The sequence below is a fragment of the Paenibacillus sp. N22P23 genome (assembly GCF_059383735.1).
On the sequence record NZ_JBXENT010000011.1, the window covers coordinates 115,343 to 157,731 of the forward strand.

A 42,389-nucleotide genomic window follows, 5' to 3' on the forward strand; every position below is an offset into this window, starting at 1 on the left:
TTCGACAAAACGGTTTGGCAAGGGATTAACGGCCCGATCTTTGCACTTCTTGCGCTGGATAGCGGCAATTATGAGGTCCCCTTCAATAAAGCTGCCCGTACACACGCAACCAGAGACATGTATATCGATGACATTCTATTGCGGCAGTTGAAGGATGGGGGCTTCGCGCTTTCCGGAACGGCAGCGGACCCCGACATAACGGGCATGGCGCTGCAGGCGCTTGCCAAGTATCAGAATCGAACGGGCGTAAAGACCGCAACAGAGAAGGCGATTGCGACCCTTTCACGGATTCAAGACAGTGGTGGCGGCTATGCGAGCTTAGGTGTGAAAAACGCAGAGAGCACCGTGCAGGTGCTCATGGCACTGTGTGAGCTCGGAATCCCAATCGACGACAGCCGATTCGTCAAGAACGGTAAAACGGTTCTGGATGATTTGCTGTCTTACTATGCCAAGGGAAAAGGTTTCCGGCACACGGCAGACGGTAGCGGTGTATCGGGCATGTCGACGGAGCAGGCGTTATACGGGCTCGTCAATTACCAGAGAGCGGCAGCAGGGCAGTCGAGCATGTATCGAATGGACGATGTCGTCCCGTTGTTATCCACAAGTCATCAAGCGAGTGTGGGATTGCCGAATAAAAATAAAGCGATTAAAGCCATGCCGGTTATTAACGCTGGCAAAACCTTTTCCGATATCCGTGCACATGTGAATAAGTCTGCGATCGAATCACTTGCATCCAGAGGTATCATCAGCGGAATGAGTGCCAATGGTTTTGCGCCGAATCGAACGATGACGCGGGCAGAATTCGCGGCTATTGTGACCAAGGGTCTCGGTCTCGGGCTTACTCCGAATGCGGCGCAAGTCTTCAACGATGTATCAGCCACGAGCTGGTATGCAGGTGCAGTGGGTACGGCTTACACGTACGGCATTGTGAATGGAACCTCTGCTGCTGCATTTTCACCGAGTCGTACCATCACGAGGCAGGAAGCAGCTGTCATGATCGCAAATGCGGCAAAGCTGTGCGGGTTGGATACATCGATGGTTAACAGCGAAGTTCGAGATATGCTTGCACAATTCGGTGATTACACCTTAACCGCGCCGTGGTCAAGAACGGCGCTTGCTTTCTGCTATAGGGAGAACATTTTATCGCAGGAGATGCTGACGATTGCTCCGACTACATTTGTCACGCGCGCCGAGATTGCGGAGATGCTCTACCGCATGCTGCGATCGGCAAAACTAGTGTAAAGAGGCGTAAAGATGAACATGAAACAAACCCGAACGAAACTTGTTGCGGCGGCAATTGTTGCAATCGTCCTTATTATCGCTTTCTATAGCAGCGGGCCTTCTTCGGCCACGAAGAGTGAGCGTAATGCCGTTGAAAAAGCGACGGAAACGGCGGATCAAGCAGTGCTTCCACCAGCGGCAGCACCTTCATCTGAATCTGAATCGGAGCCTGAACCAACAACGGATGAGAAATCTCCCACAATCGTCAAGGAAACCGCCGAAGAATCTGATGATGAACCGGCTACCTCAAGTGAGGGAGTGAAAGCCTCGTCTAAGCCCGAACAATCGGTGAAGCCTAAGCCAAGCACATCCTCATCGTCATCCCAGACGAAGCCATTACCACCGGCAAAGGGGGCAACCAAACCTCCTTCAATGGACGCGAAGGCTCCTGTAATCAAGCCGGATGCAGGGAAGGATCAGTATCTTACCGATCCCGTGCCGGAAGGCAAGCCAGCTCCCATTGATCCACAGAAAGCTGAAGTTTCCGATAGGGTGATGACGGCGTATCTCTCCGTGAGCTGTGCAACGATTCTGGATCATATGGATCAATTGGATGCCGAGAAAGTCGAGCTCGTACCTAAGGATGGCGTGATCTTCAAGTCACAGGAAGTGACGTTCTATGAAGGTGAATCCGTGTTTAACGTGCTGCAGCGTGAAATGAAAAAGAACAAAATTCCGATGGAGTTCGAGAATACGCCTATGTACAACTCCGCCTATATTGAAGGGATCAATAACCTCTATGAATTTGACTGCGGGGAGTTATCCGGGTGGATGTACAACGTAAATGGATGGTTTCCGAACTACGGTGCAAGCCGGTATCAGCTGAAGCAGGGCGATGTGATCGAGTGGGTGTACACATGCGATTTGGGCCGAGATGTTGGCGATTCTTATGCTGCACAAGCCGGCGGCGGTGGGAAGTCATGAAAGACGCCTTCTCCAGCTATCACCCGTTCGTCAATTTTCTATATTTTGCACAAGTCATTCTGTTTGCTATGGTGTTCATGCATCCGGCTTGCTTAGCGATTTCCATGATCTTCGCGATCGCATACTCCATCAAGCTGAATGGGCGTAAAGCCATCACCTTTCAACTCCTTTACATGCTGCCTTTGCTGCTCGTAACGGCATTCATCAATCCGGCTTTTAACCACGAGGGAGTTACGATCCTAACCTACTTGCACAGCGGCAATCCCTTGACGCTGGAGTCGATAACGTACGGCATCGCGGCAGCTGCGATGTTTGTAACGGTCATTTGCTGGTTCTCTTGTTATAACGCGGTCATGACCTCGGATAAATTTATCTACCTCTTTGGCACCGTAATTCCGGTAATGTCGCTCCTTTTCTCCATGGTGCTTCGTTTTGTTCCGAGGTTCAAGGCGCAGCTTGCGGTGGTGTCTCATGCACAGAAATCCATTGGCAGGGATGTATCTAATGGCGGCGTCTTCGTTCGAATCAAACACGGTATTCGAATACTGTCCATCATGGTGACCTGGATGCTGGAGAATGCGATCGAAACGGCCGATTCCATGAAGAGCAGAGGCTACGGCTTAAAGGGGAGGACTGCCTTCTCCCTCTTTTTGTTCGGTCGTCGTGACCGCATCGTGACGATCGTCATGGCAACAATTGGCGGATATTTGATCGCCGGTGCAATGGCCAAAGGGCTGTACTTCAGCTACTTTCCTTCCATGCGGGGCGCCTTTCTGTCGGCTTTCAGCATAAGCTTGTTTCTGGCCTACGCCGTATTATGCGCAGCGCCGCTGATGATTAATAGTTGGGAGGACAGGAAATGGAAGCTTTCGCAATCCGACATTTGACCTTCGCTTACCCTGGTTCGGAGAAGAAAGCCTTAGACGATATATCATTAACGATCCAGCAAGGTGAATTTGTGCTGATCTGCGGACAATCCGGCTGCGGCAAATCAACGCTTCTCCGTCATTTGAAAACCGACCTTACCCCTCACGGCATCAGAAGCGGGGAAATTCGATTTCAAGGGACGCCTCTCCCTCTTTTAGACAGGCGCCGGCAGGTCGCTCAAATCGGCTATGTACTGCAATCGCCCGACAATCAGATCGTGACGGATAAGGTGTGGCATGAGCTGGCTTTTGGACTGGAAAGCTTGGGCTATAGTACCTCTGAGATCCGGCGTCGTGTCGCGGAAATGGCGAGTTTCTTCGGCATTCAGGAATGGTTTCATAAGCGGGTAACCGAGCTCTCCGGCGGGCAGAAACAGCTGCTCAACCTGGCTGCCATTATGACCATGCAGCCTAAGGCCCTCATTTTGGATGAGCCTACAAGCCAGCTGGATCCCATTGCTGCTGCGGAATTTCTGGCCACTCTCGCCAAAATCAACCGCGAGCTTGGTGTCACCATCATCCTGTCGGAGCACCGGCTGGAAGACGTGCTTCCTCTCTCGGATACAGTCGTCATTATGGACCAGGCCTCTATTCTCGTCACGGGAGCACCAACAGAGGTCGGCTTAAGGCTTCTTGAATTGGGCCATTCTATGTTCAATGCCATGCCTGCACCTGTGCGAATATATGCAAAAATCGACAATATTCTACCTTGTCCGACCACCGTTCGGGAGGGGCGGCAGTTTCTGCGAACACTTGCAAAAACAAGGATTTACAAGGGCGAAATCGTAGAGAATACCATCGCACCTATGCAACATAAGCCAATTCTTGAGGTGGATGAGGCTTGGTTTAAATATGATAAAAATGCTTCAGACGTCATCAAAGGATTGCATGTCAAAATGCATCCGGGAGAAATCTATGCCATCGTAGGCGGAAACGGTACAGGGAAAACGACTGCACTATCTCTGATGGCTGGATTGCGCAAACCTTATCGCGGGCGAGTGCTGCTTCAAGGCAAGCCGATCGACGAGATTTCGGGCAGCGAGAAATATCAGGGCCTTCTAGGCGTGCTGCCGCAGAACCCTCAGGCACTGTTCGTTCGCAAAACAGTGGAAGCCGACCTCAAGGAAGTGTTGTCCGATCGAGGATTTCATAAGGAAGCGACCCAAGCGAGTGTCGATTATGTAGCGGATTTATGCGGGTTGCAGGATTTGCTGCAGCGGCACCCTTATGATCTATCGGGAGGTGAACAGCAGAAGGCTGCTCTTGCCAAGGTGCTGCTCCTTGAGCCGGCCATCCTTCTGTTAGATGAACCGACCAAGGGGTTGGATGCGCATTATAAGCTGCAATTAGCGGATATCTTGCTCCATCTGAAGCAGCAGGGAACGGCTATTGTAATGGTCAGCCACGATATTGAGTTCTGTGCAAGCTACGCGGATCGCTGTGCCATGTTCTTCGATGGGGGAATCGTATCGGAAGGCAAGCCGCGGGATTTCTTCGCAGGCAACAGTTTCTATACGACAGCAGCAAACCGGATGGCTAGAGACTTGATTCTGGGGGCCATTACGACGAACGATGTTATAAGAGCTTTTCACGGCGAGGAAGAAACGCACGATCACAACGCAAAACCAAACGTTAAGAAACCGACGCCTTTAACCAAAGGCAGCGCCGAGCCTCAAGGAAACAGAACCACTGCAATCCCGCATGAGCAAATGCCCGTTGAACATAGGCTTCTATCCAAACGCACATTGGCTGCTGCGCTAATGATTCTGCTGATCATTCCTTTGACCATTTGGTTTGGTATCTATTATTTGAATGATCGGAAGTACTACTTTATTTCGATGCTCGTGATCTTGGAGACGATGCTTCCTTTTGTGATGATCTATGAGGGAAGGAAACCGCAGGCAAGAGAGATTGTGACCCTATCCGTACTATGTACGATAGGCGTCATGGGAAGAATGGCTTTCTTTATGGTTCCCCAATTCAAGCCGGTTGTCGCGATTGTGATGATATCGGGGATCGCATTCGGAGCGGAGGCGGGATTTCTGGTAGGCGCCGTTACGGGGTTTGTATCGAACTACTTCTTCGGCCAAGGTCCGTGGACACCGTGGCAGATGTTTGCCTTTGGCATTATCGGTTTTCTTGCAGGTCTGCTCTTCAAGAAAGGCATTCTCCGTAGAAATCGGCTCGCATTCTGCGTGTTCGGCGGCATGTCGACCTTTATCATCTACGGTTGTATTATGAATTTCTCTTCGGTATGGATGACGCAAACGAATCCTACGATCGCGATGCTTCTAGTGGCTTGCATACAGGGGATTCCGTTCGATTTGATTCACGCTGCCGCAACGGTACTGTTCTTATTCCTATTATCAAGGCCATTGCTTGAGAAATTAGATCGCATCAAGGAGAAATATGGGATGACACAATAATGAGAAGCCTGGGATATAAGGATCCCAGGCTTCTTCTTCACAACTGCTAACCGTGCGCTTACTTCTTGCCTTTCGCTTTCAACCATTCGTCCAGCTGTTTCTGTTTCTCTTCGATTACTTTCGCGGAGCCGGCCTTCTTCATGGCGTCAAGCAGCTTAGGCATGTATTCGTTTGGATCAACTGCGCCTGTCGTGACTGCGGCTTCGTACTCTTTGTAAACAGCATCCATGTTGGCCAATTCCGTCTTGACAGGCTCCTGGTTGAATTGGAAGCCCCAAATTTCCGGTACCATAGCCGAGTTGTTAAGCTCGATTGTTTTCGGCCAAGTATCGTCCGATTGGCCTTCCAGCAAGTAACCGATTGTAACGTTACCCATTGCCCATGCTACGTTCGGAGCATAGCCGCCGTCTGTCTTCACCTTGATATGAGTGGCATCGAGTTTGTCATAATGTTTGCCTTCAACGCCGAAGGCCAGGAGATTAAACAACGCCGGATCCGTATTCGCCAGATTGAGGAACATCATCGCTCTCTCCGGGTTTTTTGAAGTATTGCTGATTGCAGTCATAGTCGGCTGAACGCCGGAGAAACGTGGTTCATAAAGTGGGATGAAGACGACATCCTTGCCGCCCAGGTTTTGTTTCATCTCGATTTCTCCGCCCGGCTTGAGTGTCCATTCGTAGAAAGAGACGATTTTTCCTGCTTTCTGATAATCAGCGAACGTAGCTGTGGCTACGTCTTTATTGACATAACCTTTCTTAAACCAATCATGCAGCAATTGATGAAAAGCTAAATATTCCGGTGCTTCCAGTACATATTCGAGCTTGTAGTTAGGATCGCCGGTTCTGTACTCAATGCCGGCAAGTCCGTCAAAGCCATGCATATAAGGAACAAATGAGTTAGATCTGGAACCAAAAGCAATTTTGTCCGGTTCACCGGCTTTGACCTTCTCCAGGAATGGCTCCAAGTCTTTATACGTCTTGATCGTGCTAATATCCAAGCCGTACTTGTCGACCATTTCCTTCTGAATAACGAAGCCGCCGCCTTGTGCAATAATTTGATAGTTAGGAATGGCGTATAATTTGCCTTGCGAGTTTCTTGCCCCTTCAATTGCCGCTTTCGGCAGGCTGTTGATGAAATCAGGCGCGTAAGTGGTAACCAGCGACTCTAGGTCCTTGAACGCACCTTTGAGGGAGTTGTTCTCATAGTTGAATGCCCAGTTTGACGTCCACATCATGTCGAACGTTTCACCTGCAGAGACGATGGTGTTCATTTTCTGATCATAGTCACCGAAAGTAATCGGCAATAGTTTAACGGTTGCATTGATTTTCGGCTTGATGTACTCATTTATGGCAGCTTCAACTGAAGCAAGATCCGGCTGCAATTCAGGTTGAGGAATATAATAGGTCAATTCTACAGGCGGCAGTTCTTCCTTCTCTGGCTCTGCCGGTTCGTTAGTAGCTGTCTCTGAAGTAGTGGACTCCGTGTTCGTGGTCGTTGCCGGCTCATTCGTTGACGTGTTAGATTCGTTGTTCTTATTATTCCCGCCGCAAGCGCTTACAAGTAAAACAACCAGCATACTTGCCAAGATTAATTTCAGAAAGGCTATCTTTTTCATGTTTAGCGTACCCTCCTAAGTAATTGTTTCGCACTTTGAACTTCAAATCAACCCTGCCCCAGTACCTTACCGACCAACTGTGATTTTTGTACCCCCTCTCGTGGAGTCAACCAGCGAAGACCCGATTACTGCCGTCAACCCTTCAAGGAACCCACGGTCAAGCCTTTGACAAAATACTTCTGAAAAAACGGGAAGATGAACATCATCGGACCCGCTGCCAGCACCGTCATTGCCATCCTTGCGGATAAGTTAGGGAACTTGCTTGTATCGATATGCAGACCACTCATAAACTGCGAGCTAGTGGTCAAGAAATTGATGGTACTCATCATTCGCGTAAGCAGCAACTGAATCGGAACGAGCTTCTCGCTGTTAATGTAGAGCATCGCCGGAAACCAGGAATTCCAGTAGTTAAACGAGATGAACAGGCCCAGTGTAGCGAGCGCGGGCTTAGAAAGCGGTAAGATCATCTGGAAATAAATCCGCCATTCGCTGGCTCCATCCACCTTCGATGACTCGATAAGCTCCTTGGGGATCTCACCGATAAAGCCTTTCATGATCAGGATGTAGAAGGGGGACAGCATCCCTGGGAGAATAAGCGCCCACATCGTATCCTTAAGATGGAGGTACTGCGTCATTAGAATATAGGAAGGGACAAGTCCTCCGCTGAACAACATGGTGAAGAAGATGTAGAACGTCATTGGCTTCACATAACGGTAGTCCTTACGGGACACGACATAAGCCGTCATGGATGTGAGAGCTAGACTAGCCAACGTACCGATAACCGTTGTCATAATGGTGACCCAGTACGCTTGGATCAAGATCATAGGCGATCTAAAAATATAATGGTAAGCGTCCGTGCTGAATTGGTGAGGGAGCAAATGATAACCCTGGGTAACAATCGACTCTTCACTCGTTAGCGAGATTGCGATAACGAGCAGAAACGGTACAACCATCGACAGTGTGACGAGAACAAACAAGAGATTGATCCCAATTTCGACGTAGGATACTTTAGGCCCTGTCCTAATCATGATCCACCTACCACAATGAATTTTCCGGATTTATTTTTTTGACCCATAAATTAGCGCTTAGAACGAGGATCAGTCCAACTACGGACTGGAACAATCCGACTGCTGTAGCCATGCCTACATCTCCAATTTTGGTCAGCGCCCGGTAAACGTAAGTATCAATGATGTCGGTCGTCGGGTAGGTCATGCCGGCCAAGCCGCCATTTGGCACAAAATAATGCAAGCCGAAGTCTCCGGAGATAAGCCCGCCGATCGCCAAGATGAGCAAAATCATAATTAATGGCATAATCATCGGAATGGTGACTTTGCGGGCGATTTGAAACCGTGTGGCCCCATCGATTTTGGCTGCTTCGTAATATTCGGGATTGATGGCAATAATGCCGGCGTAATAGACCAGCGCGCTGAAGCCGATACGTTTCCAAAGCGCTACGATGTTCAATATGTACGGCCAAGGACCTGCTTCCATATACCAATCATGTGTCTGCAAGCCCACCATTTCGAGGAGCTTGTTCAGTATCCCGTTGTTGATATCGAGCAAGGTGAACACGATATAGTACACAACGACCCAAGACAGAAAGTGAGGAAGGAACAACGCGGTTTGGTAGATCTTCACCGCTTTACGAGAGATTTCGTTCAACAATACCGCGAAGATAAGCGCGAACACGGTTGTGAAGAAGATGTAGCCGATCTCATACAGCACCGTGTTACGCGTAATGCGAATGGCATATTCAGATACGAAAAAAAACTCGAAGTTCTTAAAGCCGATCCATTCGCTGCCAAACATCCCTTTGTCGTAATGGAAATTTTTAAATGCCATAATAATGCCGATCATAGGTAAATAAGCAAAAATGAGAATGTACAGCACTCCGGGGATGCCAAGCGTAAACAATTCGTGATTTTTTTTGAAAAGGCGCCATTCGTTCCCGATCCGTTTCCACAATCCGTTATCCAAATTGCTTTACCCCTTTCCTGCGTAATTGGTTCTTGGTTGTTGCCTTCATTATTGCTGTTTTGACCCTATCGTATCTAGTGCACAATCAAGGTATTATTGGCGTTTTGAACTGTATTTTTTGTGTTTTACTCCTACATTTCGTGAATAACGCTTAAAGGCCAACCGAGGCGGTTGGCCTTTAAAGATAAAGCTATCGCCCAATCGATTTTTTCAACCGATACTCGCCGGGTGTACAACCGATCTTCTTCTTAAACAGCTTAAAGAAGTAGCTTTGATTTGCGAATCCGGCTTGATCCATAATTTCGTAGACACTGTGATTTTTGTGTTCCAGCAGTTCTCTGGCGACACCCAGCCGGACCTCGCTTATATAGTCGGCAACGGAAATGAGTTCATTCTTGCGGAATAATCGGCCTACGTAGTCCGCGGACAATTTCATCATGCCGGCAATCGATTGGAGGCTGAGGTTAATGTCGCCGTAGTTTTGTTTGACGATCTCCTTGATCGTCTCAACCAGGATATCGTTGCGATCCACCAATCCGCTGCGTTTCTGCTGCGTAATGTCATGCAGCGTCTGCCATAGCTGCCGATGAATATCTTCAAGCGTATCCATCTCCAGCATGCTCAAGCTGACTTTATTGATATCGATGTCTATGGGCTGTACGCGGTTTTGATTGATTTCCTTCAGGGTTTGCCTAATAATCACCGGTATCTGGGTAATACCCGTCATAATTTGATCATAGTTGCATGCGGCAATATGGCGTATGAGCTTGTCCAGCGTATCTTCAAGAAGCACGGCATCGTCCGATTTGATGCCTTCGACGAGTCTTTTTTCCAGCTCCGGAAGCAGAGGTTCACTCATATTGCGCATGTTTTCCTCAACTGAATCGAGGGTAAGCAGTGTGTTTCTTCCGTAAATGAGCTTATACATAATGATCTGCTGGGCTTGATGGTACTGTTTGGAGATATCCGAGAAATGAACGATGCTTTCGCTTATGGCGGCGCTGATCGTTATTTTGTAGTAGCGCTGCACCGTTTCCTGAACCAGCACCACCTTTTCCTTCAGCAGCTCGATTGTATCACCGAGATCATGCTCCGCACTGACCAAGAACGCCAGATGATCAGATCTCAATTCGGCCCCGACGCAGCAATAGCGACTTCCGATGAGTTCCTCTGCAATGTTCAAGATTGCAAAATGAAACAGCTTCATTTGGCCGGGCTGCAGCAGTTGACTAATTTTCCGGAGGTTATCTATCGCGATGACGATCACGATATAAGAACCGTTCTCCTGAATGTTCATTTGGTTCGATCGGATGATGCCGATGAATTGTTCGTCACTGAGCACCATGCTGCTCGTAAGCAATTGACGGATATGATAAGAATCGATAATGTCCCGGTTATCCCTCTGCATCTTCCTCATATCATGCAGATTATCTACGACGTTGGAATATACTTCGGACAAGTAAGCAAGCTCGTCTTTGGCCGCTTGATCTCCGATGCCAAACTGATTGTTTTGGATTTGGCTCATGAGCCTGTCAATTGGCTTGTACAGCCTTCGAGATACGAAGATCGCGGCAATAATCGACAGAATTAAGAATACGACCGTTAAGCCAATGGTTGTTTTGCGGATTTGATTAATGTTATGAATGACGGCATCGTAAGGCTGCGCGCTTACGATATACCAATTGGGTATGACCAGCTTGGAGTAGGAGATAATTTGTTTTTGGTCCCCAACTCGCTGGATCATGTACCCGTTTGATTTGTTTTCACGGACGGAACCGGAGAACAAATCTTGGAATCCGGCCCTGTTCAGATCGGAGCTCTCATTCGTATATAATATTTGGCCTTCGCTGTTCACCAGCATGATGGAGCCTTCCTTCTTCAGCCCCAGTCCATTGATCAGCTTGATGTTGTTAAATAGCCATTCCGGCTTAATATTCAACACTAGTGCGCCTTCATCCGGCTTGTACTTACCGAGCGAGTCGTACATGACATAAGAGAATACATCGATTCCCGTGCTCTTCTCTTTCAACTTCATGGGAATGAACTTCATTTTCTGTACAGCATCGCTGTTATGGAGGAATTCGAGCATATGCTGCGTAGATTCGCTGCTTTGGCTTTTGAGTGCTGAATTCCCTCCTGCGAAGATCTGGTCGCTGTAGCCGTTATAAATGAGAATGGAATCCAGGAAGGAAGTAGAGTTAACGATTGTTTCCATTCTACGGAGTTTATGGGTCAAATCGAAAATAAAAACTTCTTGGTTGGACATCAGAGGCTTGAGCTGAACGTCCCAAAACAGGGCGGACACCATGTTTTTGGCGATTTCTTCCATGGAGTTGATATTATAGTTGATTTGTGCCAATGTTGCTTCATTGTACTCTTTCTGCATCTCGACGACAGAATTTCTGGAGGTATAAAACAGCGTGGCAGAGGAGCCAATAAGGAAAATAACCGTTAAAACAGATATGGATAGTAGAATGCGGAGCAGATACTTCTTCGATTGATAGATTTTCAAAAGCCGCATGGGGGTCATACCTTTCCGTCGTATTAGTTCGAATACGGTCAGGAAACGATGGCTAGTAGTGAGCTTTGTGTGTATTTATAAATTTACCATATCTGTAGAGGTTTAGGATAGATGAGGCTGCAGGGGAATTGCTTAGCGGAATAAGGTGCTAAACCAGCACGATCAGGGTATTCGCCGTGACGTTTCTCGACGATAGGTAGTAATCTATCCCGAGTGATGTTAAGGAGATGATGGTGTGCCTAGAAAAGGCGGAAGCAGCATATCGATCAAGAGCAAGTGGACGAAGACCAAGTGGTTGCTGGCAGACCGTACATTAAGACGGTTCGTTCCCGAAACGAGACGCTTTACTCGCGCATCACTTACTGTGATGACCGGGCGATATAAGACCGTGTACTTCAAGCCGACAACCGGGACGGGTGGAAACGGCATTGCACGTATTGTGCGACTGTCTTCTCGAAATTACCGGGTGAAGAAAGATACAAGAACCACCGAAGTCTCTTCTACAAGCGCGCTATATCGTCAATTGAATAGAATCGCTCGCGGCAGGAGCTACCTGCTTCAGAAGGGCATTTACTTAAAGGCTTCTCGCGGCAGACCATTCGACCTGCGGATGATGGTGCAGAAGGACGGCAGCAAATGGGTACCAACCGTCATGTTCGTCAAGCTTGGCAAGAAGAACAAGGTGGTCACGAACTATCATCAGGGCGGCAAGCTTGCATTGGTTGAGCCAACGCTCCGCCGTTCGGGGTATAGTAAAGCGCAAGCTACTCACTATAAGCAGAAGCTACAGTCGCTCGGCATGCAAACAGCGCGCTGCTTCAACCGTCATAGTGCCAAGTTCAAGGAGCTCGGGCTTGACGTAGCTCTTGATCGCGATGGGCGGCTATGGATTCTGGAGGTAAACACTAGGCCGGGTTTCGTTGCATTAAAGTCGCTCGCCGACAAAAGTTTATACCGCAAGGTTGTCCGTTATGGCAGAAAGTATGGAAGAACCAAATAAGCATGTCAGGCGCAGGCCATCCTTCATGAGGGTGGCCTTTTTTGTTCAATTCCGGGTGCCAACACAAGCCCTCAAATGAGGTTTATTGCAAAAGCTTATAAATGCTATAAAATCATCTGTCTTGTTACTATTGGCCGCACATGATACGTTTAAGGAATAAAGGTAAGGAATCGTACCCGAATGAACGGAATATCCATGCGAGAGCGAGGTGTGTAGGAAACATGTTTCAAGTAACAAACAGTCCATTCCAACAAGATCAGGTGGATTTGCTAAATCGATTAATGCCTACACTGACAGAAGGGCAGAAAATATGGTTGAGCGGTTATCTGACGGCCATTTCCGTTGCTTCAACATCGGCAACGTCGACCGTGCAAGTGCCGACCCAGGCGACGAGTACACCGGCTATTTCCAAAGAAGTAACGGTGCTCTATGGATCACAGACAGGGAACAGTCACAAGCTGGCCAAGAAATTGTCCGGCAAGCTGCAGGATCAAGGTTTTCAGGTGACCCAATCGTCCATGATTGATTTTAAACCGAATGCGCTGAAGAAGGTTCAGAATCTGTTTATCCTCGTTAGTACGCACGGAGAAGGGGATCCGCCAGACAATGCGATTTCGTTCTATGAATTTCTGCATAGCAAGAGAGCGCCTCAACTGGAAGGTTTGCCGTTCTCGGTGCTTGCTCTTGGCGATACGTCCTATGAGTTCTTCTGCAAAACAGGCATAGACTTCGACCAGCGGCTGGAAGAGCTTGGCGGCAAGAGGATTGCGCCGCGCATCGACTGTGACGTTGATTTCGAGGAGTCTGCGAACCAGTGGATCGAAAGCGTTCTTACTTCGCTTGGGCAGAGTTCTGCTGCCGTTCAAGCACCGGCTGCCACGTCCGCCTCTGTGGAAGGTACGGTTTCCGAATATTCCAGATCGAACCCTTTTCAGGCTGCTGTTCTTGAAAATTTAAATTTAAACGGACGCGGATCGGACCGGGAAACACGTCACCTAGAGATCTCTCTTGAAGATTCGGGCATCCACTACGAGCCGGGCGACAGCTTAGGCGTCTACCCGCACAACCATCCTAGACTTGTTGACGAGCTGATTGCTGCAATGGGTTGGTCACCGGATGAACGTATTACACTTCCTAAGATCGCGGAGGAGCGCTCATTAAGAGAGGCTCTTACAAGCTATTATGAAATTACGGTGCTGACTAAACCGCTGCTTGAACAAATCGTTGCACTTACGCCGGGCACCGGACTGGAAGAGCTTCTGGCCGCCGGTCAAGAGCAAGAGCTGAAAGCCTACCTTAAAGGACGCGATCTGCTCGACCTGGTACAGGATTATGATTTGGAAGGCGTACCGGCGGATACATTCGTGGCCCTGCTAAGACGCATTCCGCCTAGACTTTATTCCATCGCCAGCAGCTCGAAGGCTTATCCGGATGAAGTGCATTTGACCATTCGCAAAGTACATTACACCGCTTCAGGAAGAGTTCGGTATGGCGTGTGCTCGACCTATGTGTCGGAGCGGCTTGAACCAGGACAATCGGTATCCGTATTTGTTCAGGACAATCCGAACTTCAAGCTTCCAGCCAATTCAGATACACCAATTATTATGATCGGACCCGGCACAGGAGTTGCTCCATTCCGTGCATTCCTCGGTGAACGTGAGGAGAATGGTGCAGAGGGCAAAACGTGGCTGTTCTATGGCGATCAACATTTCGCATCGGACTTCCTCTACCAAGTGGAATGGCAGCGCTGGCTGAAGGAAGGCGTGCTAACACGCATGGACGTTGCATTCTCACGGGATACGGCAGAGAAAGTATACGTGCAGCACCGGATGCTGGAGAAAAGCAAAGAGCTGTATCAGTGGTTGGAGGAAGGGGCTGCCGTCTACATCTGCGGAGACGAGAAGAAGATGGCGCATGACGTGCAAGCCGCATTAGTCACGATCCTGAAGCAGGAAGGCTCCCTCAGCCAAGAAGAAGCGGAAGCGTACCTGATGAAGATGCAGCAGGATAAGCGTTATCAACGGGACGTCTATTGATTAGGGAGATCCAAGAGAGCGAGGGAGGCAGAAGACATGTCGGACAATAATCTACTATCACCAAACAGTGCACCGCATAGTGACGTTGAAGATATAAAACGCAGAAGTGATTATCTGCGAGGAACGTTGGAAGAAACACTGCAGGACCGGATTACGGGTTCCATATCTGAGGACGACAACCGATTAATGAAGTTTCACGGCAGCTATATGCAGGATGACCGCGATGTGCGTAATGAGCGGAGCAAGCAGAAGCTGGAGCCGGCTTATCAGTTTATGGTGCGTGTACGGGCAGCCGGCGGTGTCGTAACACCTGAGCAATGGCTGATGATGGACCGAATCGCACAGCGTCTTGCCAATGGTACGATTCGATTGACGACTCGTCAGTCTTTCCAGCTGCATGGTGTCATTAAGTGGAATATGAAAGCCGTTATTCAGGAAGTAAATGAAGAATTGCTAAGCACGCTTGCGGCATGCGGCGACGTAAACCGTAATGTCATGTGCAACCCGAATCCGTATCAATCCGAGGTTCATGAGCAGGTACAGGAGTGGGCGCAGAAGGTGAGCAATCATCTGGATCCACATACCCGGGCTTATCATGAGCTCTGGCTGGATGAGGAGAAAGTAGTCGACAGCCGAGACGGTGTAGAGCAGGAGCCGATTTACGGACCGGTTTACTTACCGCGGAAGTTCAAGATCGGTATTGCCGTTCCACCGGCTAATGAAGTCGATGTCTTCTCACAGGATTTGGGGTTTATCGCGATTCACGAAAATGGTCGCTTGTTAGGCTTTAACGTCGCGGTTGGCGGCGGCATGGGGATGTCGCATGGAGATCCGAAGACCTATCCGCAGGTGGCGCGTACCATTGGCTTCATTACACCGGAGCAGATGGTGGATGTAGCGGAGAAAACGGTCATGATTCAACGGGATTACGGGGATCGTGCAGTGCGTAAGCATGCTCGGTTCAAATATACAATCGACGACCGTGGTTTGGAATGGTTTATTGAAGAGCTGCAGCTTCGACTGGGCTGGAAGTTGGAAGAAGCCCGTTCGTTCCACTTTGACCATAACGGTGATCGTTACGGCTGGGTGAAGGGAAGCAACAACAAGTGGCATTATACCTTGTTTATTCAGAATGGCCGGGTGAAAGACGAGGATGGCTATCAGCTCATGACCTGTCTGCGTGAAATCGCCAAGATTCATACGGGGGATTTCCGCCTTACGCCTAACCAAAACCTTATTATCGGGAACGTATCGAGCCAGAAGAAGAAGAAACTCGAGCAGCTTATTGAAGCCTACGGACTTACGGATGGGGCGGAGTACTCCGCACTTCGCAGAAATGCCATGGCCTGCGTTGCTTTGCCGACTTGCGGTTTAGCTATGGCGGAGTCCGAGCGCTACATGCCTACACTGCTCGATAAGCTTGAATTGATCCTCGATGAAGCGGGGCTGCGCGATGAGGAAATCGTCATTCGTATGACGGGGTGCCCGAATGGATGTGCACGCCCGGCATTGGCGGAAATCTCGTTTATCGGCAAAGCTCCCGGCAAGTACAACATGTACTTGGGCGGCGGACATTCCGGCAACCGACTCAACAAGCTGTATCGTGAGAATATTGGGGAAGCCGAAATTCTAAGCGAGCTGAAGCCGATCCTGCTCCGTTATGCGAAGGAACGGAATGAGGGCGAACATTTCGGCGATTTCTGTATTCGCGCTGAGTACGTGAAAGAAGTGGTTTCGGGTCTGGATTTTCACGCCTAACCAACTGACGGTCGCCATGTGCGACCGTTTTTTGTTAAAATCACTTCTTCGTTGATAATGGAAGAGGGATTTGTCTGTTCTTGTCGAATGTGTATATTCTATTCTTGATCACAGTGATATTGCAGATAGAATTATGGGACAACTAGGAGCCAGTGACAACCAATGACCCCGTTTATTCGTGACTTAATCGTGAACACCTCGATCCTTTTTGTATTTTCTTTTCTGGCGGGACAGCTGTTTACCAGGTTTGGAAAAGTGCGAAAGCCCTTGTGGCGGTATCAGCTGAATGTTGGCGTCGTACATGGCGTATTTGGCATCATTCTGATCTTCTCGGGCATTCATGTGCAATCGAATGTCGTGCTCGATGTGCGGAATATCGCTTTATTTATGTCTGCAATAAGCGGCGGTCCACTTGCGATAGCTGTCGCAAGTACAATGACCGTATTATTCCGAACGATACAAGATCCTTCCGCGTTCGTGGTGCTGCTCATCGTGACAGGATGTCTATCCATCGGAAGCGCGGTGATTGTGGCCAAAGTGCGATCTTACGCACTCAAGTGGACTTTTTTTCTGATTTATTTGGAAGTGTTCTTCTTTGTCGATTTCTATCTTGTTTTTCACCTCCCATTCCTCTCGAAAGTGGCTCCATACCTGCTGATTAACCTATTCAGCGGTATATTGGCGGCCTATCTGCTTCATTATTTCCGGCGCAATCGCAGCTTGAATCATACGATCAAGGAAATGCAGCAAGAGCTGCATGGTATTCTACGGCTGCAATCCGGCTTTACGTTCAAAATAACCAATCATTCCAACATTCATGTATTCTCTCTCGCTGAGGGTCAGCTGCTTGCGGAGATGGGCATGACACCAGAGGACTTTATTGGCAAAACGATTCACGAAGTGCCCCTGTTTGCTTTCTTGCAGCGTAACCTTGCGGCTGTACCGGCTGCCGAGAACGTGACCTGCGAGGCGGTGGTTGCGGCGTTCCATCTCTTAATTACCGTGCGCCCCGTTATGGAAGATGGCAGCATAAGAGAATGGATTGGTTCGGTTATGGATATCACGGAACGTAAACGAGCAGAGCAGCAGGTAACCGAGAAGGAAGAGCGGTATCGCACGCTTGTAGAGAATTCGCAGGACTTTATTCTCAGCTTTCATCTAGACGGTACTATTGCTTCGGTTAATCAGAAGATGTGCGAGGAGCTGCAACTGGAGCGGGATCAAATCATCGGGCACAAACTGACGGATATCTTATTAGAGGGGTATCTGGAAGAATGGGAGCGAAGCTTTGCACATACGATTCAGGAGCAGAAGACGCAAGAGCTTGAGGTGCGGCATTCGCAGCTGAAGCAGAACAAGATATACAGCTTTACCCTTTCTCCGTACTTTAATTATTTTCAAGAGGTAAAAGGCGTTACCGTGACGATTCACGATAATACGGAACTCTATCAACGTAAAGCAGCCGATGAATCGAATCAGGCGAAGAGCCATTTTCTTGCCACGATGAGCCATGAAATTCGTACACCGCTTAGCGGCATTATTGGGTTAAACGGCTTACTAATGAAAACGGACCTTACTCCTATTCAACGAGATTATGTATCCAGAATGGGCTCTGCTTCAGATGCGCTTATGGTCATTATTAACGATATACTGGACTTTTCCAAAATCGAAGCAGGCAAAATCGAGCTGGAACGCATTCCGATTTCCCTTCACAGCTTCTTGGATAAATTGATGCACATGACGTCATTAATGATCGAAGGTAAGCCGGTTACGCGTATATTCGATGTGTCAGAAGATTGCCCGGACATTGTGATTGGAGATCCGCTTCGATTAGAGCAGGTCATGCTCAATTTATGCAGTAATGCGAGTAAATTTACAGATAGCGGCTTCATTCGCGTTGCAGTGGAAGTCGTGACTAATCGTGTCAAATCGAAGGACGTGCTGAGGTTCTCTGTTCAGGACACGGGTATTGGCATTTCCGAAACGCAGCTCCCGCTGTTATTCCGTTCGTTCACGCAAGCCGACAGCTCTACAAGTCGCAAATACGGAGGTACAGGTCTGGGTCTTGCCATCTGTAAGCTGTTAGTGGAGACAATGGGCGGTGAGCTTGAAGTGAGCAGTGAGCAGGGAAAGGGCAGTACATTCTCGTTTATGGTACCTCTGGAGGAGGTCGCGCCGAATAGAGATGATCTACTCTTACAAATCAGTGCTGCTGCGGAGTCTGTTGAGGAACAGAGGGATGTGCCGGATAGGCAGCTTAAAGGGCGAATTCTGCTCGTCGAGGATAATGAAATCAATCAAATTATAGCGAGAGAAATACTGACAGAGAGCCGCTATTATATTGAGGTAGCGAGCAATGGGTGCGAAGCGCTGCAGATGCTGGAGCAATCCCAGCCAGAGCAATGGGATGCCATTCTTATGGACATTCATATGCCGGAGATGGATGGCTGCGAGGCGACCAGGCATATTCGAGCGAATACACGATTTAAGCATTTGCCGATTATCGCTTTAACGGCGGATGTTTTCTCGGACAATCATGAGCTGTACTATCAGGCAGGCATCGACGATATTTCGACGAAGCCTTTCATCAAGGCACAATTGCTGGCGACGTTGGACAAATGGCTTGGAAAAGCCGGCCCCGGCTAGTGTGTAGAAAAAGGCGGCAACAGGGTTATCCTGTTGCCGCCTTTTTTGGAATATCACAACTCAGCATTTACTCCACTAGATATACCGGCGAATCGTAGCCGCTAACTGGTCGGCAACGAAGTTTGCACCGGAGGCCAGTTGATTGCGGTCGAAGCGAAGCTTGACGTAACGCTCGTCGGTGTCAAATGCTTCGGAGAATAGCCCGGATAAGCCGCGTGCCTTGCGATCGATCTGCAGCAGCAAGTCAACCCCGTTCTCATCGGGGTAAAATACGATTTCCAGCTCGTCGAGCTGGCCGCGGAACTCCGAGCTAGGTACGAATTCAAATTCTTGTACGAAAGACAGCCCCGATATTCTTCCGTATTGCGGTGCGTATTGGCAGGTGACCTCGCGGATGCGGAATCCGAGTTGCCGGACTGCCTCCAGTACAACAGCGGAGTGCGAATGAGGCCTCACTTGAAGCTGATCCCGATCTTTAGGGTCAATGGCTTCCTTGATTTCCAGTCCGGTTTGAATCCAAACCGGCGTTCTGCCCATCGTAACCGGTGTATTCGCAGGTAACTCAAAGGATACCGGGAACTCATATACTTGCTCAGCCTCAACTGTAAACTTACCGGCGAGCAGAAACTTGGCTACGGGCGCTTCTTCTTCTATTTTCGTATCATTATGTTCCTTTACGTACCTTGTCATGACGAAGGCGTAGACGTCATCGACCTGCTGATCGACGCGGCCGCCTTGAATGCGGACAACACCACTAACAGTATCGCCTGCCTGCACCTCATCTTCGTGAAGCATGAGATCGACTTGAGCTGCACCGATTCCTACACTTGCCAGCATGCGTTTGAACATAGACATTGTATTACGACGCCTCCTTATAATTTACATACTCACTGATCTGATACGAGAAGAGGACAACAGAAGTTTCATAGGGACGGCAGATAAAAAAGCGGATGTGCTTTTGGTTGAAATTAATTGTTTTGTATTGATATTCCTTGGTGGAATGAGTATGCTTATGGAGAAATACATTCCACATTCATACAGGGGGATCAACCATGGGAGCTATTAAGCGAGTCGTCATTATCGGTTGGGATGGAGCAGGGAATTTCGTGCAGGCTGCAGCAACACCTCATTTGGATCGTTTGATTAGCAGGGGAGCTGTTTCGTTCGATGCGCAAACTGCTTCACCGACGATCAGTGCGGAATGCTGGGGGGCGATGATGCATGGCGTGAACCCAGCTAAACATGGATTAACGAACTCGAAGGCAGAGAAGCAGTTATTCCCTGAAAATTCGCCTTATCCTTCGATTTTCCGAATCGCGCGGGAAGCAGACCCTAGCGCTAAGCTAGCCTCGTTCAGCTCATGGGAGCCTATCAACTATGGCATTATTGAACCGAATATCGGGGTACACAAGGTATCTATGCCTGATCGTGAGATTGCCCTCGCAACGGCTGACTATATAAGCAACCATTCCGACTTCAAGCTGCTTTATGTACACTTGGATTTACCGGATATAGCCGGTCATAAACATGGCTACAACACGCCTGAACAGCTGCGTTTCATCGAAGAGACGGATGCCAATACAGGCGTCATTCTAGATGCACTTGAACAAGCGAATGCGCTGGAGGACAGTCTCATTATTGTTGTATCCGATCATGGCGGCGGTGGGGAAGTCGATACCGACCATGGCAGCGATCATCCGCTGGATAAAACGATTTTCTGGGCAGTTGCCGGGCCGGGCATTGCGCCTGGAACAACGATTACGGAGCCCATTATCATTACGGACACGGCTGCCGTTGTTGCCCATGCACTGGGTCTGGCAGCACCTGAATCATGGGAAGCGAAGCTGCCGCAACACTTGTTCGGCACAGCTTTAGTGGAATAGCATGCTGGTAGTCGCTGTTTTCCTTGTGCTGTTCTCCGGACTCACGCACGCCGTATGGAATCTGTTTGCCAAACGAAGCTTGAACAAGGCGGCTTTCTTATGGATCATCCTCACTCCATCGACAATCTTTCTGATTCCACTCGTTGTGAGCCGGCTTCTAAGCAAAGCGCTGCCGTGGCAGGCGTATGTGCTTATTCTCATCACCATGCTGATACAAGGCTGCTATGCAATTCTGCTGACCAAAGCTTATGATCTTGGGGATTTATCGCAAATGTATCCCATCATGAGGGGGACGGCAACGCTGCTCGTTCCGACTGTCGGCGTTGCTTTTCTTGGAGAATCTTTGTCCGTATGGGGCTGGTTCGGTATCCTCTGCATGATCGTCAGTTTCTTCAAAATCAGTGATTGGTCGTTTCGAAGGAGCAAGAGGGAACGGTCATCTAAACCCATTCTCGTTGCGTTCGGGGTGGGGTTATGTACAACCTGCTATGTATTCGTGGACAAATTGACGCTCGACTATCTATCACCGCCGGAGCTGCTTTGTCTAGGCAATGTGGGTTTCCTGCTAGCCTTAACACCAATGGTGCTGCGTTCAGGAAAGTGGAAGACCGAGCTAAAGGCGAATTGGAGAGTCATCCTCATGGGTGCAGTGCTCTCGCCGGGTTCGTATTTGTTATTCTTATTTGCGATGAATCTAGCGCCGATGGCTCACATCTCTCCGATTCGTGAGATCGGGACGGTCTTCGCAACCTTGCTCGGTATCATGGTGCTGAAGGAGCAGCAGGGAATGAAGCGAATTGCATCATCCGTTACGATTGCGTCCGCGATTGTGGTCATTAGCGTCTTCGGTTAAGGGGTCACCCAACGTAGTGGATGTTTGGCGAGCGCCTCATTCCAATCTGCCGGTGGCGCTTGGTTACATAGGATATACGATACATCCTCCAGATCACCGAGCTTATAGGGAAACCGATGCCCTAGTTTCGTATAATCAGCCGCTACAATAACTTCAGTTGCATGGGAGATTGCCTTGCGGGATACGGCGGACTTGCTATCGTCTAAGCTGGTAAGTCCGGCTTCGGCATGGATGCCATCAACGGAAATGAAGGCTTTATCGATATAATAATGGCCAAGAGCCGCTTCCGTCATCGAGCCTGCGCACCGGGCATGCAAAGCGCTGATCTCCCCGCCAAGAAACAATATTCGACCATCGAAACGCCCTTGATTTTGCTGTTCCATTAATAGTGTGGCAGCGGGAAACGAATGGGTCAGTACCGTTAGGCCGGTTTGCGTCAAATGTGGAATGACGGTCAGCAGTGTCGTTCCTTCATCGAGAAAGATCACTTCTCCATCACGAATGAGGCCGGCCGCTTGCCGGCCTATTTGATTTTTCTCCTCGCGCTTGAGCGTCATCCGCTCCAAGTAAGGCGGTTCCTCAAAGCTGACGGAAGGCTTGACAGCGCCGCCGTATACCTTCTTCAGTTTGGCTTGGGCTTCGAGTTCATCCAAATATCTGCGCACCGTTTCCTTCGACACGTCAAATAGCTGCACCAATTCAGAAGAAGACACATTTCCGTTTCGCTCAAGCAGGTCTAATATCTTCTGTTTGCGTTCTTCGCCGATTAAGGACATCTAAGTTACCTCCAGACCATGTGCTGTACTAAGTGTCATTTTAGCAGAAAAATTGCCAAGACGTTCTGGCGTATTTCCAAATCTGACGCTATTCGATAAAATAGTCAAAAAGGGGAGTTGCAAGCATGAACCAAACGACGACGGATACCATTAAAATCATGACATTCAACACGTGGCTGGGCGGCGAGGCCGTTCATGACGGTGTAAATAAGATTGCCCGAGCTGTAGAGCTGTCGGGCGCTGATATTGTCGGCTTTCAAGAAACACCGGACCCGGCTAAAGCAGTAGCAGAGAAGTTAGGCTGGCATTATTATCAGAACCAAGAAGGCCGGGCAAACTGCAGCGTGATTAGCAAATATCCCATTATTGAAGCCGTTCATGTCGATGGAATGAGCGCGGTTCTTACTCACATTCAGCTGCCTTCCGGGCAAGTTATTCTCGTCGCGGATGCGCACTTGTATTACGATCCATACGGTCCGTACTGGGCGATGTTCGATGGTAAGCCGGTAGACGAAATTACGGTGATGGAGCAAGAAGCTCGCGGTAAAGAGCTGGCGCTCGTTTTGCGTGATCTCGCACCTTATTTGGCATCCGACATGCCGCTGTTCCTCATGGGCGATTTTAACGCGCCATCTCATCTGGATTGGGGCGATAATACGAAGTCTGTGCATGATGGATATGTCGTTCGATGGCCGGTTAGCGCAATGGCGGAAGAAGCGGGGCTTCTGGATTCTTACCGGGTTGTGCATCCCGATCCGACAGCCATGCCTGGCCTCACATGGTCGACTGTCCATACGCCGGAGCATCCATGGGGGGATAATCCGCATGAGCCGCAGGATCGTATTGATTTTATTTATTATCATGGTTCCTGTGTGCAGGTTGTGAGCTCCGAAGTGTTTGTCGTAGGTGAGCCGAAGGGGTTTGGCAGCCATGAGGATAATGAATGGCCATCCGATCATGCGGCCGTGGTTTCCGTCTTCCAAATTACGAAGTCGTCATGATAAAAGGGAATCGCTCAGATTCCGAGTGGAGTGCATAAGGGAATGGGAACGCCATATTCGGCTATTCTAACGTTAATCGTTACGGCCGGCGTCATTAATGTCATCATGGGGATCTACATATTAACAAACCGCGCGAAGCAGTCCATGTCGAAGACGTTTGTCGCGCACTGTTTGCTGTCCGCGGTGTATATATTCGGCTCTGCGCTGGAGCTGTCGGCCGGTTCGCTGGAAGAGATCACGTTCTGGATCAAGGTCGAATACATTGGGATGCCATTTCTTCCACCGATAAATCTGCTGCTCATTATGTATTTTCTCGGTATGGACCGCTATTTGAAGCCTGCTTTGCGCGCGGGGCTGTTCGTTATGCCGCTTGTGACCGTCGCGCTCGTCATGTCGAATGAGATGCATCATCTGTACTATCGGTCCATCACGATAAGGCCGGAATTAGGGTTCTTGAAAGTGGATCTGAATGCAGGACCTTGGTACATTATCCAAGGCGCCTATACGTTTGGCTGCATGTTCGGCGGCGTTGCGCTGCTGCTGCTGTATTGGGGGCGTATGAAGTCGGCTTATCGGCTGCAGCATATCACGATGCTCGTCGGGCTGCTGCTGCCGCTCGCAGGTGATTTTGCTTACCTTAGCAATTTGACGCCGCAAGGAATTGACCCGATTCCGGTCATTATGGCGGGTACCTCCGCGCTGTATATGTGGGCACTTGCCTCGAGAGGATTAATGAACGTGGCGCCGATTGCGCGGGATAATCTCTTCGAGAGCATGAGTGACGGCGTACTCGTGCTGGATATGAATAATCGACTGATCGATTACAACCCGGCAGCGGCGCAGGTCATGCCGCAATTATCTACGTATTCACTCGGGCGGCCGATCGAACCGCTATGGCGCATGCATACGGATAGTCCACTGATGGAGGGGACGGACGCGGAGCGTAAGCAAGAAACGTTATGGGAGAAAGACGGCAATTGCTACTATTACGATATTCGGTCGTCCGTTGTCAGGAAGAAGGGGCAGGAAACGGGCAAACTGATTGTCCTCATCGATGTTTCTGAACGTGTCCGGCTGCAGCAGCGGCTGCATGAGCTTGCTTTTCACGATGGCCTTACGGGGATCTATAATCGGACTCATTTCATGCAGCTGAGTGAGAAGCTATTGGCGGAATCGTTGTCGGACAGGGAACCGCTCGCGCTGCTGTTATTCGATATCGATCACTTCAAACGAATTAATGACACGCATGGACATGATGTCGGTGATCGTGCGCTCCTTCATGTAGTCAGCGTATGCCGCAGTGTGCTGCGCGCGGAGGATGTCCTTGCCCGTTATGGCGGGGAGGAGTTCGTCGTGATGATGCCAGGTATGTCACTTACAGAAGCGGAAGCTGCGGCACACCGGATTCGTAATGCGCTTGTTCATCAGCCGATGGAATTGGCCGTATCGCCGAGTGGACTAGCCATAACGGCCAGCTTTGGTGTTGCTGTCGTAAACGGTGAAGCAGCAGAAGACTGGGACGATCTGAAGCAGCTGCTGAAAGCAGCAGATCGAGCATTGTACGAGGCTAAGCATGCAGGGCGTAATACGGTGCGTGTTGCGAACCATACAGTCATGTCCTAAATGGAATGAAGCAGAGAGCCTCCGCGCAGGGGGCTTTTTTGCTGTCCATATTTTCACAGATCGTTGCGAATTCCTGTGATCGTAATCACATCGAGGGTAGGTTACACCCTTGTATACTTGGATTATTCCAAGTGACGAAAGCGAGGAACAAGCGATGCTAAGCAAACAAACGATCGAGATCATTAAATCAACAGTTCCGGTATTAGAGGTCCACGGCACGACCATTACAAAGCGGTTCTATCACTTGTTGTTTACCGCTCATCCCGAGCTGCTTCATATGTTCAATCATGCGAATCAAACGAAGGGCAGGCAGCAGACGGCATTAGCCAATGCGGTTTATGCGGCGGCGCTTCATATCGACAAACTGGAGATGATTCTGCCGGTTGTGAAACAGATCGCTCATAAGCATCGCAGTCTCGGTGTGAAAGCAGAGCACTATCCAATTGTCGGACAAATGCTGCTTACCGCGATCAAGGATGTGCTTGGCGATGCCGCGACGGAAGAGATTTTGGACGCTTGGGCGGAAGCCTACGGGATCATTGCGAATGTCTTTATAGAGACGGAAGCCGAAATGTACAATCAGGCTGAGCGGCAAAATGGCGGTTGGGCGGATTATCGGGCATTTCGTGTACAGAGGAAGGTGCGAGAGAGTGATGTCGTCACCTCGTTCTACCTGGTACCGGAGGATGGAGGAGTGCTTGCTGCTTTTGAACCGGGGCAGTACGTGAGTGTTAAGGTGCAGATTCCCGGGGAGACGTACACACATATTCGCCAGTACAGTCTATCTGATGCGCCGGGTAAACCGTATTATCGCATTTCGGTCAAACGCGAAGACGCGTTTCCGAACAAGCCCGGAGGGAAGGTTTCCAGGTACTTGCATGAGCAGATTAACCAGGCGGATGTGTTGTGGCTGTCGGCGCCTGCGGGCCACTTTACGCTAGATATCGCGGATACTAGACCTGTTGTCTTGATTAGCGGAGGGGTGGGGTTAACGCCGCTGGTTAGCATGCTTTCCACCTTAACGGCTAACATCCACTCTGATCGACCGGTTACCTTTATTCATGCCGCGCAGAATACAAACGTTCATGCTTTGCGATCCGAGGTCGAGGAGATTGCCTCTCGCGCTCTGCAGGTATCGGTGTACTGGTGCTATGATCAGCCAACAGACGAGGACCGTGCCGCACAAGCTTTTCATAAAGAAGGCTATATCGACTTGCCGTGGCTCCAAAACGTAGTATCGACGAAAGATGCGAGCTTCTACTTCTGCGGCCCGGAGCCGTTTATGCGAATGGTATACAGCCACTTGAAGGAATGGGGGGTTGCTGCCGAAGATATCCATTATGAATTTTTCGGACCGGGCGGCAGCTTGGAGCGTGCACCGGAAGCGGCGGTTCTGCCGCAGGATACAGCTGCGGCCCAAGGGTAGTGGCGGGCTTACTCGGATTCCGACTGGCTGCGCATGCGCAGCAATCGATTAATGGTCTCCCGGCGCAGCCCGAGAAATTGACCGATTTCATCCTGTGTCAGCACTTCCGAGAGGGATTCGGTAGATATGTAAGCTTGAAACCAAGCCTGTAGTTTACGCAGCTTCTCTGCAGGCGCAATCTCGGTCAGTTGATCAATTCGCTGCTGCATCATGCGCAGTTTATCCTGCAGCTTAAGTGCAATTTCACGACAGTGCGCCGGATTTCGTGCAAGTTCGTCGTACCATTCTTCGGCTGGCAAACATTCGATCTCACAAGTTACAAGCGCAATCGCCGTACCAAAGTAAGGGTTAGGGCTGATTAAGGAATGATGCGGAATGATTTCGTCCGGTACAATAATATTGACCAAGATCTGTGAGCCATCTGGATGGACGCGGACAATCTTCAGTAAACCGCTCTTTAAGTGGTAGAGGGGTCCGGATTCCCCCTGGCGGAATAAGGTTTCGCCTTTGTGTAAGATCATAGTAACCTCAGTGAATGCCGGTGCTTGCCGGCATTTTTTTAATTTAGTATAACCTATCTAACGTGAAGCTGACCTAATCGGAGTAAGCAAATACATGGATTCGGCGGCGGTATTCGCGGGACGGATAACGATGGGACTCCATGCGCCGGATATTGGAGATGCACGGTATGGCAGGCGATGGACCGAACAATTTCAATCATGAACCTTCCATTGAAGGACACTGTGATGTCTTGTCCGGAAATGTCGTTCACTACCTCGACTTCCTCGAAGACGTCGCCAATTTCGGCTGTTCTGGATGTGAGAGAAACGGAGTGAGATGAGGATGTTTGCAGGTGAACCACTTTGCTGTCGCCGGCTAATACGGTGACTCGTTCAAGGGCATGCAGCAGGTGCTGGGTATCGAAGCTAAGTTCTGTAAGGTGAGCTGCCGGCTTCGTTACCTTCTCTAGAGATGGATAAGACCCGTCTATGAGCGATGATTGCATACAGAAATGGGGAGTTCGAAAGCTGATCATACGGTCGCTGACTACTATGTCCGTCGTGGCCTCATCATCCTGCAGCATTTTGGCAAAATCGGATAGATGTTTCCCTGGGATGATTACAGGTGCGCTCGCGATTGGCGTGGATGCATCTGTGCTGAAGTCGGTTGTAGATTGGGAAGAGAGCTGAATGCCATCCGTCGCGATGAGCCTTAGATGGTCACCGCTACATGCGTACTGAACTCCCGTCAGAACAGGTCTGGATTCGGAAGCGGCAACGGCAAAATCAACTTTCTTGATGAGCTGCTTCAGATCGCGGTTCGCGATGCGGATGCTGCTGTGCGAGCTGGTTGCTGCGATGTGCGGGTAATCCCCGGCGTCCATGCCACATAAAGAAAAGCGTGCTGACGCAGAAGTAAGAGTGAGAGTGAGTTCATCCAGAAGCTCAAGCTGAATCGGGCCTACAGGCAGACTGCGAACGATATCAACCATATAACGCGAAGGAACGACGATGCGGCCGCTCCTGTGAACGATGGCATCGTCTTCATGTACCGGAATGAAGTACGCCAGCATCATCCCCAAGTTACCTGCAGTGAAGGTTATCCCCGAGGGATCGGAAGACAGCATAATGCCAGAGAGGATCGGAATCGCATTCTTGCCGGCAGCGGCGTGAGCTACAGCTTGAAGCGCACTGACCAGACGTTTCTGGCTTACTTGAACGAGCACGAGCCTCACCTGCCCTCCGAAAGTTCGTTGTGAAAATAGGTCTCTATAATACCCCTCAGCCCCTCGGATTTGGAGCAGTTCTTTGCACTGCAGTGGGCTTCAAGAGCTTGCCACACCTCTGCCGTTAAGGTTAGAGAAACCTTCTTTGTTTCCCCGAATCCTTTGCGTCCGGAGCCTTCACGGGAACCACCTTTCGAGAAAAGCATGGACAATTGCCCTTCGTGGTTGGGAACGCCGAGTTTCAGGTTCTTGGAAGGAGACATGATTTAGCATCACCGCCTTAGTTTGAATAAGGTTACTTTAATCAATAATTACATAATTTAACTGTAGCACAGCATTCCAGCCTGTGGCAACAAAAATACTTGTAACCCTTCGTAACCGCTATCTATACTTGAAGTACAAAATAAGGAGGCGCCTCAGATGAAACAAAACAAATACGATGATCCGGACTTCTTCACCAAATACAATCAAATGCCTCGATCCGTCGGTGGACTGGAGGCAGCCGGGGAGTGGCCTGCTCTGCGGGCGCTTATGCCTGACCTGAAGGGGAAGCGGGTGCTGGATTTGGGCTGCGGCTTCGGTTGGCATTGCCGGTATGCCCGCGAGATGGGGGCCGGTTCCGTTATCGGCGTGGATCTGTCCGAGATGATGCTTGCACGCGCCAAGGAGTTCGAGTTCGATCCGGCGATTGAGTATCGCAGGCTCGCGATCGAGGACATCGAGTTCGCTGCCGAGCAGTTCGATGTGGTGATTAGCTCGCTTGCTCTCCATTACGTCGAACGCTTCGACATCGTCTGCCGCAAAATCCATCAGTACCTTGTACCTGGGGGTAGCTTCATCCTTTCGGTGGAGCATCCGGTGTTCACGGCACGCGCTGCACAGGACTGGCATTACAGTCCTGATGGGGATCGCATGCACTGGCCGGTTGACGATTATCAGCAGGAAGGCTCGCGACAAACGAGATTTCTGGACAGCGATGTGGGGAAATACCATCGTACGATTGCAACGCTGATCAACCAGTTAATCGAGGCGGGATTCACCATCAGGAAGTTGTCTGAGCCGCAGCCTACGCCGGAAGCGATCACCGCTTATCCAGACATGCAGGATGAAACCCGCCGTCCAATATTTCTGCTGGTTGCCGCGGAGAAGTAGTTTGTGTGCATAAAAAAAGCTGTCCAAGAAGAGCATCGTTGACTCTTCTGGGACAGCTTTTTTAACCGGAATATCACCAATTAGCATTACCCGTCCACAGCGCCGGTCATGCGCAGCGGGCCGCGGCGCATGATACGAGATATGATTAAGGCCATTTCGTACGGGGTATGAACCATTCCGGTTTCCAGCCAGTGCTGCACGACGCCAAGATTGGCGGAGATAATATAGGCGGAGAGAAAGTCGCGCGGCACGAGCAGCTTATGATCCTCGGGCTGCAGCTGCATCAGCTTGTTATAAAGATGCTGTTGCATGAGTTCTTTGTACCTGAGAATAAACGAGGGATCACCCTTAGGGCCCATCATAACCCTAAAGAAATCACCATTCTCCCGCAAAAAAAGGAAGACATCCACCATAAATGGATAAGCCTCATCTCGTTCTATATATTGGAGCAGCAATGCCGGGTCAGCATGCTGAATACGTGCTTCGAAGCCGCTCCAGATCTGCGTTTTGCACTGCTCCAGCAAATCGAATTTATCATGGTAGTGCAAGTAGAAGGTTCCCCGATTTAGTCTAGCTTTGAGCGTCAAATCTCGAACTGTAATCGATTCGAAGCCTTTCTCCTCAATAAGCTCAATCAGTGCGCTGCGCAGCATATCTTTCGTCCGCTCAATGCGGGGATCGGTTTTCTGAGACATGTGTTCAAGCTGCCCCTTTCTGCAATGAAATAGTAATTTAGGATGAATGAGAGCTCTAAATGAACAGCGGTGCTGTTAGGTGTTGAATAAGCGACAGAAGCTTCTGATCTTGATTATTGAGTTCTCTCTTGAAATCATTATAATAAACACAGTGATCATTATTCAACATGATGTCCATTTCAAGAGGTGACGAATTTGCATAAAAATTTATTGAAACAGAAATTAGTGTGGATTGGCGCGGTCGCCGTGCTGGCTGTGCTCATGGTATTTGGGGTAGCGATGATTGGACCTGCTGCGGGGGCAGCTCCGAAAGAGCTTCCCGTTGCACTGGTCGTCTTAGATCAGCCGGTTGATAAGCCGGATGGAACCAAGCTGGCCGTTGGAGAGCTGTTAAAGGAGAAGATGACCGAGCAAACACAGCTGCCGATTAAATGGGAAATCGTTAGCTCCAAAGAAGAGGCATTAGCAGGGATGGATGAGCAGTCCTACTATGGCGCACTGATCTTGCCGGCTGATCTAAGCGCGGGCCTGCTCTCGCTGCAATCTGCCACGCCGAAGCCTGCACAGCTGCAGATCTACGTAAGCGAGGGGAAGAACGCACAGGTTGCGGGCACAGTGAACATGCTGCTGCAGGCAGCGATGCATAATGTCGGCACGCAGCTGTCTACGCAACTGCTGGAAGAGCTCGGCAAGCATACTGACGCCATTTCGGTAAAGTCTGCCAGTGCGCTGCTTGATCCGTTCACCGTCAGCTCGCAGATTGTGCATCCCGTAGGTGCCAACAATGCGAGCGGCAATGCACCGCTGCTGCTAACACAGATGATGTGGCTCAGCTGCTTGGCAGTCAGCATCACATTGTTCTTGGCGTCACAGCAAGCGGTGAAAGCCGGTGGCGGACATATACGTATCGTATTGACAAAGCTTATAACGGGCCTCGTTATCGTAACGGGTGCAACGGCCTTCCTTGTATGGATGTCGGGCTCCTGGTACGGCATGGAGCTATCGGATCGAACGCAGCTATGGTTATTCCTATTATTAGCCGGGTCGGCATTCTTCCTGTTTCAAACGACATTGCTGCGTTGGATTGGCATGCCGGCGATTCCGCTCATGGTGCTGTTATTCTTCTTCTCGATGCCGGTTATTAATATGGCGCCTGAAATGCTGCCGACTGCTGCGAAGGATTGGCTGTACAGCTGGACACCGCTGCGGTTTGTCGCTACGGGCCTGCGATCTGTGATGTACTTCGACGGTACAAACATGAACGGCACGTATCGGGTGCTTGGCTGGTTGTCCGGCATTTGTATGCTGGTTGCCGCCGCATCTGTACTTAAACCTCGGAAGAAAGCAGCGACTTTGGATAGCGCTATGTAATGGAGGCTCAATTAAAGTGACTGAATCGGATTCCAGCTATTCCGGTTTGGTCACTTTTTTTGCGCAAGTTATAATCAATACAAAACCATATTGACTCTGTGGTGCACCCCACGGTTTATGATGGAAGAGGGAGGAGATTCATGTACAAGATCAGCGCATTCTCGGAGATGACCGGGCTGAGCAAAGAAACGCTTCGTTATTACGCGGAAGTGAAGCTGCTCGAGCCTGTGTATATTGATCCCTCGAACAACTATCGGTACTACGACGATGGCAGTTATTTTATAGCGGTGCTGCTTACGAAATTAAGACGGTTCGGCTGTACGATTCAGGAGATGAGCGCAGTTATGAACGACGAGTCCTTTGCACATCTGGAAGGGTTGTTGGAGCAGAAACGGGACAAGATACAGTCACAAATACGGGATCTTCTGTTACAAGTAGAGGAGATTGACGATTTTCTTGCATCGGGAAGGGAGCAGTAGACACAAATGTTGAAATGGAAAGAAGAAACGACGATCCATGCACCGATTGAGAAGGTTTGGGACTTATTCTCGGATCGGAATATCAAGCGGATTATGCCCAAAGTCGAAGAGCATACGCTCATTGAGAAGACCGAGAAGGAAGCGGGAGCGAAGCACCGTCAGAAGTACCGAGAAGGCAAACGTGTTGAGACCTATATTGTCGACACGCTTGTTTATGAGGATCTACCTGATTCCAAGCGCAAAACGATCCAATTCGTGCTTGGCAAAGCATTCGAGATTACACTGACGTTCGCATTAAAAAGGATAGACGATATGCATACGACATTCATTTACGAGGGGCAAAACAAAGGCGTGAACTTCGTCGGACGAGCTATGCTGAAGCTCGGCAGCGACAAAGGGAACTTAAGAGTGGTGCATGAGTTCATGCAGCTCGTTGTAGAAGAAGCGACGAAATAGAGAAAGCCACTCCGCGGCTAGGGAGTGGCTTTCTTGCTTAGAATTTCAAGCAGGGTCGTTTGCCATCTCAAGCGTACTATGACAAAATATACGGAGAATAACACGATGAATGGAGCTTCTAACCTTGCCTACTTTACCCAATTGTCCCAAGTGCAACTCGGAATACACGTACGAAGACGGAAGTCAGTTTGTCTGCCCTGAGTGCGCGCATGAATGGAGCCCGGCATCGGAAGCCGAGCAAGCGGATGAAAGCCGGATGATCAAAGACGCGAATGGTAATATTCTAAACGACGGTGATTCCGTATCGGTCATCAAGGATTTGAAAGTGAAAGGTACATCGCTGGTCGTCAAAATTGGCACCAAGGTGAAAAATATCCGGCTGATCGAAGGCGATCACGATATCGACTGCAAAATCGACGGGTTCGGCGCGATGAAGCTGAAATCCGAATTTGTGAAAAAAATCTAGTCTGGCTGAAATCGAAAAGCGCCTGCTCATGACGAGTAGGCGCTTCTTTGTTCAGGTATCTAGCGAGCGAGCGGCAACTGCAAACGGGCCGGTATATCTGCGGCAAAGTCGTCCGTGAGCTCAAGGCAAATCGGATACGATTGCAGCTGGAAGCTGACGCGATCCGGTGCATCCGCTGTATACGCAATACCCTCGGCATCCAATCGCGTTTTAACCCCTTCTAGAAAAGCGATGCTGTTCACACCGAAGGTTACGCACATTGTAGGCGGCAGCGCAGTCATCGCAATGGGAATCCATTTTCGCGCTTGGGATACGATGACCGCATGGGCCGTTCCACCGATGGCAAACGTGAAATTATCATATACTTTATCAAGCTGAAAGCCCAATAGCCGGACAAACTGTTCCCGAAATGGAATGACGGTGTCAGCCTCCACAGGGAAGCCCACTTCCCGCAGATAGAGAAGGCTCATGGCCCCGACAGGAGGCAAAATGCCTTCCTTCACATAAGAATGACAAATAATTTCAAGCAAGTTGCCGTCTCCATCGCGGAAATAGACGTTCCTTCCCGTACCGAACTCATCCACGATGCGGCCATCAGGCCATTTGAGGAGGGTCACATTCTGAGCGTCAAGCCAGCTTACCGCTGCATCGAAGCCGGAAGTCGCCACTTCGAAAGCGATATGCGCCGGTGCGATAGGCTCAAACCCTTCCGTGAAACAGAGCGTGATCGAAGGTGTTGGCTGGAGGTGAATCTCGGTGTCCGACTCATATCGAATAGGAAAAGCAAGCTGTTCGTGGTAAAACTGCTTCACACCTTGAATCGAGAAGGTTTGCAGCTGCAAACGAGAGAAATGTGTCACCATAACCATCCGCCTCCTTTTATACACTTATAATACATTTATGTATGTAAAGTTGGCAATCCTTAACATAAAAAAAGAGGCGCAGAGGGAATCCCTCTGCGCCTCTTGATTATGCCGCTACAGCAGCAGTTTGCGTTCGGCGTGCTTGCTTGCGAATCAGGAAGGTGAACGGCAACGCAGCAACTGCGATATACGTTGCAACCATGAAGACGTCGTTCACGCTCATCGTAAAACCAAACAGCGGAATGAGATTCGCGGTCTCTGTGCCTGCTGCCGTCAGCTCCGACACATGTGTAATCGTATGTGAGGCAAGCAGGGAAGTGAATAACGCAATGGCGAATGAACCGCCTACGTTACGAATCCAGTTCGTCACCGAGGAAGCATCCCCAACCATCTGTGGTTGAATTTCTTCCATGCCTGCTGTGCTTGTCGCTGCCGCTGCGAACGATACCCCGAGGTTACGCACGGCCATCCAGAAAATAATATACAGATGCGAGCTGTCATTGTGCAGATGCGTCATTTCATAGCTGCCGAATATGATGAGCACGAGTCCGCCGAGCGTCAGCCATTTGGCGCCGAAGCGCGGATAGATTTTACCGGCGAATGGCATGGCAAGCGCCATAACCAGTGAGGATGGAAGCAGGATCAAGCCCGTGTCCATCGGTGTAATTTGCTGTACATTCTGCAAGAAGAGAGGAACGAGCAGCGTTCCGGAATAGAGGCTGATCGTAATGATCGTATTCGCGACTAACGTGATCGAGAAGCGGTAGTTGCCGAATACGCGCAGGTCGAGAAGCGGATTCTTCGTGCGAAGCTCGCGCCAGATGAATGAGACAAGCATTACGGCCCCGAATGCGAACAACCCGAGCGTTTTACCGGAATCCCAGCCCCATTGACGGCCTTGGCTTAGTGCCACAAGAAGCGATACGCTGCTGAGAACGACCGTAGCGAGCCCGATTTTATCCAAACTGGTGGCTTTGCCAATGCGATAGTTCGGAATCATCGCGATAATAAACACAATGGCAACAATACCGATGGGTACGTTGATGAAGAAAAGCCAGCGCCAGCTGAACTGCTGAATGAGCCAGCCGCTGATCGTCGGTCCAAACGCAGGTGCAAGCATCGCAGAAAGCCCCCAGATACTAACGGCAAAAGGCTGACGCTCTTTCGGAATCACTTGAAAGATGATCGTCATTGTTGCCGGTACGACCAAGCCTGTAAAGATACCTTGAATAATGCGGAAGGTAATAAGCGATCCGATACTCCAGGAGAAGCCGCAGAGCAAGGAGAATATGACAAATCCGACCATGGCATACAGGTACACGTTCTTGTAGCCGAATCGGTTCCCCAGATAGCCTGTCAGCGGAGCGACGGTGCCTAGCGAAAGCATAAAGCCGGTCAGTGTCCACTGCACCGTACTCAGGCTTGCATGAAAGTCTTGCATAAAGATCGACAGCGCGACGTTAATCGTGCTGATACCCAGAATACTGAGAAAGGCGCCAAAAAAGATCGCAATCATAATGGGCCAGAAACGAACATTCGGTACAGATGAATGGTTCATGAACGAAATCAACTCCAGTCTTCATAATGGCCGCTGGCCTATTGTAGAGTTGATCATACTGCAATACTCAGACAAAGTAAACTACTTTTATAGTTTTTAGTTTACTTTGTCTATTTTGTTTATTTCAATTTGGAATTTGTGTATACTAGTAAGGAAGAAAGTGAGTGTGAGCGCTTTATGGAATCGACAAACGAAACGCAAAGCTGTCGATATACCGATGAATCCACGAAGGATAAATACGTAGCCAAGCTGCTGCATCCCATCAAATCGAACGGGTTCCAGGGACTTCGTATGGATGACATCGCCAAGGCCATGGATTTATCCAAAGCAACGTTATATAAGTACTTCACTTCCCGCGATGAAATTATCGAACGATTAACGGCACTCTTTATTAAATATATCGTCTGTGATGAAGCTCAGCTGGCTGAAGGCAGCAGCGATGCTTACATTCAAGGCTTCCAGTCGACATTCGCGCAGACGCTGCTAATTGCCAACTATAGTACGGAAGTCTTCCTCCACGATTTACGCGAGATTTATCCAGAGTTAATGGCTACGTTGAATGTAGCCATCAGCGAGCGCAATGAGCGACTGCGGAAGTTCTATGAACGCGGAATGAAGGAAGGCTACCTGAATGAGCTCAATGCGACGCTGCTTATTGTGCAGGACGAGCTGATGTTCCGCAATTTGCTGGATCCGCATTATTTGATGAAGCACAATCTGACGCTGCGAAATGCCATCAGCGATTATTATCAAATCAAGAAGCTGCAGATCTTCAAGCCTGACGTGCATGCGCAGGTCGATGATGCGGCGATGGCGGAACGAATCGAGAGACTCGTGCGCAAAGTCACCTACGGCGCAGCCTAACGGGATAACTCTTCATACAAAGAAGCCTGCGGAATCATCCTTTTGGAAGGATTCCGACAGGCTTCTTTATTAATCAATATTGTTCGCAATCAGGCCAGCTCGGCTGAGCGGCAGCCCGGCCTTGTAGATATGTCCGACATCCCCGATGCCGTAACAGCGCGGGGCTGCCCAGCCATGGTCATACTCTTCCATAACGACCGTAGTGACGGAGCTCGGCGCGATCCAGAAGCCTGACCACACCATCGGCAGCGGCAGTTCGAGCAGATGCGACAGCCAAGCAAGTCCAAAGCCGAGGTGGCAGAAGATCGCGATCGTATCGCGGTTCGATTGCTCGATCTTATACCGGCCGCCTTCACGGCGGTAACCATTCTCCAAGAAGAAGTGATCCGAGTTATCCTTAATCTCTTGAAATCGGCCTGCAAATGAAGCGTCATTGAAAGGCGCCCGCATATGCCAATCGTCGCTCGATGGGAATGGCCGATGCTCACGCACCCATGTATGGTCTGCATTCCAGGCAACCGTAGAACTTCCGTCTTGGTTCGTAATTTGCCAGCCGCCCAGCTCTTCGAGCCATGGAAGAACGGTTGCCTGCATGCCAACCGCATCTGCGGTATATTGCATTGTATGGAGTGCTCGTCCGAGCGGCGAGCTGTAGATGCGGTCGATCTTCGTGCCGGACAGCCGCTCCGCCAGCGCTTTTGCTTCAAGATGGCCCGGTGATGTTATGGTATTATTAGGGTAATCGGGCTCTGCATGACGAATAATATAAATTTTCATAATTGCCTCCTGCAGGATGGGTAGATTTAGACCAAGTATAGTGCACCTTTTAAGGTCAGACAATATATGCCAACGGGAGTCAAGAAGAGAGGGTGGCGTGACCATGAACATTACAGTTAATCAACAGGGAAGCTCGAAGGTTGCAATTATAGAAAGCTCGGATATTCTCATTGAAGACGTTCAAAGTGCGCTGGATTTAATGGCAACCGTTCGTTACAACGAAGACTGCGACAAAATACTGCTGAACAAATCCAATGTCACGGAAGATTTTTTCGATCTCAAAACCCGAATTGCCGGAGAAATTCTGCAGAAATTTACGAATTACCAATTGAAGCTGGCGATTGTCGGGGACTATGACGGCTACGACAGCAAGAGCTTGAAGGACTTCATCTATGAGAGCAATCACGGCAAACAGGTGTTTTTCCTGCGCGATCAACAGGCCGCGCTGGATGCGCTCCATAGTGTTTAATCCGTAATTCGAAAGGAGTAAGCCGCCGCGCAGAGAATATGTAGAGTATCTTTCCATTTTTTCTATTTCTTCTCGGAGGTGGCTTATGAAAGCATTATTCATCGGTGGAACGGGCATCATCAGTTCCGCGATTACGAGGCAGTTATCGGAAACCGTCGGATGTGAGTTGTATCTGTTAAACCGAGGCAATCGCAACGAGCATTTGCCGTCTAATGTAAAGGTGCTTCAAGCGGATATTAATGATGAAGCTCAGGTAGCCAAACTAATTGAAGATTTGAGCTTTGATGTTGTAGCAGACTTTATCGCGTTTCGTCCGGAGCAGCTCGAGAGAGACTATCGGTTGTTTCATGGCAAAACAAAACAGTTCATCTTCATCAGCTCCGCTTCCGCCTATCAGAAGCCGCTGTCCGACTACCGTGTAACGGAAAGCACGCCGCTGGCCAATCCATATTGGGAGTACTCCCGCAATAAGATTGCGTGCGAAGAATATTTGATCAAGCAGTATCGGGAGCAAGGTTTTCCGATTACGATTGTACGGCCAAGTCATACCTATGATGAGCGATCCATACCGCTTGGCGTGCATGGCAGCAAAGGGTCTTGGCAAGTTGCCCGGCGGATGCTGGCAAACAAACCGGTTATCATACATGGGGACGGAACCTCCTTATGGACGATGACGCATAATCGAGATTTTGCAAAAGGTTTCATCGGCTTAATGGGCAATATTCATGCCATCGGGGAATCCGTCCAAATTACGTCTGACGAGACGGTGACCTGGAACCAAATTTACGCGGCTATCGCGGATGCGCTCGGCGTTAAACTCCAAGCGGTTCATGTGTCCTCGGCGTTCTTGGCAGCTTGCAGCAAAGAGGACTATACGGGCGGGTTGATCGGGGATAAAGCCAATTCCGTCGTGTTTGATAATGCCAAGCTCAAACGGCTTGTTCCTGATTTTGTTGCCACTACGCGCTTCGATCAAGGCATTAAACAGACGGTCGCTAATGTGCTCGCTCATCCGGAGTGTCAAACGGAAGATCCGGAATTCGATGTTTGGTGCGATAGGGTTATCGATGCGCTGCAAGGGGCGATCGCGTCCGTTAGAGGCTAGTCGAATAGAAAAATAAAGCCGCTTCACCTCCTCATCAGTGAGGGGTGAAGCGGCTTTTTTTGATGCAGCTTATAGTGCCTCTCGCAAGTATCTGCCTGTATGCGATTGGCGCACCTGTGCGACTTGTTCAGGTGTACCTTCCGCCATAACGGTACCGCCAAGCTCGCCGCCCTCCGGACCGATATCGACGATCCAGTCGGACTCGCGAATAAGCTCCATATTGTGCTCGACGACGATGACCGTATTGCCTGCATCAACCAGCTTGTCGAGCAGTACGGTCAGCTGTCTTACATCGGCCGGATGCAGACCGGTAGTCGGCTCATCGAGCAGGTAAAGGGTGTGCTTCTTCGTGCGTTTCCCGAGCTCCTTTGCAAGTCGAAGCCGCTGGCCTTCACCGCCGGATAATGTTCGTACCGATTGGCCCCAGTGCAGGTAGCCGAGACCCACTTCGCACAGCAGGCTGATGGTATCGGCCATTTTTGGCGCGCCGCCTTCGAAGACAGCCAGACTTTCTTGAACGGTTAAGTCCAGCAAGTCCGAGATGGAATAGCCCTCATAGGTGACACGCAGCACTTCTTCTTGGAACCGGCGGCCTTTGCAAGCAGGGCAGCGAACCTCGATGTCCGGCAGGAAATGCATATCCACTGTAATGACACCTAGCCCTTGGCAGTTCTCGCAGCGCCCACCTGTGGTGTTAAAGGAGAAGTGCTTCGACGTCAGCTTCAGCTTCTTCGCTTCCGGCAGCCCGGCATATAGATTGCGCATCGCCGTGAACATATCGGTGTAAGTCGCCACATTAGAGCGCTGCATCCGGCCAACAGGGGATTGATCTACTGTGATCCAGTTGCCTACTTCCTCTGTGCCGTCAATGCCGTCACAGCCTTCGGGCTTCAGGTTATCGTTTGCTCCTTCAGCCAGCAAGTCGAAGAGCAGGGTGGACTTGCCTGATCCGGACACGCCCGTAACCGATACAAGGCAGCCAAGCGGGAACGATACGGTCACGTTCTTCAAATTGCGGGCATGCGCATTGCGTACTGTGAGTGCATGACCATTGCCCGGGCGGCGTGCGCGTGTAAGCTTGTACTGGGCTTCGTCGCGCAGATAAGCGCCGGTTACCGATTCCTCAGCCGCCATCAAATCTTCCAATGAGCCCTCGCCCACGACGCGCCCGCCAGTGCTGCCGGCGCCCGGCCCCATGTCGATGACATGATCGGCCGCTCGCATCATCTCCACATCATGCTCGATGACGAGCACGGTATTGCCGAGATTGCGAAGCTGCTTCAGCACTTGAATCAAACCATCCGTATCCCGCGGATGCAGGCCGGCAGTCGGCTCATCAAGAATGTACAGGACGCCTGTCAGTCCTGAACCGAGCAGGGATGCGAGCCGAAGCCGCTGTGCTTCACCGCCGGATAGCGTGATGGATTGCCGATTGAGTGACAAATAGCCGAGTCCGACATCCAAAATCCGCTTCAAACGGGACGGTATTTCGTCGGTTACGATCGTCTCCAGCATTTCAAGGCTGTCTGAGGACAGTTCACTCCGCAGTCGAACCACCCAGTCATATAGGTTACCGAGCGGCCAATCGGATATTTCGTGAATCGCCGCGCCGCCTACCTTTACCGAGCGAGCGAGTTCATTCAGCTTCGCGCCATGACAGTCCGGGCATACCTGTTGATGGAAGAAGGAGCCTGTGTTCATACCGCCTTCTGCGTCAGGCCCTTTTTCTTTGAAGCGCCGCCAAATGCCAGTAAGGATACCCTCGAATTTGCCTGCGTTTACTTTCTTCGGCGGTTTCATATCCGGATAATGGCGCATAAACTGCTCACTCTCGACTCCATAATAAAGCAGATCGCGCTGCACCTCGTTGTAATCCTTGAGCGGGAGATCCGGATCGAAATTGAAACCATAATACTCACCGGCTGCCTTCAAGATGACGGTATAATAATCGACCATCATCTCGAATAGGGACGGGACGCCGCCTCCGCGCAAGCTTTTCTCCTGATCGAATACGGCTTCCATTCTAAGCGTCGAAACCATGCCAAGGCCGGAGCAGCTCGCACATGCGCCTTGCGGCTGGTTGAATGAGAAATGCGACATGGTCAGCCGCTCAACAGCTGTGTGGCATTTTGGACAATTGACCCATTCTTCTCGACCGTCTTCGTCTTCAGTTCCTATATGTGTTGTTGTTGCCGGTCCAGGAGGGATGATTTCGCCGCAGGAAGGACATGAACGATGCCCGGCCCGCGAGAAAATTGCCCGCAAATACGTATAAATGTCCGTCACGGTTCCTACCGTGGAGCGGGGATTGCGGTTCGTGACATGCTGGCCGACGCTGATCGAGGGGGATAGGCCAATGATGGCGCCGACCTTCGGTTTGTTGATGGAGTCTGAGACCATGCCCATCGATTCCATGTATTGACGTTGGCATTCTCTCTGCAGCGTATCCATTGCAAGTGTCGACTTGCCGGAGCCGGACGGCCCTGTTAGTACAACGAGCTTGTACTTCGGTATGCGAAGTGAAACATGCTTCAAATTGTTCTCATACGCATCCTTAATTTCAATCCAATCGTTCACCGAAAAGTTCCTCCCTAATAAGAGCGATAACCTTATTATATAACATTGGTGCAAATGCTAAGGTTGGGTCGATTTCATACCGATAGCTAAAGGGTCTGTTGGTTTAGACCTTGTCATGATGCTTTAAACCTTTGTTAGAGGGCTTGTGATAAAAAAAGGCCCTCCATGAAGGAGGGTCTTTAATGGGATGGCTATTAGATTCCTATCTGTATTAGTTGAGTGCGATTCCGGCGCTTGCATAACCGGCAACAGTAGATATTACATCTACACCGGCTGTAACCGAAACGCTAAACACCATTAGTAAACGAGCATTTGCTGGAATAGTAATGTTTAGCCCTGTTGTACTTCCACTGCTAGTCGTACCCAAAGCTAAAGTGCCGGTCAGAGGCGGAGCTAATGTTACGAGTGCCCCCGGAACCGCAGTGAAAGAATTGCTGCTAGGAGCAGTGGATTGGTACAGTTGGGCTGTAATTGTTAAAGTAGAAAGAAGTAATGATAATCCAGCTGTTGTACTGAAGAATGCAGACATGGAGGTTAGGGTCGCTGCGCGAGGAACCGAAAATGCTTCATTCAGTAAGAGGCCGGCTGCCCCTGTAAGATCGATAGTGGTTCCAAGGAGAAGGGTGACTCCCTCTGCAGCAGTTCCAAAGCCAACCAGACTTGATGTGTTTAGAACCCCGCCAAGTACGGTTGTTAATACTGTAGGCAAACCTGAAGCAAATGGAATGATAGCACCGCTTCCGGCAGTACCAGTGGCACCAGCAGCACCAGTAGCCCCAGCAGGACCAGTAGCCCCAACAGCACCAGTAGCTCCAACAGCACCGGTGGCTCCAACAGCACCAGTGGCTCCAGCGGTACCAGTAGCTCCAGCCGGACCAGTGTCCCCAGCAGGACCAGTAGCTCCAACAGCACCAGTGGCTCCAGCGGTACCAGTAGCTCCAGCAGGACCAGTGGCTCCAGCGGTACCAGTAGCTCCAAGATCACCGGTTGCTCCAGCAGGACCAGTAGCCCCAGCGGGACCAGTAGCTCCAACAGCACCAGTGGCTCCAGCAGCACCAGTGGCTCCAGCGGTACCAGTAGCTCCAGCCGGACCAGTGTCCCCAGCAGGACCAGTAGCTCCAACAGCACCAGTGGCTCCAGCGGTACCAGTAGCTCCAGC

At 50.0% G+C, this 42,389-nt stretch carries 35 protein-coding genes (1 of these 35 cut by a window edge); 21 read left to right on the plus strand and 14 right to left on the minus strand.

The genetic code is table 11. From position 1 onward, the window contains the following. The 4 genes in view from AC506A_RS27705 to AC506A_RS27720 are tightly spaced (at most 12 nt apart) and all read left to right on the plus strand, a layout consistent with a single transcriptional unit that may run on beyond the window. Nucleotides 1-1,242: the 3' portion of an S-layer homology domain-containing protein gene (locus AC506A_RS27705; RefSeq protein ID WP_495464238.1), read on the plus strand. It extends 408 nt beyond the left edge of the window; the window shows 1,242 of its 1,650 coding nt (coding positions 409-1,650); its start codon lies beyond the left edge, outside the window; it ends in the stop codon at nucleotides 1,240-1,242. A 12-nt stretch (nucleotides 1,243-1,254) separates the two neighbouring features. Continuing rightward, nucleotides 1,255-2,205: a DUF4430 domain-containing protein gene (locus AC506A_RS27710; RefSeq protein ID WP_495464239.1), complete on the plus strand. Its 951-nt coding sequence runs from the start codon at nucleotides 1,255-1,257 to the stop codon at nucleotides 2,203-2,205. Then, nucleotides 2,202-3,092: an energy-coupling factor transporter transmembrane component T gene (locus AC506A_RS27715; RefSeq protein WP_495464240.1), complete on the plus strand. Its 891-nt coding sequence runs from the start codon at nucleotides 2,202-2,204 to the stop codon at nucleotides 3,090-3,092. Before AC506A_RS27710 ends, AC506A_RS27715 begins: the two co-directional genes overlap by 4 nt. Beyond that, nucleotides 3,065-5,557 (plus strand): ATP-binding cassette domain-containing protein, encoded by a 2,493-nt coding sequence (locus AC506A_RS27720; protein ID WP_495464241.1) that lies wholly within the window; start codon nucleotides 3,065-3,067, stop codon nucleotides 5,555-5,557. The genes AC506A_RS27715 and AC506A_RS27720 overlap by 28 nt, the downstream gene beginning before the upstream one ends. 58 nt (nucleotides 5,558-5,615) lie before the next feature. Here the strand turns inward: AC506A_RS27720 and AC506A_RS27725 are convergent, their stop codons facing one another. The 4 genes from AC506A_RS27725 to AC506A_RS27740 form a co-directional block, all read right to left on the minus strand. Further along, complete coding sequence (locus tag AC506A_RS27725) at nucleotides 5,616-7,172, minus strand: ABC transporter substrate-binding protein (protein ID WP_495464242.1); 1,557 nt, start codon at nucleotides 7,170-7,172, stop codon at nucleotides 5,616-5,618. 134 nt (nucleotides 7,173-7,306) lie between these two features. Continuing rightward, the gene (locus AC506A_RS27730; RefSeq protein ID WP_495464243.1) at nucleotides 7,307-8,200 is read right to left on the minus strand and encodes a carbohydrate ABC transporter permease; all 894 of its coding nucleotides are present in this window, start codon (nucleotides 8,198-8,200) and stop codon (nucleotides 7,307-7,309) included. Nucleotides 8,201-8,207: 7 nt separating this feature from the next. Next, nucleotides 8,208-9,149: an ABC transporter permease gene (locus AC506A_RS27735; RefSeq protein WP_495464244.1), complete on the minus strand. Its 942-nt coding sequence runs from the start codon at nucleotides 9,147-9,149 to the stop codon at nucleotides 8,208-8,210. Between the two features lie 190 nt (nucleotides 9,150-9,339). Beyond that, the gene (locus tag AC506A_RS27740) at nucleotides 9,340-11,670 is read right to left on the minus strand and encodes a helix-turn-helix domain-containing protein (protein WP_495464245.1); all 2,331 of its coding nucleotides are present in this window, start codon (nucleotides 11,668-11,670) and stop codon (nucleotides 9,340-9,342) included. 235 nt (nucleotides 11,671-11,905) lie between these two features. Between AC506A_RS27740 and AC506A_RS27745 the strand changes: the two genes are divergently transcribed. The 4 genes from AC506A_RS27745 (at nucleotide 11,906) to AC506A_RS27760 (ending at nucleotide 19,110) form a co-directional block, all read left to right on the plus strand. After that, on the plus strand, nucleotides 11,906-12,670 hold the full coding sequence (locus AC506A_RS27745) for a YheC/YheD family protein (RefSeq protein WP_495464246.1): 765 nt from the start codon (nucleotides 11,906-11,908) through the stop codon (nucleotides 12,668-12,670). A gap of 221 nt (nucleotides 12,671-12,891) precedes the next feature. Beyond that, a complete protein-coding gene (locus AC506A_RS27750; protein WP_495464247.1) occupies nucleotides 12,892-14,706 on the plus strand; it encodes an assimilatory sulfite reductase (NADPH) flavoprotein subunit in 1,815 nt (604 codons plus the stop codon). A 36-nt stretch (nucleotides 14,707-14,742) separates the two neighbouring features. Continuing rightward, nucleotides 14,743-16,464: an assimilatory sulfite reductase (NADPH) hemoprotein subunit gene (gene cysI, locus AC506A_RS27755; RefSeq protein ID WP_495464248.1), complete on the plus strand. Its 1,722-nt coding sequence runs from the start codon at nucleotides 14,743-14,745 to the stop codon at nucleotides 16,462-16,464. Nucleotides 16,465-16,626: 162 nt separating this feature from the next. Beyond that, nucleotides 16,627-19,110, plus strand: coding sequence for an ATP-binding protein (locus tag AC506A_RS27760; RefSeq protein ID WP_495464249.1), 2,484 nt, complete (start codon nucleotides 16,627-16,629; stop codon nucleotides 19,108-19,110). 75 nt (nucleotides 19,111-19,185) lie between these two features. Here the strand turns inward: AC506A_RS27760 and AC506A_RS27765 are convergent, their stop codons facing one another. Beyond that, entirely contained in the window at nucleotides 19,186-19,965 is a 780-nt protein-coding gene (locus AC506A_RS27765; protein WP_495464250.1) for a sporulation protein, read from the minus strand. A 197-nt stretch (nucleotides 19,966-20,162) separates the two neighbouring features. On the opposite strand from AC506A_RS27765, the gene AC506A_RS27770 reads away from it, so the two are divergent. Together AC506A_RS27770 and AC506A_RS27775 are read left to right on the plus strand one after the other, a co-directional pair. Beyond that, complete coding sequence (locus AC506A_RS27770; protein ID WP_495464251.1) at nucleotides 20,163-20,993, plus strand: alkaline phosphatase family protein; 831 nt, start codon at nucleotides 20,163-20,165, stop codon at nucleotides 20,991-20,993. 1 nt (nucleotide 20,994) lies between these two features. Next, the gene (locus tag AC506A_RS27775; RefSeq protein WP_495464252.1) at nucleotides 20,995-21,846 is read left to right on the plus strand and encodes a DMT family transporter; all 852 of its coding nucleotides are present in this window, start codon (nucleotides 20,995-20,997) and stop codon (nucleotides 21,844-21,846) included. On the opposite strand, the gene AC506A_RS27780 is transcribed toward AC506A_RS27775, so the two are convergent. After that, nucleotides 21,843-22,622, minus strand: coding sequence for a DeoR/GlpR family DNA-binding transcription regulator (locus tag AC506A_RS27780; protein ID WP_495464253.1), 780 nt, complete (start codon nucleotides 22,620-22,622; stop codon nucleotides 21,843-21,845). The two genes, AC506A_RS27775 and AC506A_RS27780, sit on opposite strands and share 4 nt — an antisense overlap. Nucleotides 22,623-22,747: 125 nt before the next feature. Here AC506A_RS27780 and AC506A_RS27785 point away from each other — a divergent pair, with 125 nt between their 5' ends. From AC506A_RS27785 to hmpA, 3 genes are all read left to right on the plus strand, one after another. Beyond that, a complete protein-coding gene (locus tag AC506A_RS27785; RefSeq protein ID WP_495464254.1) occupies nucleotides 22,748-23,623 on the plus strand; it encodes an endonuclease/exonuclease/phosphatase family protein in 876 nt (291 codons plus the stop codon). A 42-nt stretch (nucleotides 23,624-23,665) separates the two neighbouring features. Then, nucleotides 23,666-25,246, plus strand: a complete 1,581-nt coding sequence (locus AC506A_RS27790) for a histidine kinase N-terminal 7TM domain-containing diguanylate cyclase (protein WP_495464255.1) — start codon at nucleotides 23,666-23,668, stop codon at nucleotides 25,244-25,246. A 154-nt stretch (nucleotides 25,247-25,400) separates the two neighbouring features. Beyond that, entirely contained in the window at nucleotides 25,401-26,672 is a 1,272-nt protein-coding gene (gene hmpA, locus AC506A_RS27795; RefSeq protein ID WP_495464275.1) for an NO-inducible flavohemoprotein, read from the plus strand. A gap of 8 nt (nucleotides 26,673-26,680) precedes the next feature. On the opposite strand, the gene AC506A_RS27800 is transcribed toward hmpA, so the two are convergent. Together AC506A_RS27800 and dnaN are read right to left on the minus strand one after the other, a co-directional pair. After that, a complete protein-coding gene (locus tag AC506A_RS27800; RefSeq protein ID WP_495464256.1) occupies nucleotides 26,681-27,193 on the minus strand; it encodes a Crp/Fnr family transcriptional regulator in 513 nt (170 codons plus the stop codon). A gap of 53 nt (nucleotides 27,194-27,246) precedes the next feature. Further along, the gene (dnaN, locus tag AC506A_RS27805; protein WP_495464257.1) at nucleotides 27,247-28,398 is read right to left on the minus strand and encodes a DNA polymerase III subunit beta; all 1,152 of its coding nucleotides are present in this window, start codon (nucleotides 28,396-28,398) and stop codon (nucleotides 27,247-27,249) included. Between the two features lie 420 nt (nucleotides 28,399-28,818). Between dnaN and AC506A_RS27810 the strand changes: the two genes are divergently transcribed. After that, a complete protein-coding gene (locus tag AC506A_RS27810; RefSeq protein WP_495464258.1) occupies nucleotides 28,819-29,550 on the plus strand; it encodes a class I SAM-dependent methyltransferase in 732 nt (243 codons plus the stop codon). Between the two features lie 86 nt (nucleotides 29,551-29,636). Here AC506A_RS27810 and AC506A_RS27815 read toward each other — a convergent pair whose 3' ends face one another. After that, nucleotides 29,637-30,245, minus strand: coding sequence for a TetR/AcrR family transcriptional regulator (locus AC506A_RS27815; protein WP_495464259.1), 609 nt, complete (start codon nucleotides 30,243-30,245; stop codon nucleotides 29,637-29,639). 195 nt (nucleotides 30,246-30,440) lie between these two features. Here AC506A_RS27815 and AC506A_RS27820 point away from each other — a divergent pair, with 195 nt between their 5' ends. The 4 genes from AC506A_RS27820 (at nucleotide 30,441) to AC506A_RS27835 (ending at nucleotide 33,017) form a co-directional block, all read left to right on the plus strand. Continuing rightward, complete coding sequence (locus AC506A_RS27820) at nucleotides 30,441-31,616, plus strand: YhgE/Pip domain-containing protein (protein WP_495464260.1); 1,176 nt, start codon at nucleotides 30,441-30,443, stop codon at nucleotides 31,614-31,616. A gap of 140 nt (nucleotides 31,617-31,756) precedes the next feature. Beyond that, nucleotides 31,757-32,095: a MerR family transcriptional regulator gene (locus AC506A_RS27825; RefSeq protein ID WP_495464261.1), complete on the plus strand. Its 339-nt coding sequence runs from the start codon at nucleotides 31,757-31,759 to the stop codon at nucleotides 32,093-32,095. A gap of 6 nt (nucleotides 32,096-32,101) precedes the next feature. Continuing rightward, the gene (locus AC506A_RS27830) at nucleotides 32,102-32,551 is read left to right on the plus strand and encodes an SRPBCC family protein (RefSeq protein WP_495464262.1); all 450 of its coding nucleotides are present in this window, start codon (nucleotides 32,102-32,104) and stop codon (nucleotides 32,549-32,551) included. 124 nt (nucleotides 32,552-32,675) lie between these two features. Continuing rightward, a complete protein-coding gene (locus AC506A_RS27835) occupies nucleotides 32,676-33,017 on the plus strand; it encodes a zinc ribbon domain-containing protein YjdM (protein WP_495464276.1) in 342 nt (113 codons plus the stop codon). Between the two features lie 59 nt (nucleotides 33,018-33,076). Here the strand turns inward: AC506A_RS27835 and AC506A_RS27840 are convergent, their stop codons facing one another. Then, complete coding sequence (locus AC506A_RS27840; RefSeq protein WP_495464263.1) at nucleotides 33,077-33,880, minus strand: VOC family protein; 804 nt, start codon at nucleotides 33,878-33,880, stop codon at nucleotides 33,077-33,079. Nucleotides 33,881-33,986: 106 nt separating this feature from the next. Continuing rightward, entirely contained in the window at nucleotides 33,987-35,438 is a 1,452-nt protein-coding gene (locus AC506A_RS27845) for an MDR family MFS transporter (protein ID WP_495464264.1), read from the minus strand. Between the two features lie 177 nt (nucleotides 35,439-35,615). Between AC506A_RS27845 and AC506A_RS27850 the strand changes: the two genes are divergently transcribed. Further along, nucleotides 35,616-36,302 (plus strand): TetR/AcrR family transcriptional regulator, encoded by a 687-nt coding sequence (locus tag AC506A_RS27850; protein WP_495464265.1) that lies wholly within the window; start codon nucleotides 35,616-35,618, stop codon nucleotides 36,300-36,302. Between the two features lie 69 nt (nucleotides 36,303-36,371). Here AC506A_RS27850 and AC506A_RS27855 read toward each other — a convergent pair whose 3' ends face one another. Further along, the gene (locus tag AC506A_RS27855; RefSeq protein WP_495464266.1) at nucleotides 36,372-37,079 is read right to left on the minus strand and encodes a histidine phosphatase family protein; all 708 of its coding nucleotides are present in this window, start codon (nucleotides 37,077-37,079) and stop codon (nucleotides 36,372-36,374) included. A 103-nt stretch (nucleotides 37,080-37,182) separates the two neighbouring features. Between AC506A_RS27855 and AC506A_RS27860 the strand changes: the two genes are divergently transcribed. Together AC506A_RS27860 and AC506A_RS27865 are read left to right on the plus strand one after the other, a co-directional pair. Next, complete coding sequence (locus tag AC506A_RS27860) at nucleotides 37,183-37,548, plus strand: DUF4180 domain-containing protein (protein WP_495464267.1); 366 nt, start codon at nucleotides 37,183-37,185, stop codon at nucleotides 37,546-37,548. Between the two features lie 85 nt (nucleotides 37,549-37,633). Next, the gene (locus AC506A_RS27865) at nucleotides 37,634-38,653 is read left to right on the plus strand and encodes an SDR family oxidoreductase (RefSeq protein WP_495464268.1); all 1,020 of its coding nucleotides are present in this window, start codon (nucleotides 37,634-37,636) and stop codon (nucleotides 38,651-38,653) included. Nucleotides 38,654-38,722: 69 nt separating this feature from the next. Here the strand turns inward: AC506A_RS27865 and uvrA are convergent, their stop codons facing one another. Both uvrA and AC506A_RS27875 read right to left on the minus strand, forming a co-directional pair. Then, entirely contained in the window at nucleotides 38,723-41,230 is a 2,508-nt protein-coding gene (gene uvrA, locus AC506A_RS27870; RefSeq protein WP_495464269.1) for an excinuclease ABC subunit UvrA, read from the minus strand. 211 nt (nucleotides 41,231-41,441) lie between these two features. Next, a partial coding sequence (locus tag AC506A_RS27875; RefSeq protein WP_495464270.1) for an exosporium glycoprotein BclB-related protein occupies nucleotides 41,442-42,389 on the minus strand: 948 nt, incomplete at its 5' end.

Bases quoted from the DNA above. Each gene is read 5' to 3' on its own strand.
- AC506A_RS27740 (WP_495464245.1), bottom strand. From the start codon at position 11,670: ATGCGGCTTTTGAAAATCTATCAATCGAAGAAGTATCTGCTCCGCATT.
- AC506A_RS27715 (WP_495464240.1), top strand. From the start codon at position 2,202: ATGAAAGACGCCTTCTCCAGCTATCACCCGTTCGTCAATTTTCTATAT.
- hmpA (WP_495464275.1), top strand. From the start codon at position 25,401: ATGCTAAGCAAACAAACGATCGAGATCATTAAATCAACAGTTCCGGTA.
- AC506A_RS27855 (WP_495464266.1), bottom strand. From the start codon at position 37,079: ATGAAAATTTATATTATTCGTCATGCAGAGCCCGATTACCCTAATAAT.
- AC506A_RS27865 (WP_495464268.1), top strand. From the start codon at position 37,634: ATGAAAGCATTATTCATCGGTGGAACGGGCATCATCAGTTCCGCGATT.
- AC506A_RS27810 (WP_495464258.1), top strand. From the start codon at position 28,819: ATGAAACAAAACAAATACGATGATCCGGACTTCTTCACCAAATACAAT.
- AC506A_RS27825 (WP_495464261.1), top strand. From the start codon at position 31,757: ATGTACAAGATCAGCGCATTCTCGGAGATGACCGGGCTGAGCAAAGAA.
- AC506A_RS27765 (WP_495464250.1), bottom strand. From the start codon at position 19,965: ATGTCTATGTTCAAACGCATGCTGGCAAGTGTAGGAATCGGTGCAGCT.
- AC506A_RS27730 (WP_495464243.1), bottom strand. From the start codon at position 8,200: ATGATTAGGACAGGGCCTAAAGTATCCTACGTCGAAATTGGGATCAAT.
- AC506A_RS27845 (WP_495464264.1), bottom strand. From the start codon at position 35,438: ATGAACCATTCATCTGTACCGAATGTTCGTTTCTGGCCCATTATGATT.
- AC506A_RS27785 (WP_495464254.1), top strand. From the start codon at position 22,748: ATGAACCAAACGACGACGGATACCATTAAAATCATGACATTCAACACG.
- AC506A_RS27830 (WP_495464262.1), top strand. From the start codon at position 32,102: ATGTTGAAATGGAAAGAAGAAACGACGATCCATGCACCGATTGAGAAG.
- cysI (WP_495464248.1), top strand. From the start codon at position 14,743: ATGTCGGACAATAATCTACTATCACCAAACAGTGCACCGCATAGTGAC.
- AC506A_RS27780 (WP_495464253.1), bottom strand. From the start codon at position 22,622: ATGTCCTTAATCGGCGAAGAACGCAAACAGAAGATATTAGACCTGCTT.
- AC506A_RS27760 (WP_495464249.1), top strand. From the start codon at position 16,627: ATGACCCCGTTTATTCGTGACTTAATCGTGAACACCTCGATCCTTTTT.
- AC506A_RS27840 (WP_495464263.1), bottom strand. From the start codon at position 33,880: ATGGTGACACATTTCTCTCGTTTGCAGCTGCAAACCTTCTCGATTCAA.
- AC506A_RS27815 (WP_495464259.1), bottom strand. From the start codon at position 30,245: ATGTCTCAGAAAACCGATCCCCGCATTGAGCGGACGAAAGATATGCTG.
- AC506A_RS27790 (WP_495464255.1), top strand. From the start codon at position 23,666: ATGGGAACGCCATATTCGGCTATTCTAACGTTAATCGTTACGGCCGGC.
- AC506A_RS27850 (WP_495464265.1), top strand. From the start codon at position 35,616: ATGGAATCGACAAACGAAACGCAAAGCTGTCGATATACCGATGAATCC.
- AC506A_RS27725 (WP_495464242.1), bottom strand. From the start codon at position 7,172: ATGAAAAAGATAGCCTTTCTGAAATTAATCTTGGCAAGTATGCTGGTT.
- AC506A_RS27860 (WP_495464267.1), top strand. From the start codon at position 37,183: ATGAACATTACAGTTAATCAACAGGGAAGCTCGAAGGTTGCAATTATA.
- AC506A_RS27710 (WP_495464239.1), top strand. From the start codon at position 1,255: ATGAACATGAAACAAACCCGAACGAAACTTGTTGCGGCGGCAATTGTT.
- AC506A_RS27750 (WP_495464247.1), top strand. From the start codon at position 12,892: ATGTTTCAAGTAACAAACAGTCCATTCCAACAAGATCAGGTGGATTTG.
- AC506A_RS27775 (WP_495464252.1), top strand. From the start codon at position 20,995: ATGCTGGTAGTCGCTGTTTTCCTTGTGCTGTTCTCCGGACTCACGCAC.
- AC506A_RS27720 (WP_495464241.1), top strand. From the start codon at position 3,065: ATGGAAGCTTTCGCAATCCGACATTTGACCTTCGCTTACCCTGGTTCG.
- AC506A_RS27800 (WP_495464256.1), bottom strand. From the start codon at position 27,193: ATGATCTTACACAAAGGCGAAACCTTATTCCGCCAGGGGGAATCCGGA.
- AC506A_RS27770 (WP_495464251.1), top strand. From the start codon at position 20,163: ATGGGAGCTATTAAGCGAGTCGTCATTATCGGTTGGGATGGAGCAGGG.